The organism is Paracidovorax oryzae ATCC 19882, from assembly GCF_000687165.1.
Taxonomy (GTDB): Bacteria; Pseudomonadota; Gammaproteobacteria; order Burkholderiales; family Burkholderiaceae_C; genus Paracidovorax; species Paracidovorax oryzae.
In genome coordinates, this window is record NZ_JMKU01000032.1 from 1 (window position 1) to 48,844 (window position 48,844).

Consider the following 48,844-nt stretch of genomic DNA (forward strand, 5'->3'; position numbering starts at 1 on the left):
GAAATGGCAAAAGGTAAGTTCGAACGTACCAAGCCCCACGTGAACGTGGGCACGATCGGCCACGTGGACCATGGCAAGACGACGCTGACGGCAGCGATCGCCACGGTGCTGTCCGCCAAGTTCGGCGGCGAAGCCAAGAAGTACGACGAAATCGACGCAGCGCCCGAAGAAAAGGCCCGCGGCATCACCATCAACACCGCACACGTGGAATACGAGACGGCCAACCGCCACTACGCCCACGTGGACTGCCCCGGCCACGCCGACTACGTCAAGAACATGATCACCGGTGCCGCCCAGATGGACGGCGCCATCCTGGTGTGCTCGGCCGCCGACGGCCCGATGCCCCAGACGCGCGAGCACATCCTGCTGGCCCGCCAGGTGGGCGTGCCCTACATCATCGTGTTCCTGAACAAGTGCGACATGGTGGATGACGAAGAGCTGCTCGAGCTGGTCGAAATGGAAGTGCGCGAACTCCTCGACAAGTACGACTTCCCCGGCGACGACACCCCCATCGTGCGCGGCTCGGCCAAGCTGGCCCTCGAAGGCGACAAGGGCCCCCTGGGCGAGCAAGCCATCGACAAGCTGGCAGAAGCCCTGGACACCTACATCCCGACGCCCGAGCGCGCCGTGGACGGTGCCTTCCTGATGCCCGTGGAAGACGTGTTCTCCATCTCCGGTCGCGGTACCGTGGTGACGGGCCGTGTCGAGCGCGGCATCATCAAGGTCGGCGAAGAAATCGAAATCGTGGGCATCCGCGACACGCAGAAGACCACCTGCACGGGCGTGGAAATGTTCCGCAAGCTGCTGGACCAGGGCCAAGCCGGCGACAACGTCGGCCTGCTGCTGCGCGGCACGAAGCGTGAAGACGTCGAGCGCGGCCAGGTGCTGTGCAAGCCCGGCTCCATCAAGCCGCACACCCACTTCACGGCCGAGGTGTACGTGCTGTCGAAGGACGAAGGCGGCCGCCACACGCCCTTCTTCAACAACTACCGTCCGCAGTTCTACTTCCGCACGACCGACGTGACCGGCGCCATCGAGCTGCCGGCCGACAAGGAAATGGTCATGCCCGGCGACAACGTGTCGATCACCGTCAAGCTGATCAACCCCATCGCCATGGAAGAAGGCCTGCGCTTCGCCATCCGCGAAGGCGGCCGTACGGTCGGCGCCGGCGTCGTGGCCAAGATCATTGCTTAAATTCGAGCAATAAGGAATCTGCCATGTCCAAGCAAAAGATCCGTATCCGCCTGAAGGCTTTCGATTACAAGCTGATCGACCAGTCCGCCGCCGAGATCGTTGACACCGCCAAGCGCACCGGCGCCATCGTCAAGGGCCCCGTGCCCCTGCCGACGCGCATGAAGCGTTTCGACATCCTGCGTTCGCCCCACGTCAACAAGACGTCGCGCGACCAGTTCGAAATCCGCACGCACCAGCGCCTGATGGATATCGTCGATCCCACCGACAAGACGGTTGACGCGCTGATGAAGCTCGACCTGCCGGCTGGCGTGGACGTCGAGATCAAGCTGCAGTAAGCACTGCGCAGCCCCCTCGCATGGAGCACCCCGCACGGGGTGTGCCATGCTTCCAACGCGGACTTGCCTGCAAAGGCAGTCCGCGTTATACTTTGAGGCTTCGCGTTTTTGCGTCCGAATAAGCGGGCGCAGGGCTGCGGAGTTTTATCAACCTTCTTTCGCGCACATTGGTGCCAAGCCGTCGAGGCCTGCGCCCGTCGTGCAAACGTCCTGGCCAATTGAAGTCGGGGCGGCGGAAGCTTTGGAGAACAACCAATGAGTCTGAGCAACTCCCTCGGGTTGCTGGGCCGCAAGGTGGGCATGATGCGTCTGTTCACCGATGACGGGGACGCAGTGCCCGTCACGGTGGTGGATGTGTCCAACAACCGCGTGACCCAGATCAAAACCCAAGAGAACGATGGCTACGTGGCCCTGCAGGTCACGTTCGGTTCGCGCAAGGCATCTCGCGTGACCAAGCCCGAAGCCGGCCACCTTGCCAAGGCAGGTGTGGAAGCCGGTGAAATCATCCGTGAATTCCGCGTGACCGCAGAAACCGCAGGCAAGTACGCCGCCGGTGCTGCAGTGCCCGTGGCGGACGTGTTCTCCGTGGGCCAGAAGGTCGATGTGCAAGGCACCTCGATCGGTAAGGGCTACGCCGGCACGATCAAGCGCCACAACATGGCCTCGCAGCGCGCATCGCACGGTAACAGCCGTTCGCACAACGTGCCCGGCTCCATCGGCATGGCGCAGGACCCCGGCCGCGTGTTCCCCGGGAAGCGCATGACGGGCCACCTCGGCGACGCCACCACCACCACGCAGAACCTCGACGTCATCCGCGTCGACGAGGCACGCCAGCTTCTCCTGATCAAGGGCGCCATTCCGGGCTCGAAGGGTGGCTTCGTGACCGTGCGTCCCGCCGTCAAGGCCAAAGCTTCCCAAGGAGCGAACTAATGCAGCTCGAACTCCTGAATGACCAAGGCCAGGCCGCGTCCAAGATCGACGTGCCCGAAACCGTGTTCGATCGCCAGTACAACGAAGACCTGATCCACCAGATCGTCGTGGCCTACCGCGCCAACGCCCGCCAGGGTACCCGCGCGCAGAAGGACCGCGAACAGGTTCGCCACTCGACCAAGAAGCCCTTCAAGCAAAAGGGCACCGGTAACGCACGTGCCGGTATGACCTCCTCGCCGCTGTGGCGTGGGGGCGGTCGCATCTTCCCGAACCTGCCTGAAGAAAACTTCACGCAGAAGATCAACAAGAAGATGTACCGTGCCGGCATGGCGTCCATCCTGTCGCAGCTGGCCCGCGAAGGCCGCCTGGCCGTGGTGGATTCGCTGAAGGTGGAAACGCCCAAGACCAAGGTGCTGGCCGACAAGTTCAAGGCCATGAACCTGCAATCGGTGATGGTGATCGCCGATGAAGTGGACGAAAACCTGTACCTCGCTTCCCGCAACCTGAAGAACGTGTTCGTCGTCGAACCGCGTTATGCAGATCCGGTGTCGCTGGTGCATTACAAGAAAGTGCTCGTCACCAAGGGCGCTATCGACAAACTCAAGGAGATGTTCGCATGAGCACGACCAAGTTTGACGAAGGCCGTCTGATGCAGGTTCTGGTCGCTCCCATCGTGTCCGAAAAGGCCACCATGGTTGCCGAGAAGTCCAATGCTGTGACGTTCAAGGTGCTGCAGAACGCAACCAAGCCCGAAATCAAGGCCGCCGTGGAATTGATGTTCAAGGTCGAGGTCAAGGGCGTTTCTGTGGTGAACACCAAAGGCAAGACCAAGCGCTTTGGCAAGACCATCGGCCGCCGCGACAACGTGCGCAAGGCCTATGTGACGCTGAAGGAAGGTCAAGAGCTGAACCTGTCCGGGGAGGCCGCTTAAATGGCAGTCATCAAGATGAAACCCACCTCGCCCGGCCAACGTGCCGTGGTGAAGGTGACGCGTGACCACCTGTACAAGGGCGAGGCTTTCGCTGCGCTGCTGGAGCCCCAGCACCAGAAGTCCGGCCGCAACAACAACGGTCACATCACCACCCGCCACAAGGGCGGTGGCCACAAGCACCACTACCGCGTGGTGGACTTCAAGCGTAACAAGGATGCGATTCCGGCCAAGGTCGAGCGCATCGAGTACGACCCGAACCGTACGGCCCACATCGCCCTGGTGTGCTACGCCGACGGCGAGCGCCGCTACATCATCGCTCCCCGCAATCTGGAAGTCGGCGCCACCATCGTGAGCGGCTCCGAGGCCCCGATCCGCGTGGGCAACACGCTGCCGATCCGCAACATCCCCGTGGGTTCGACGATCCACTGCATCGAGCTCAAGCCCGGTGCCGGTGCCCAGATCGCCCGTTCCGCCGGCACGTCTGCCACCCTGCTGGCCCGCGAAAGCACGTACGCCCAGGTGCGTATGCGCTCCGGCGAAGTGCGCAAGATCCATATCGAGTGCCGCGCCACCATCGGTGAAGTCGCCAACGAAGAACACAGCCTGCGCCAACTGGGCAAGGCCGGTGTGAAGCGCTGGATGGGTATCCGCCCGACCGTCCGCGGCGTGGCCATGAACCCGGTGGATCACCCGCACGGTGGTGGCGAAGGCCGCACCGGCGAAGGCCGCCATGCTGTCGATCCTTGGGGCAATCTGACCAAGGGTTATCGCACCCGCAACAACAAGCGCACACAGGTCATGATCGTGTCGCGCCGCAAGAAGTAAGGGATAACAAATGACTCGTTCTCTCAAAAAGGGTCCGTTTGTTGACCACCACTTGCTGGCCAAGGTCGAAAAGGCCGTCGCCACCAAGGACAAGAAGCCAGTCAAGACCTGGTCGCGTCGCTCCATGGTCCTGCCCGAATTCATCGGCCTGACCATTGCCGTCCACAACGGCAAGCAGCACGTGCCGGTCTATGTCACCGACCAGATGGTGGGCCACAAGCTGGGCGAATTCGCCCTGACGCGCACCTTCAAGGGTCACCCCGCGGACAAGAAGGTCCAGAAGAAATAAGGAGCAGAACATGTCTGAAACACGTGCTGTCCTCCGTGGCGTCCGCCTGTCGGTGGACAAGGGCCGTCTGGTTGCGGACCTGATCCGCGGCAAGAAGGTCGACCAGGCCCTGAACATCCTGACGTTCACGCAGAAAAAAGCTGCCGGCATCGTCAAGAAGGTTCTGGAGTCCGCCATCGCCAATGCCGAGCACAACGACGGCGCCGATATCGACGAACTGAAGGTCAAGACCATCTACGTCGAGCAAGGCACGACGCTCAAGCGCTTCACGGCCCGCGCCAAAGGCCGCGGCAACCGCATCAGCAAGCCCACCTGCCACGTGTACGTGACGGTCGGCAACTGAGGCCAAAGGAAGAATATGGGACAAAAAATCCATCCTACCGGCTTCCGCCTGGCCGTGAGCCGCAACTGGGCCAGCCGCTGGTACGCGAGCAACCGTGACTTCGCCGGCATGCTGGCCGAAGACATCAAGGTGCGCGAGTACCTGAAGGCCAAGCTGAAGAACGCCGCCGTGTCGCGCATCCTGATCGAGCGTCCTGCCAAGAACGCCCGCATCACGATCTATTCGGCACGTCCCGGCGTGGTGATCGGCAAGAAGGGCGAGGACATCGAGAACCTGAAGAAGGAACTCGCCACCCGCCTGGGCGTGCCGGTCGCAGTGAACATCGAAGAAGTGCGCAAGCCCGAAATCGATGCCAAGCTGATCGCCGACTCGATCACCCAGCAGCTCGAAAAGCGCATCATGTTCCGCCGCGCCATGAAACGTGCGATGCAGAACGCGATGCGCCTGGGCGCCCAGGGCATCAAGATCATGTCCGCCGGCCGCCTGAACGGCATCGAAATCGCCCGTACCGAGTGGTACCGCGAAGGCCGTGTGCCGCTGCACACCCTGCGCGCCGACATCGACTACGGCACCTCCGAAGCCAAGACCACCTACGGTGTGATCGGCGTGAAGGTGTGGGTCTACAAGGGCGACACGCTGGGCCGCAACGACCTGCCGGTGGCCGAGACGCCCCGTCCGGAAGAAGAGCGCCGCCCCCGCGGTCCCCGCCGTGACGGCCGCCCTGGTGGCGACCGTGCCGGTGCAGGCCGTGGTCCCCGTCGTCCCATGGGTGGCAATGCCGCTCCGGCCGATGGCAGCGACAAGCCCGCTGGTGCCGGTGGCACCGACGCAACCGCCGTTAAGCGCGTTCGCAAGGTTGACGCGCCCGCTACAGCAGCGGACGGCAAAGGAGAATAACGATGCTGCAACCCGCTCGTCGCAAATACCGCAAAGAGCAGAAGGGCCGTAACACCGGCGTCGCCACCCGGGGCAACTCGGTGGCGTTCGGCGACTTCGGCCTGAAGTGCACGGACCGTGGCCGCCTGACGGCCCGCCAGATCGAGGCCGCACGCCGTGCGATCTCCCGTCACGTGAAGCGTGGCGGCCGCATCTGGATCCGTGTGTTCCCCGACAAGCCGATTTCCACCAAACCCGCAGAAGTGCGGATGGGTAACGGCAAGGGCAACCCCGAGTACTACGTGGCCGAGATCCAGCCCGGCAAGATCGTCTTCGAAATCGTGGGCGTTCCTGAAGAGCTGGCACGTGAAGCGTTCCGCCTGGCTGCTGCCAAGCTGCCGCTGCGCACCACGTTCGTCGCACGTCAAATCGGCGCTTGATCAGGAGAATTGAAATGACCAAAGCTGCTGAACTGCGCCAGAAAGACGTCGCCGGCCTCGAGGCCGAGATCAAGTCGCTGCAGAAGGCCCATTTCGGCCTGCGCATGCAGAAGGCCACGCAACAACTGGGCAATACGGGCACGCTGCGCATCACGCGCCGCGACATCGCCCGCGCCAAGACCATCCTTGCTGAAAAGCAAGCCGCCAAGTAAGGAGCCGACATGACGGAAGCTAAAAAATCCCTCAAGCGCACCTTGGTTGGCAAGGTGGTCAGCGACAAGCGTGAGAAGACCGTGACGGTGCTCGTCGAGCGCCGCGTGAAGCACCCGATCTACGACAAGATCGTGATCAAGTCGAGCAAGTACCACGCGCACGACGAGAACAGCGAGTACAAGCTGGGCGACACGATCGAGATCACGGAAAGCCGCCCGCTCTCCAAGACCAAGAACTGGGTTGCGACCCGCCTGGTCCAGAAGGCTGCCCTGGTCTGAGTGGTTCTCCACTCTTCCGGCGACACGCCCTCCAAAAACGGCCCACAATCGTGGGCCGTTTTTTTATTTCCGGCGCCGATGCCCGCGTCCGCGGCGCAACGGCTGACCCATCCCATCCACCATCCCACCCAACTGGAGAAGAAAGCATGATCAAGATCGGAGAAGCGCTGCCTGCCGTGACGCTGATGGAATATTCTGAAGTCGAGGGCGGAGGCTGCAGCATCGGCCCGAACCCCGTAGACGTCGCGAAGGCCTCGGCCGGCAAGACGATCGCGCTGTTCGCCGTGCCGGGCGCTTTCACGCCGACCTGCTCCGCCAAGCACGTGCCGGGCTACGTCGAGCAGGCCGAGGCCTTCAAGGCGGCCGGCGTGGACGAAATCTGGTGCCTGAGCGTCAACGATGCCTTCGTCATGGGCGCCTGGGCGCGTGACCAGAAGACCGACGGCAAGGTGCGCATGCTGGCCGACGGCGATGCCGCCTTCGCGAAGGCCACCGGCCTGACGCTGGACCTCAACGGCAAGGGCCTGGGCCTGCGCAGCAACCGCTATTCCATGCTGGTCAAGGACGGCAAGGTGGCTTCGCTGAACATCGAGGCACCCGGCAAGTTCGAGGTCAGCGACGCCGACACGCTGCTGGCCCAGGCCCGCGGCTGAGCGCGGCTCGCATACCCTTCTGGCGTCGTTGCCGCATCGTGTCGTACCCCTTTGTACGGGCTGTGGGATGCGTTGCCTCGCCAGAAACGCTTCGCCGGACCGTGTGAACCGCTCCAGGCCTTGTCCTGGGGCCGCGCACTCTCAGTCGATATCGACCTTGAGGTAGTGCGATCCGGCGATGGGGTTGTGGTAGTAGGGCGGGATTTCCTCGAAACCCAGGTCGGCGTAGAGGGCCCGCGCGGACTCCATGCCGACCAGCGTGTCCAAGAGCACGCAGGCGTATCCGGCCTGTCGGGCCACGTCCAGCATGGCCTCTGCCAGTTGCCGTCCCAGGCCGAATCCGCGGAAGGCCTTGCGCACGTACAGGCGCTTCATTTCGGCCGCGTTCGGGTAGTCGGCGGTGTCCAGCGGCCGGAGGGCGCAGCACCCCGCGATCGCGCCGTCCACTTCGGCCAGCAGGATCTGCCCGCGCGGCGGGGCATAGTCGCCCGGCAACCCTGCCAGTTCGGCATCGAAACCCTGGAACTCCAGGTCGATGCCCAGGCTGTCGCCGTATTCCCGGAAGATGGCGCGCACGGGTTCCATCTCGGTGGGCTGGGAGGGCGTGAGGAGCGCGATGGAGGGCTGGTCCACGGAAAGCGTCGGGAGGGTGGCAGTGGGAACCAGTGTAACGGCATGCCCTGGCGGCCCCGCGGCCGGCCCGGGCCCCACGCCGCGCGGGGCATCACGTTCCGCCTGCCAAGAGCTGGTCCCCTGGCCCGGTGCTGGCCGGGCGGCGCCGCTCAGGTTTCGGCCAGGAGCCGTTCGATCAACTGGTGGAGTTCCGCAAAGTCCGGGGCCCCCACGTAGCTCTTCACGATCTCGCCGCGCTTGTTCACGATGAAGGTCGAGGGGGTGAGCTGAACGTCGCCCCAGGCCCTGGCCACCGAACCGGTGTTGTCGATGGCCACCTTGAAGGGGAGCTGGCGGGTCTGCGCGAAGTTCACCACGTAGCTCGGCGGGTCGTAGCTCATGGCCACGGCCAGCGTATCGAAGCCGCGGTCACGGTACTTGCCGTAGGTGGACACGATCTGCGGCATCTCAGCCACGCAGGTGGTGCAGCTAGTCGCCCAGAAATTCACGAGGGTGACCTTTCCTCGGAGGTCCGCGGTGGTCTGGCGGCTGCCGTCGAGCAGCACGAAGGTGGATTCCGGGGCCTGGGAGCGTCCCGCGCCCAGGAAGACGAAAGCGCCCACGCCCACGAAGGCCGCGACCGCGGCAGCGCCGATCCAATGCTTCAAGCCCATCATGCCGTCCTTCCATCCGTCCGTTCAGGCCGCGCGGCGCACGAAACGCGGCGCACGGCTGCCATTGTGCCGGACGGGGGGGTCCGGCGCATGCCGCTGGTGGAGCATGCGGCCAGCAGAAAAGTTCGGGCTTGACGCGTATCAATCGCCGGGACGCATGCCGTGCGCGGGGCCACCGGGATGGGCCGACCATAATGCCCGGATGTCGCGCAACCGCATGCCCTGGACCCTGCTGGCCGTTGCCCTGTCGCTGGCGGGCTGCAGTCCGTCGCTGGACTGGCGTTCCGTCCGGATGGACGATGCGGGGCTGACGGCGCTGTTTCCGTGCAAGCCGGAGCGTGCCGTGCGCCCCGTCGAGCTGCAGGGGCGCTCCGTGGAGTTGTCCATGGCCGGGTGCGATGCCGATGGCGCCACCTTCGCCGTATCCCACATGGTGCTGCCGCCGGGCACCGGAGCGGTCGATGCGGGCGCAGTGCTCGCGCAGTGGCGTGGGGCGACATTGGCGCGCATCGGCGTGCCGGTGGACGCGGCAGGGCCCGGTGTCCCGTTCACGCCCCCCGGTGCGCTGCCGTTGCCGCAGTCCGTGCGCCTGCAGGCGCATGGTGCGGCGCCGGGGCAGGGGGCGGCGGTTGCGGTGGCGGTGGACGCCGCCTGGTTCGCCCGGGCCGAAGCCGCAGGGGATGGGCCGCGCATGCGGCTCTACCATGCGGTGATCTACAGCCCCCGGCCGCGGGCTGCGGTGGCGGACACGTTTTTTCCCGGGCTCGCATTGCGATAATGCGGTTCACCTGATCTCCCCATGAGCACGCGCATCCTCCTCATCGCCCATGCCCCGCTGGCCCATGCGCTGCGCGCCTGCGCCCTGCATGTGTTTCCGGACACTGCCGAAGACATCCTGGCGCTGGATGTGCATCCGAATGCCCCTCCCGAGGACACGCTGGCAGCCGCACGCATCCTGCTGGACGGGGCGGGCGGGGACGAGTCCATCCTCGTGCTGACGGACGTGTTCGGCGCGACGCCCTGCAACGTGGCGCAGCGCCTCGTGGACGGGGAGCGCTCGCGGCTGGTCACCGGGGTGAACCTGCCGATGCTGCTGCGCGCGGTGAGCTATCGCCGCGAGCCGCTCGAGGCGCTCGTCGCCCGCGCGGTCGCGGGCGGCACCCAGGGGGTGATGCAGGTCGCCGTCGCCGCACCCCAGAACCAGATCCGACGCTCCCATCATGATCAAGACGAATATCACCATCAGCAATAAGCTGGGCCTGCATGCCCGGGCATCGGCCAAGCTCACCAAGCTGGCGGGCAGCTTTCCCTGCGAGGTGTGGATGGCCCGGGGCGAGCGCCGCGTGAATGCCAAGAGCATCATGGGCGTGATGATGCTGGCTGCAGGCATCGGCACCGAAGTCTCGATCGAGACCGACGGCCCGCAGGAGCAGGAAGCGATGGACGCGCTGCGTGCGCTCATCGACGGCAAGTTCGGCGAGGGAGAGTGAGTCCGGGAATGACCCCCTCCGCAGCCCGTTCAGCAGCCCGTTCCGGAGACCTCCGATGACATTCGCCGTCCACGGCCTGGCGGTCGCCCGGGGCATCGCCATCGGGCGCGCGGTGCTGGTGGCCTCGAGCCGCGTGGACGTGGCGCACTATTTCATCGAGCCCGACCAGGTGCGCGCGGAAATCGTCCGCGTGCGCAACGGGCGCAATGCGGTGGTCGAGGAACTGCAGCGCCTGCAGGCCGAGATGCCTGCCGATGCTCCGCCCGAACTCGCCGCGCTGCTGGACGTCCACCTGATGCTGCTGCAGGACGAGGCGCTCGTGAGCGGCGTCAAGCACTGGATCACGGACCGCCTCTACAACGCCGAGTGGGCGCTGACCACGCAGCTGGAGATCATCGCGCGCCAGTTCGACGAGATGGAGGACGAGTACCTGCGTGAGCGCAAGGCCGACCTGGAGCAGGTGGTCGAGCGCATCCTGCGTTACATGAAGGGCGTGGCCAGTCCGGTCGCGCCGCCGCCCTGCAGTCCGCGCCGCGGCAGCGCCGCACTGGGCCTGCAGCAGGACCTGCTGCCCGGCGACATGGTGGACGTGCCACTGGTGCTGGTGGCGCACGATCTCTCGCCGGCCGACATGCTGCAGTTCAAGCAGAGCGTGTTCGCGGGCTTCGTGACCGACGTGGGCGGCAAGACCTCGCACACGGCCATCGTGGCGCGCAGCATGGACATTCCCGCCGTGGTGGGCGCGCGTGCCGCGAGCCAGCTGGTGCGGCAGGACGACTGGGTGATCATCGACGGGGATGCCGGCATCATGATCGTCGATCCGTCGCCGATCATCCTGGCCGAATACGGCTTTCGCCAGCGCCAGACCGAGCTGGAGCGCGAGCGGCTGTCCCGCCTGCGGCACACGCCGGCGGTGACGCTCGACGGCGAGCGCATCGAACTGCTGGCGAACATCGAGCAGCCGACCGACGCTGCCGCGGCCGTGCGGGCCGGCGCGGCGGGCGTGGGGCTGTTCCGCAGCGAATTCATGTTCATGGGCCGGGGCGGCCACCTTCCGGGCGAGGAAGAGCAATACCAGGCCTACCGCGCCGCGGTGGAGGGCATGCAGGGACTGCCCGTCACCCTGCGCACCATCGACGTGGGCGCGGACAAGCCGCTGGACCCCAAGGCCGCGAAGGAGGCCGCCAGCCACCTCAATCCGGCGCTGGGCCTGCGGGCCATCCGCTGGAGCCTGGCCGATCCGTCGATGTTCCGCACCCAGCTGCGCGCCGTGCTGCGCGCGGCGGCGCACGGCCCGGTGAACCTGCTGTTTCCCATGCTGGCCCATGTCGGGGAGATCCGACAGACGCTGGCGCAGGTGGACATGGCGCGCGCGGAACTGGATGCGCGCGGCGTGCCCTACGGGCCGGTGCAGCTGGGGGCGATGATCGAGGTGCCCGCTGCGGCGCTGATCGTGCGGCGCTTCCTGCAGTATTTCGATTTCCTGTCGATCGGCACCAACGACCTGATCCAGTACACCCTGGCGATCGACCGGGCCGACGAGAGCGTGGCCCACCTCTACGACCCCATGCATCCGGCAGTGCTGCAGCTCGTGGCCGACGTGATCGCGGAGGGCCACCGGCAGGGCAAGAGCGTGTGCCTTTGCGGAGAGGCCGCGGGGGACGTGGCGATGACACGGCTGCTGCTGGGCCTGGGCCTGCGCAGCTTCTCCATGCACCCCGCGCAGATCCTGGCGGTGAAGCAGGAAGTGCTGCGTTCGGACACCCGCAAGCTGGCGCCCTGGGCCCGCACGGTGATCGACGCGGACAACCCGGCCGACGTGCTGGGCGGCTGACGCCGGGCCCGGCCTGCGCCTGGCGCCGTGCCGCCGGAACCTCCGTCCCGGCTGGTGTGCCTCGGCCTGCACGCGGTTTTTACGCCGCGTTTATGCGGCCTGCCGCAAGCTGTGCACACTTTTTACGGGTGCTTTTCCAGAATGTCTCCATCGCCCGTAAGGGTTGTGGGAGTGCATGACATGGATGTGCTGTGGGTTGCCGCGATCGCGGCGTTGTGGGTGGCCATGGCCGAGGCCGTGGTGATCCTGGGTCGCCACGATGGCCGGCCGCGGGGAGACGCGCGATGATCGGCATCGACGTGCTCTACGGTTTCGGCGCCATCGTCGCGGTGCTGTTGTTCGCCTATCTGGTGTTCGCGCTGATCTGCGCGGAGGAGTTCTGATGACTGCCTCCGCCTGGGGCCTGCTGGCCCTTTTCCTGATCGTGCTGGGCCTGCTGGCGTGGCCGCTGGGCCGGGCCCTGGCCGCGGTGTGCGATGGGCGGCTGCCGGCCTGGATGCTCCGCGCGGAAGCACCGCTCTATCGCCTGGCTGGCGTGCGGCCGGAGGTGGGCATGCACTGGCGCCATTACGCGCTGGCGCTGCTGGCCTTCAATGCATCGGGCGTGCTCGCCGTGTACGCGCTGCAGCGCCTGCAGGGGCTGCTGCCCCTGAATCCGCAGGGCCTGCCCGCCGTCCCGGGCGATTCCGCGTTCAACACGGCCGTGAGCTTCGTGTCGAACACCAACTGGCAGGGGTATGCGGGCGAGTCCACGATGGGTTACCTCGTGCAGATGCTCGGGCTGTCGGTACAGAACTTCCTGTCCGCCGCGACCGGCATGGCCGTGGCCTTCGCGCTGGCGCGGGGATTCGCTGCGCGCGGTGGCGATGGCGCCGGGCACGTGGGCAACTTCTGGGCGGACATCGTGCGCATCACGGCCTGGGTGCTGGTGCCGCTGTCGTTCGTGCTGGCGATCTTCTTCGTGGGCCAGGGCGTGATCCAGAACTTCACGCCCTACCAGGAAGTGACCACGGTGGAGACGACGGTCTACCAGGATCCGCAGCTCGATGCGCAGGGGCAGCCCTTGAAGGATGCGGCCGGCAACCCGCTCACCCGCGAGGCCAGCACCCGTGCGCAGACGCTGCCCATGGGGCCTGTCGCCTCGCAGGAGGCGATCAAGATGCTGGGCACGAACGGCGGCGGATTCTTCAACGCCAACTCGGCGCATCCCTATGAGAACCCGACGCCGCTCGCCAATTTCGCGCAGATGCTGGCGATCTTCCTGATCCCCGCGGCACTGTGCTTCGCTTTCGGCCGCGTGGTGGGGGACTGGCGCCAGGGCGCGGCCATCCTTGCCGCGATGACCCTGATGTTCGTGGTGGCCGTCATCGCGGTGACGGCGGCGGAGCAGGCGGGCAACCCGGCGCTGCCTGCGCTGGGGGCCGACCCCGTGGCCTCCGCGCTGCAGGCCGGTGGCAACATGGAAGGCAAGGAGGTGCGCTTCGGCATTTCCGCCTCCGCGCTGTTCGCGGCGGTGACCACCGCGGCCTCCTGCGGCGCCGTGAACGGCATGCACGACTCCTTCACACCGCTGGGCGGGATGGTGCCGATGGTGCTCATGCAGCTCGGCGAGGTGGTGTTCGGCGGGGTCGGCACCGGCCTCTACGGCATGCTGGTGTTCGCCATCCTGGCGGTCTTCATCGCCGGGCTGATGATCGGGCGCACGCCGGAGTACCTGGGCAAGAAGATCGAGGTGCGCGAGATGAAGCTGACCTCGGTAGCCATTCTCGTGACGCCGATCCTCGTGTTGGTGGGCACCGCCGTCGCCGTGCTGGCGGCCGCGGGCCAGGCCGGCATCGCGAACCCCGGGGCGCACGGCTTTTCCGAGGTGCTGTATGCGCTCACCTCGGCCGCCAATAACAACGGCAGTGCCTTCGCCGGCCTGTCCGCGAACACCCCGTTCTACAACGTGCTGCTGGCCCTGGCCATGTGGTTCGGCCGGTTCGGCGTGATCGTGCCGGTGCTGGCCATCGCCGGCTCACTGGCCGCCAAGAAGCGGCTGCCGCCCGGGCCCGGGACCATGCCCACGCACGGCCCGCTGTTCGTGGCGCTGCTGGTGTTCACGGTGCTGCTCGTGGGGCTGCTGAATTACGTGCCTTCGCTGGCGCTCGGCCCGGTGGTGGAACACCTGGTGCTGCAGGCCCGGTAAGCAGGCGAGGAGAAGAACGACATGACGACCCCCCAATCCCCGGCCACGGCAGCTGCCGCGGCCCCGGTTCCCTCGCGGAACCTCACGCTGTTCGATGCCGCGCTGGTGCGCCCCGCCGTGTGGCAGGCCTTCGCCAAGCTGGACCCGCGCGTGCAGTGGCGCAATCCGGTGATGTTCATCGTTTTCATCGGCAGCATCTTCACGACGCTGCTGTGGCTGCAGGCGCTGACCACCGCGCAGGACATGGGCATGCGCCCGGCGTTCATCCTCGCGGTGGCCGTGTGGCTGTGGTTCACCGTGCTGTTCGCCAACTTCGCCGAGGCGCTGGCGGAAGGCCGCAGCAAGGCGCAGGCCGCATCACTGCGCGGACTGCGCAAGGACACCTGGGCCAAGAAGCTCTCCGAGCCGCGCCACGGCGCGCGCTTCCTGCCCGAGCAGGCCACCAACCTGCGCAAGGGGGATGTGGTGCAGGTGGACGCCGGCGACGTGATCCCGCTCGACGGCGAGGTGATCGAGGGCATGGCCTCGGTGGATGAAAGCGCCATCACGGGCGAATCGGCGCCGGTGGTGCGCGAGTCCGGCGGCGACTTCTCCGCCGTGACGGGCGGCACGCGCGTGCTGTCCGACTGGCTGGTGGTGCGCATCACGGTGAACCCGGGCGAGTCGTTCCTCGACCGCATGATCGGCATGGTGGAGGCCGCCAAGCGCCAGAAGACGCCCAACGAAGTGGCGCTCACCATCCTGCTGGTGGCGCTCACCATCGTGTTCCTCGTGGTGACAGTGACGCTGCTGCCGTTCTCCCTGTTCAGCGTGCAGGCATCGGGCGCGGGCTCTGTCGTGTCGCTCACCGCGCTGATCGCGCTGCTGGTGTGCCTGATTCCCACCACCATCGGCGGCCTGCTGTCGGCCGTGGGCGTGGCCGGCATGAGCCGCATGATGCAGGCGAACGTGATCGCCACGTCGGGCCGCGCCGTGGAGGCCGCGGGCGACGTGGACGTGCTGCTGCTGGACAAGACCGGCACGATCACGCACGGCAACCGGCAGGCGAGCACGTTCCTTCCGGCGCCGGGCGTGACCCGTGCGCACCTGGCCCGGGCGGCGCTCATGGCCTCGCTGGCCGACGAGACGCCCGAAGGCCGCAGCATCGTGGAACTGGCGCGCCGCGAGGGTATCGAGGCCGGCGAAGGCGCGGCCGAAGGCCTCGTGCTGGTGCCCTTCACGGCACAGACCCGCATGAGCGGCGTGGATTTGCCTGCCGGGGCGGGCGCGGCCGCCGTGGCGCTGCGCAAGGGCGCCGTGCAGGCGTTGACCCGGCACGTCGAGGCGCTGGGCGGCGCCATGCCCGTGGAGGTGGCCCGCGCCGCGGACGACGTGGCCCGCCGTGGCAGCACGCCGCTGGCCGTGGCGGAGGGCAGCCGCGTGCTGGGCGTGGTGGAGCTCAAGGACATCGTCAAGACCGGCATCCAGGCGCGGTTCGCGGAGCTGCGGCGCATGGGCATCAAGACGGTGATGATCACGGGTGACAACCGGCTCACGGCGGCGGCCATCGCCGCTGAGGCCGGGGTGGACGACTTCCTCGCGGAAGCCACGCCCGAGGACAAGCTGGCCCTCATCCGCCGCTACCAGTCGGAAGGGCGCCTGGTCGCCATGACCGGCGACGGCACGAACGATGCGCCCGCGCTGGCCCAGGCGGACGTCGCCGTGGCCATGGGCAGCGGCACGCAGGCCGCCAAGGAGGCCGGCAACATGGTGGACCTGGATTCCAACCCCACCAAGCTGCTCGAGGTGGTGGAGACCGGCAAGGCGCTGCTGATGACGCGCGGCTCGCTCACCACGTTCTCGATCGCCAACGACGTGGCCAAGTACTTCGCCATCATCCCGGCGATGTTCGTTTCCACCTATCCGCAGCTCGGCGCGCTGAACGTGATGCGGCTGGCGAGCCCGTCGTCGGCCATCCTCTCGGCGGTGATCTTCAATGCGCTGATCATCGTCTTCCTGATCCCGCTGGCGCTCAAGGGCGTGCGCTACCGGCCGGTGGGTGCCGCCGCGTTGCTGCGGCGCAACCTCGCCGTGTACGGGCTCGGCGGACTCGTCGTGCCTTTCATCGGGATCAAGCTCATCGACTGGGCGCTCGCGGCCGTGGGCCTCGTCTGAGCGCATCTTCCGGAGAAACCACCATGAATACCTCCCTGCCATCCCCTGCGAGCGCTTCCGCATCGGCCGCCGCGCCAGCCGGCGAAGGCCAGGCCCGCGGACCGCTCCTGCGGCCCACGCTGGTGCTCTTCGTCCTGCTGTCCCTGGTCACCGGCGTGCTCTACCCTCTGGCGGTGACGGGCGTGGCGCAGTCCGTCTTCCCGCACGAGGCGGCCGGCAGCCTCATCCGGGACCGGGCCGGCCATGCCGTGGGGTCCGTGCTGATCGGCCAGAACTTCACCGGGCCGGGGCATTTCTGGGGTCGCCCCTCGGCCACCGCGCCCATGCCCTACAACGCAGGGGCGTCGGGCGGATCGAACCTCGGCCCGGCGAACCCCGCCCTGGCCGAGGCGGTCAAGGCACGCATCGAAGCCCTGCGGGCCGCCGACCCGGGCAACACGGCGCCCGTACCGGTGGATCTCGTCACCGCGTCGGCCAGCGGGCTCGATCCGCACATCAGCGTGGCGGCGGCCCGCTACCAGGCGCCCCGTGTGGCCCGGGCGCGGGGCCTGCCGCTGGAGCGCGTGGAAGCCCTGGTGCGCTCGCACACCGAGGCGCCCCTGCTGCCCTGGCTGGGCGAGGCCGGCGTGAACGTGCTGGCCCTCAACCTGGCTCTCGACGCGGTGCGCTGAATCCCGGAGACTGCGGTAACGCGGCATGCCGCCGCGGCCCGTACCCCGTCGCCTTCCACGCATGACCGATCCCCGTCCCGATCCCGATGCCCTCATCGCGCAGATGCGTGCCGAGGAGCAGCGGGTGCAGCGCGGCAAGCTGCGCATCTATTTCGGCGCCAATGCCGGCGTGGGCAAGACCTGGTCCATGCTGAGCGCCGCGCAGCGCGAGCGGCAGGCGGGGCGCGACGTGCTCGTGGGCGTCGTGGAGACGCACGGGCGTGCGGAAACGGCGGCCCTGCTGGACGGCCTGCCCGTGCTGCCCGCGCGCGCGCTGGAACACCGCGGGCGGACGCGGACCGAGTTCGATCTCGATGCCGCGCTGCAGCGCCGGCCGGCCGTGCTGCTGGTGGACGAACTGGCGCACTCGAACGCGCCGGGCTCGCGCCATGCCAAGCGCTGGCAGGACGTGCAGGAGCTCGTGGCCGCGGGCATCGAGGTCTGGACGGCGCTCAACGTGCAGCACCTGGAGAGCCTCAACGGCACGGTGGGGGCGATCACCGGCGTGCGCGTGCACGAGACCGTGCCCGACACGGTGCTCGACGAGGCCGACGAGGTGGTGCTCGTCGATGCCACGCCCGACGAACTGGCCGCGCGCCTGGCTGCGGGCAAGGTGTACCTGCCGCAGCAGGCCGAGCGCGCGGCGCAGAATTTCTTCCGCAAGGGCAATCTGATCGCTCTGCGCGAAATCGCCCTGCGGCGCACCGCCGAGCATGTCGAGGACGACGTGCGCGGATGGCGCGTGGAGCAGTCCGGCGGCGGCCACGGCGTGCCGCCGGCCTGGAACACCTCCGGCGCACTGCTGGCCTGCGTGGGGCCGCACGAGGACGCCGCCCACACCGTGCGCACGGCGGCCCGCCTGGCCGGCCAGCTGAACGTGCGCTGGCATGCCGCCTATGTGGAGACGCCGCGGCTGCAGCGGCTTCCGGCCCCGCAGCGCGACCGCATCCTGGCCGTGCTGCAACTGGCCGAGGGACTGGGCGCGGAAACCGCCGTGCTCACCGGCAATGCCGTGGTGCCCGCACTCGCGGAGCATGCGCGGCAGCTCAATTGCGCCACCCTGGTGGTGGGCCGCGCCCGCCGGCGGTCCGGCCTGTGGCGGTGGTGGCCCGTGCCCGGCACGGCGGAGTCCATCGGCACCGCCGCGCCCGCACTGGACATCGTGGAGGCAGGCGAGCCCGGCAGCAGCCGCCGCCTGCCGGCCGCATCCTGGCGGCAGGGGGGCGATGCGCAGGAGGACGGCGAGCAGTTGTCCGCCCGCTGGCCCGGCTATGGGGCCGCGGGCGCCGCGAGCGTGGCCGTGACGCTGCTCGCGCTGCCGCTGTCCGGCGTGCTGGAGTTGACCAACATCGTCATGCTCTACCTGCTCGGCGTGGTGGGCGTGGCCATGCGCTTCGGGCGTGGGCCGGCCGCCCTGGCCGCGCTGCTCAATGTGGCTGCCTTCGATTTCGTCTTCGTGTCGCCGCAGTTCTCGTTCGCCGTGAGCGATGTGCAGTACCTCGTGACCTTCGTCGTCATGCTCGGCGTGGGATTGCTCGTGGGCCAGCTGACCGCGGGCCTGCGGTTCTCCGCTGGGGTGGCTGCCGGGCGCGAGCAGCGCATGCGCTCGTTGTTCGAGCTCACGCGCGAGCTCTCTGCCGCACTGGAGGCCTCGCAGGTCGTGGGCATCGGCACGGCCGCCGTACAGCAGCATTTCGGCGGGCAGGCCGTGGTGCTGCCCCTCGACGAAGGCGACCGGCTCATGCTGCGCGCAAAGCCTCCCGAGGGGTTCGACCCGAGCGTGGCCGACTGGACCCTGCGCCACGGCCAGAGCGCAGGCCTGGGAACCAGCACGCTGGCCGCGCAAGGCTGGCGCTACGTGCCGCTCACCGCGCCCATGCGCGTGCGGGGCGTGCTGGCCCTGGCACCCGCGCACCCGCGCTGGCTGCTGATACCCGAGCAGGCACGCCATCTCGACACCCTCGCGCGGCAGGTCGCGATCGCGCTGGAGCGGGTCCACTATGTCGAAGTGGCGCAGAGCGCCGTGCTGGACATGGAGTCCGAGCGCCTGCGCAACGCCCTGCTGGGCGCCATTTCCCACGATGTGCGCACCCCGCTCACCGCCCTCATCGCCCTGGCGGAGTCCCTGCCGTCGCAGCCCGGCGAGGGGCTGCAGTCGGCGTCGCTCGCCATCGTGCAGCAGGCCCACCAGTTGCACGCCCTGGTCAGCAACCTGCTGGACATGGCGCGGCTGGAAAGCGGCCTGTCCGGCGGCAGCGTGAACCTGCGGCGCGACTGGCAGTCGGTGGAGGAGGTGGTCGGGTCGGCCATCCGCGCGGCGCGGCCCGCGCTGGGCGCGATGGAGGTGCGCACGGCGCTGCCTCCCGATCTGCCGCTGGTGGAGTTCGATGCGGTGCTCATCGAGCGCGTGCTCGTGAACCTGCTGGAAAACGCGGCCAAGTACGGCGCCGCGCCCATCGAGATCGGAGCCGCCGCGTTGCCGGGCGCACTGCGCCTGCGCGTGCGCGACCACGGCCCCGGCCTGCCCGCGGCGGTGCGGGGGCGCGAGCACACGCTGTTCGACAAATTCACCCGCGGGCAGGCCGAGTCCGCCACGCCGGGCGTGGGGCTCGGGCTCGCGATCTGCAAGGCCGTGGTGCTGGCGCACGGCGGCGATATCGCCGCAGCCGGTGCGTCGCCGGGCCCCGGGGCAGAATTCACCGTCACGCTGCCCCGGCGCGATCCCCCGGCCCTGCCGGAGCCCGTGGAGCCGCCCGAACCATCATCCCCCGACCCTGCACCATGACCCTGCACCTGCGCACCGCGATCGTGATCGAGGACGAGCCCCAGATCCGCCGTTTCGTGCGCGGGGCGCTGGAAGAGGAGGGCTGGCAGGTGCACGAGGCCGCCACGCTGCGCGAGGGGCTGTCGGCCGCCGGCACGCGCCAGCCCGACCTGCTGGTGCTCGACCTGGGCCTGCCCGATGGCGACGGGCTCACCCTGCTGCGGGACGTGCGCAATTGGTCGGCCGTGCCCATCATCGTGCTCTCCGCGCGCACCGACGAGTCCGACAAGATCGCCGCCCTCGACGCGGGCGCGGACGACTACCTCACCAAGCCCTTCGGCACGGGCGAACTGCTCGCGCGCGTGCGCGCCAACCTGCGCAGGCCGCGGCCCGCCACCGGGCAGGGCCTGCAGGCTGAAGCCGCCGAGCCCGTGTTCCGCTTCGGCGACATCGAGGTGGACCGGGGTGCGCGTCTCGTGCGGCGTGCGGGCACGGTGGTGCACCTCACGCCCACGGAGTACCGCATGCTCACCGTCCTGGTGGCCAACGCGGGCCGCGTCATCACCCAGCGCCAGCTGCTGCGCGAGGTCTGGGGCCCGGCGCGGTCCGACCAGAGCCACTACCTGCGCATCTACATGGGCCACCTGCGCCAGAAGCTGGAGACCGACCCCGCGCAGCCGCGCCACCTGCTGACCGAAACCGGGGTGGGGTACCGTCTGGCCGCCTGACGCTTTGCGGCGGATTGACGCAGCGCGCCGTGCTTTTTACGCCGTTTTGATGCGGCCATTCCTAGACTGAAGGCCTGTTCCATCCTGCTTCGCACAAGCGCTCCGCGCCGCACGAAGCCCCAGAGCATGCTGTTGCATCGGATATTTCCAGACGAAGAGGGCGCCCCTGCCGGCGCCGTGTGTTCCAGTGCCTGCCGTGCGCGCCTCGCGGTGCCCGGCGTGGTCCTTCCGGTCCGAATGGCACGGGAGCCCGCACTGCGCGTGCGCCAGCGCCTGCATGCCGCGCTGGGGCCGCTGCTGGGCACCTACCGGCTGTCGGTCGATGCCGTGCGGCCGGTATGCACGGTCTATCTGCATCTGCGCGAGGCCGACATCGGCGAATGCATGCACCGGCTCATGGCCGCCCTGCCGATGGCGGAATTCGGGCGGATCGGCTGCGTGGCCCATGACCGCCCGCGGCCCGCAAAAACACCGACGCCGGAGGCGCTCCGTGTCCACGCCTGACGTGCCGGCGCTGTGCCAGGCCGGCATGGCCATCCTGGCGCTGTTCGTGCCGCTCGCCCTCGCATGGGGCATCGTGCGCTGGACCATGCGGCGCCCCGGCCGGCCGATGCGGGACTAGGGCCTGTTAACACTATGGAAGGGGATCGCGTTGCCCCTCGGCGGGCAACCCGCAGGGAAGCTCATCCCATAGTGTTAACAGGCCCTAAACGGGCTGGACTGTGAATTCCAACGATCAGCTCGACTGGCATCTCGTTCAAGGTGCATTTTTACGGAGCCGTTTCTGACGGCCCTGCCCGCGTGGACCGCACGAGCCAACGGCCTGCAGTGCAGATCTCCTGCGTCCAAGTCTTCGGTCAGGATTGTCAGTTCCGGATCCTGAACCGCCCCGGTTTTCGCCGAGGCTCAACAGGGGAGGGGCGGCTGGCACTACAATTGTCTTGGTAACTTTGTGTAACCATAGCGTCAATCTATTAGTCAGACCCCATGAAACCAACTTCGATGGCCCGTGCGGCCATGGCCGCTGCCTGCGGCTTTCTGGCCCTGTCCCAGGCGGCTTTCGCCGCTCCGGGTATCGCGGTGACCTATGCCCCGGTCGCCCAATCCGCCGCGCCCATACCCACGCTGTCGCAATGGGGCCTGGCCCTGCTGTCGCTCGCTCTGGTGGTCGTGATGTATCGTACCCTGCGCAAGGCCGGCAACGGACGCCCCGTTGCCGGACTGATGCTGGCCGGGGCCCTGGCCCTTGCCATGGGCAGTTCGGGCAGCTGGATCAGCCCATCGTTCGCAGGGGCCGATGGCGCGGAACTGTCCAACAAGGCGGGTGGAATGGTTCTGGTCTCCAGCCTGACCATCGTCGGCAACACGAGCGGCGTGACGCAGCAGATCGTCAAGATCGAAGTGCCCAATGGATTTACGGCCCGAGCCGTCCCCGACGGGTTCCCTGTGGCATGTGCCGTGGGCACCACGCTCGCTGCCAATGCGAGTTGCACCGTGTCGTACATGCCTCCTCCCTGAGCCGGCTCGTACCGTCTGCCGGGCCGCATGTTCGGCCTCGATGCCGGTATCCCCGACCTCCATGCAAAAAGGAGCGCATTTTCGCGCTCCTTTTTGCATGACCCTCCGGTGTCTGGCGCTCTGCGCCGGGCTCGCACGGACTTTCAATGGAAGTGAGAAAAAGCTCTCTTTTCCCAAGCCGGGATCTGGTCTTTCTCGTCGCTCTCCGTTGCCTGACACGGCTCGGCGACGACGCGGCGCTTGAACTTCACGGGTGAGTGGTCGCCCTCGAACTCGCGCGCCGACTCCGTGGAGGGGCCTGTCCGATCGCACCTCCACCATTGCTCTCGGCACTCCGCCGGATACTGCGGCTTGGGTCTTGCCCCATTTCGAATTCTTTGCTCTACAGCGTAAGGTGTCCGTCAAGCCGGGGCACTTCAACGTCAAGCAGCCAGTCTTTGATGCCGCAGCGAAACCGCCATTGACGCCGGGGGCGGCGGGCCGGAATAAGATCATCCGTCGCCAACATGCAGGGAGACCGCCCATGCCACTGAAGACTTCACTCCTGTCCGCGCTGTTCGCCCTGGCCCTCGCCGGCGGTGCCCAGGCCGCCGCCGCCACGGCTGCGAAGGCGGAAGCCGGCACGTCCGACGAAGTGGATTGTTCCAGGGAGCAGACGTCGACGGTCGGCATGCGGGTGTGCGCGAGCCGCGACCTGGAGCGGGCCGAGCAGGAATTGAAGGCGACCCGCCAGAAATTGCGGAAAGCGTCCGATCCGGGCATGCGCAAGGCGCTGGACGCTCTGTTCAAGGCGTCGGATACCTACACCGACGCGCTCTGCGAGGCAAAGACGAAATCCGGCGAAGGCGGCACGCTCCACGGCGTAGCGCTCGGCATGTGCCTGGCCGGCGAAACCCGGCGGCAGAACCAGGTGCTTCTCGATCTGCTGAATCGGCCGGAAGGCAGCTGACGCCCATGCGCCGGGCGCGGGCTCACACGCCCGCTGCGTGCGCCTGCTGGTCCGCGTGGTAGCTCGAACGCACCATCGCGCCCACGGCGGCGTGGGTGAAACCCATCTTGTAGGCTTCCTCTTCGTACATCTTGAAGGTGTCGGGATGGACGTAGCGGCGCACCGGCAGGTGGCTGTTGGAGGGGGCGAGGTACTGGCCGATGGTCAGCATGTCGATGTCGTGCGCGCGCATGTCGCGCATCACCTGCAGGATCTCTTCATCCGTCTCGCCCAGGCCCACCATGATGCCGCTCTTGGTGGGCACGCCGGGATGCAGCGCCTTGAACTTCTTGAGCAGGTTCAGGCTGAACTGGTAGTCCGACCCCGGGCGGGCTTCCTTGTAGAGGCGCGGCGCGGTCTCCAGGTTGTGGTTCATCACGTCGGGCGGCGCTGCCTTGAGGATCTCCAGCGCGCGGTCGTCGCGTCCGCGGAAGTCGGGCACCAGGATCTCGATCTGCGTGGCGGGCGAGAGCGCGCGGATGTTCTGGATGCACTCCACGAAGTGGCCGCTGCCGCCGTCGCGCAGGTCGTCGCGGTCCACGCTGGTGATCACCACGTACTTCAGCTTGAGCGCGGCGATGGTGCGCGCCAGGTTCAGCGGTTCGTCCTTGTCCAGCGGGTCCGGCCGGCCGTGGCCCACGTCGCAGAACGGGCAGCGGCGCGTGCACTTGTCGCCCATGATCATGAACGTGGCCGTGCCCTTGCCGAAGCACTCGCCGATGTTGGGGCAGGAGGCTTCCTCGCACACGGTGTGCAGCTTGTGCTCGCGCAGGATCTCCTTGATCTCGTAGAAGCGCGTGGTGGGCGAGCCCGCCTTGACGCGGATCCACTCGGGTTTCTTCAGCACCTCGCCCTGTTCCACCTTGATGGGGATGCGCGAAAGCTTCGCGGCGGCCTTCTGCTTTGCGAGCGGGTTGTAGGCGACGGTGGATTGCGCTTCGCGCACGACTTCGGGAGTGCTCATGGCTGGTGCTGAGATCAGGGCGCGAGGCGGATGGCCAATTGGCTGGCCAGCACGGAAGCCGCTTCGTCCCAGGTGGTGTGCACGCCGATTGTAGAAAGGTCCACGGTCGGCAGCCCTGCGTAGCCGCAAGGGTTGATGCGCGAGAAGGGTTCCAGGTCCATGGCCACGTTGAGTGCCACGCCGTGGTAGGTGCAGTGGCGCGAGACCTTGATGCCGAGCGCGGCGATCTTGCCCAGGCCGGAAAAATCGGGGCCGGCCGCGGGTGCCGACGGATCGGCTTTCTGCGGGCGCTGGGGCAGCAGGGCGTGGCTGCGTGGATCGTCCAGCCGCACGTAGATGCCGGGCGCGCCGGCCACCCGGTGGCCCGTGATGCCGAAATGCGCGAGCGTGCGGATCGCGGCCTCTTCCACGCGGTGGACGTATTCCTTTACGTAGTAGCCGGCGCGCCGCAGGTCGACGAGCGGATAGGCCACCACCTGCCCGGGGCCGTGGAAGGTGACCTGCCCGCCGCGGTTGGTGGCGACCACGGGAATGTCGCCCGGGGCCAGCAGGTGGTCGGCACGGCCCGCGAGGCCCTGCGTGAAATGGGGTGCGTGCTCGCACACCCAGAGGGCATCGGGCGTGTCGTCGGTGCGCTGCCCGGTGAACGCCTGCATGGCGTCCACGGTTTCGCGCAAGTCCACCCGCCCGAGCATCCGCACCTGCATCGCCGTGTCCTGGATCAGAGCACCACCTTCACCATCGGGTGCGAGGAAAGCGCGCGGTACAGGTCGTCGAGCTGTTCGCGGCTGGTCGCCGTCACGGTGAGGGTCACGCCCAGGTAATTTCCCTCGCGGCTGTCACGCAGTTCGATGGTGGAGGCGTCGAACGAGGGATCGAAGCGGCGGGCCACCTCGGTCAGCGCATGGACGAACCCGTCGGCCTTGCGGCCCATGACCTTGATGGGGAAGCGGGAGGGGTACTCGATGAGCGATTCCTTGCGCGGATCGCCCTCGGATCCGATCACCGGGGAAGGGGTGGGGGGCTGTGTCATGCGATGATTGTCGGCGAAGCAGGGGAAAGGCACCGGGGCGGCGATGCGCCATGCTGGTGCCCGCAGGAGGCCTGGTTCACCCACCGGGTGCACCGTTGCGCGCCGTTGTCGCACGCGCGCCCCAAGGCATTGCAGGATGCAACGGGTTTTTACTTATAATCAAGGGCTTTGTAAGAAGTTCCAGCCCGGATGCCGGGCGTCCAGCAGGCGTTGACCAACCATGAAAACAGACGCTACGGACACTGGAACTGAGGTCGAGGATTCCGGTTTCAAGCCCCTTTCTGCAGCCGAGGCGCAGGAATGGCGGCAACGACATCCACCCATGTCCATCTGGCGCATCGTTGCGGGCCAGGCGGCGGTGGGGCTCGTTGCGGCCCTGGTGGCCTGGATGGTGACCGGACGGTCCCATGTCGCCTGGTCCACGGGTTACGGAGCGCTGGCGGTGGTTCTTCCCGCAGCGCTCTTCGCCCGGGGCATGGCGCGCAGGAGGTCTTCCGCCGGGGGCGCCCTGGCGGGGCTCTTCGGATGGGAGCTGGTCAAGATTGCTTTGACCGTCGCCATGCTGGCGGCGGCGCCCCGGCTGGTGCCGGGATTGAGCTGGCTGGCTCTGCTCGCCGGCATGGTGGTGACGATGAAAACGTACTGGATCGCGCTCATGGTGCGGTCCGGTGTCCGCAAACCGATTGATTGAGAGAAGAGTTGTCCGATGGCCGCAGAAGCGCATGCCCCGACTGCCAGTGAATACATCGTTCACCACTTGCAGCATCTTCAGAACATCAAGCAGAAGTCCATCGTCGATTTCTCCGTGGTGAACTACGACTCCGTCATCGTGGGCCTGGTGCTCGGCGCCATCGCCCTGTTCACCTTCTGGATCTGCGCCCGCAAGGCGACTTCCGGCGTGCCGGGCCGCTTCCAGGCCGCCGTCGAGATCCTGGTCGAGATGGTGGACAACCAGGCCAAGGCCAACATCCACAACGCCGAGAGCCGCAAGTTCATCGCGCCCCTGGCCCTCACCGTGTTCGTGTGGATCTTCCTCATGAACGCGATGGACATGCTGCCCGTGGACTTGCTGCCCGCCATCTGGGCCCAGATCTACGGCGCCGCCGGCCACGATCCGCACCACGCCTACCTGCGCGTCGTGCCCACGGCCGACCTTTCCACCACGCTGGGCCTGTCCACGGCCGTGCTGATCCTCTGCCTGTACTACAGCGTGAAGATCAAGGGCCTGGGCGGCTGGGCGCACGAACTCGTGACGGCCCCGTTCGGCACGAGCAAGAATCCCGTCTTCGCCCTGATCCTGGGCGTGGTCAATCTGCTGATGCAGATCATCGAATACGTTGCCAAGACCGTGTCGCATGGCATGCGGCTGTTCGGCAACATGTACGCTGGTGAGTTGGTGTTCATGCTGATCGCCCTGATGGGCGGCGCGGCAGCCATGTCGCTTTCCGGTGTGTTGCTCCCCGTGGGGCACATCATTGCGGGCTCTATCTGGGCGATCTTCCACATCCTGGTGATCACCCTGCAGGCCTTCATTTTCATGATGCTGGCGCTGATCTATCTCGGCCAGGCACATGACGCTCACTGAGCCTTCCCTTTCCTTCCTTCTCAACCTTTCTTTCTTTTCATCCTAGGAGTCATCATGGAAAACATTCTCGGTCTCGTCGCTCTGGCTTGTGGTCTGATCGTGGGTCTGGGCGCCATCGGCGCATCGATCGGCATCGCTCTGATGGGTGGCAAGTACCTCGAAGCTTCCGCCCGCCAGCCCGAGCTGATCAACGAACTGCAGACCAAGATGTTCATCTTGGCCGGCCTGATCGACGCCGCCTTCCTGATCGGCGTTGCCATCGCCCTGCTGTTCGCCTTCGCCAACCCCTTCGTCCTGGCCTGATTCCCGACCAACGCCCAACTAGAAAGGTGTTGCCGTGAGTATCAACGCGACCCTGTTCGTTCAGGCCATCGTCTTCCTGATCCTGGTGCTGTTCACGATGAAGTTCGTGTGGCCCCCGATCGCGAAGGCGCTGGATGAGCGAGCCCAGAAAATCGCCGAAGGCCTCGCTGCTGCCGACCGCGCCAAGTCCGAACTCGTCGCCGTGAACCAGCGCGTCGAGACGGAACTCGCGCAGACGCGCAACGAGACGGCATCGCGTCTTGCGGACGCCGAGCGCCGTGCCCAGGCCATCATCGAAGAGGCCAAGGCCCGCGCGGCCGAGGAAGGCAACAAGATCGTCGCCGCTGCCCGCGCCGAGGCCGAGCAGCAGTCGATCCAGGCCCGCGAAGCCCTGCGCGAGCAGGTGGCTGCGCTGGCCGTCAAGGGTGCCGAGCAGATCCTCCGCAAGGAGGTCAATGCCGGCGTCCACGCCGATCTGCTGAACCGGCTCAAGACCGAGCTGTAAGTAAGGGACGCAACCATGGCTGAACTCGCCACCATTGCCCGCCCTTACGCGGAAGCCCTGTTCAAGGCCTGCGCAGCCCAGCCGGGCGCCGACCTGGGCAGCACCGTCGCCTGGGTGGACGAACTGGCGGCGATCGCTGCCGACCCGCAGGTGCGGCAGCTGGCCGACAACCCCAAGATCGAGCCCGGACAGCTGTTCGACCTGATCGCCGGGGTGGTGCGCGCGCCGCTCTCCGATGCGGCCCGCAACTTCCTGCGCGTGCTCATCGACAACGGCCGCCTCGAAGCGCTGCCCGAGGTGGCTGCGCAGTTCCGCGCCCTGGTCAACCGCCAGAGCGGCTCGTCCGACGCGGTGGTACACAGCGCGTTCCCGATCGATGCCGGCGCGCTGGCGGAGCTCGGTGCCTCGCTGGAGAAACGCTTCGGCCGCAAGCTGAACCTCTCCGTGCAGCTCGACGAGTCGCTGATCGGCGGCGTGCGCGTGGCCGTGGGCGACGAGGTGCTGGACACCTCCGTCAAGGCCCGTCTGGAACAAATGAAAGCGGCCCTCGTCGCGTAAGCGCCCGAGGTTTCGGCTAACCCAAGAAAGAAGGAAAGAGTCATGCAACTCAATCCCGCAGAGATTTCTGAACTGATCAAGAGCCGCATCGAAGGTCTGGCAGCCAGCAGCGATATCCGCAACCAGGGCACCGTGGTGTCCGTGACCGACGGCATCGTGCGCGTCCATGGCCTGTCGGACGTGATGCAGGGCGAAATGCTCGAATTCCCGGCCACCCAGGACGGCCAGCCCTCCTACGGCCTCGCACTGAACCTCGAGCGCGACTCCGTCGGCGCCGTGATTCTGGGCGAGTACGAGCACATCTCCGAAGGCGACACCGTGAAGTGCACGGGCCGCATCCTGGAAGTGCCCGTGGGTCCCGAACTGGTCGGCCGCGTGGTGAACGCCCTGGGCCAGCCCATCGACGGCAAGGGCCCGATCAACGCCAAGCTGACGGACGTGATCGAGAAGGTCGCTCCCGGCGTGATCGCGCGCCAGTCCGTGGACCAGCCGCTGCAGACCGGCATCAAGTCCATCGACGCCATGGTGCCCGTGGGCCGCGGCCAGCGCGAGCTGATCATCGGTGACCGCCAGACCGGCAAGACGGCCGTGGCCATCGACGCCATCATCGCCCAGAAGGGCCAGGGCGTGACGTGTATCTACGTCGCGATCGGCCAGAAGGCTTCCTCGATCAAGAACGTGGTGCGCGCCCTGGAACAGGCCGGCGCCATGGAGTACACGATCGTGGTGGCGGCATCCGCTTCCGAGTCGGCTGCCATGCAGTACGTGTCGGCCTACTCCGGCTGCACGATGGGCGAGTACTTCCGCGACCGCGGCGAAGACGCGCTGATCGTCTATGACGACCTGTCCAAGCAGGCCGTGGCCTACCGCCAGGTTTCGCTGCTGCTGCGCCGCCCGCCGGGCCGCGAAGCCTATCCCGGCGACGTGTTCTATCTCCACAGCCGCCTGCTGGAGCGCGCAGCCCGCGTGAACGCCGACTACGTCGAAGCCTTCACCAAGGGTGAAGTCAAGGGCAAGACCGGTTCGCTGACGGCCCTGCCGATCATCGAGACGCAGGCCGGCGACGTGTCCGCCTTCGTTCCGACCAACGTGATCTCGATCACGGACGGCCAGATCTTCCTGGAAACCAGCCTGTTCAACGCCGGTATCCGCCCCGCCATCAACGCCGGTATCTCCGTGTCGCGCGTGGGTGGTGCTGCCCAGACCAAGATCATCAAGGGCCTGTCCGGCGGTATCCGTACCGACCTGGCGCAGTACCGTGAGCTGGCTGCGTTCGCGCAGTTCGCTTCCGACCTGGACGAAGCCACCCGCAAGCAGCTCGACCGCGGTGCCCGCGTGACCGAACTGCTCAAGCAGGCCCAGTACAGCCCGCTGCCCATCTCGCTGATGGGTGCGACGCTGTTCGCGGTGAACAAGGGCTTCATGGACGACGTGGACGTGAAGAAGGTGCTCGCCTTCGAATCCGGCCTGCACCAGTTCCTCAAGACCAGCCACGGCGCCCTGCTGGAGCGCCTGGAGAAGAACCGTGCCTTCGACAAGGAAGGCAAGGACGAGGCCGAACTGACGCAAGCCATCACGGCCTTCAAGAAGTCGTTCGCCTAAACCGGACGAGGACCCATCATGGCAGCAGGCAAGGAAATACGCGGCAAGATCAAATCGGTGGAGAACACCAAGAAGATCACCAAGGCCATGGAAATGGTGGCCGCGTCCAAGATGCGCAAGGCGCAGGACCGCATGCGTGCCGCACGGCCTTACAGCGAGAAGATCCGCAACATCGCGGCGAACCTCGGCCAGGCCAATCCCGAGTACGTCCATCCCTTCATGAAGTCGAACGACGCCAAGACGGCCGGCTTCATCGTGGTGACGACGGACAAGGGCCTGTGCGGCGGCATGAACACCAACGTGCTGCGCGCCGTGACGGCCAAGCTGCGCGAACTGCAGTCGCAGGGCGTGTCCACGCAGGCCGTCGCGATCGGCAACAAGGGCCTGGGCTTCCTGAACCGCGTCGGCGCCCAGGTGGTGTCGCACGCGACCGGCCTGGGGGACACCCCCCACCTGGACAAGCTGATCGGCCCCGTGAAGGTGCTGCTCGACGCCTATGCCGAAGGCAAGATCAACGGCGTGTACCTCGCGTACACGAAGTTCATCAACACCATGAAGCAGGAATCGGTCGTCGAACAGCTGCTGCCGCTCTCTTCCGAGAAGATGCAGGCCGAGAAGACCGAGCACGGCTGGGACTACATCTACGAGCCCGATGCCCAGAGCGTCATCGACGACCTGCTCGTGCGCTACGTGGAGTCCCTGATCTATCAGGCCGTGGCCGAGAACATGGCGTCCGAGCAGTCGGCGCGCATGGTGGCCATGAAGGCCGCCACGGACAACGCGGGCAACGTCATCGGCGAACTCAAGCTGGTCTACAACAAGACGCGCCAGGCCGCGATCACGAAGGAACTTTCGGAGATCGTCGCGGGTGCCGCGGCAGTTTAAATTTTTGGAGCAAATGCAATGGCTCAAGAGAACACCCAAGTGAACGCTGGCGTTCAGGGCAAGATCGTTCAATGTATCGGCGCCGTGGTGGACGTCGAGTTCCCGCGCGACCAGATGCCCAAGGTGTATGACGCGCTCAAGCTCGAAGGCTCCCCCCTGACGCTGGAAGTGCAGCAGCAGCTCGGCGACGGCGTGGTGCGTACCATCGCCCTGGGTTCGTCCGACGGCCTGCGCCGCGGCCTGATGGTGTCCAACACCGGCAACCCGATCACCGTGCCCGTGGGCAAGGCGACGCTGGGCCGCATCATGGACGTGCTGGGTTCGCCCATCGACGAGCGCGGTCCGGTCAGCCAGGAGCTGACCGCCTCCATCCACCGCAAGGCCCCTGCATACGACGAACTGTCGCCGTCGCAGGAGCTGCTGGAAACCGGCATCAAGGTGATCGACCTGGTGTGCCCGTTCGCCAAGGGCGGCAAGGTGGGCCTGTTCGGCGGCGCCGGCGTGGGCAAGACCGTGAACATGATGGAGCTCATCAACAACATCGCCAAGGCCCACAGCGGTCTGTCGGTGTTCGCCGGTGTGGGCGAGCGGACCCGTGAAGGCAACGACTTCTATCACGAAATGGCCGATTCCGGCGTCGTGAACCTCGAGAAGCTCGAAGACTCCAAGGTCGCCATGGTCTATGGCCAGATGAACGAGCCCCCGGGCAACCGCCTGCGCGTGGCCTTGACCGGCCTGACCATCGCCGAGTCGTTCCGCGACGAAGGCCGAGACGTGCTGTTCTTCGTGGACAACATCTACCGCTACACGCTGGCCGGCACCGAAGTGTCCGCACTGCTGGGCCGCATGCCTTCCGCCGTGGGCTACCAGCCGACGCTGGCCGAGGAAATGGGCCGCCTGCAGGAGCGCATCACCTCCACCAAGGTCGGCTCGATCACCTCCATCCAGGCCGTGTACGTGCCTGCCGATGACTTGACCGACCCGTCTCCCGCCACGACCTTCGCCCACCTGGACTCCACCGTGGTGCTGTCGCGTGACATCGCTTCGCTGGGTATCTACCCCGCCGTGGATCCGCTGGACTCCACCAGCCGCCAGCTGGACCCGCAAGTGGTCGGTGAAGAGCACTACCAGGTGGCCCGCGGCGTGCAGGGCACCCTGCAGCGCTACAAGGAACTGCGCGACATCATCGCCATCCTGGGCATGGATGAACTGGCTCCCGAAGACAAGCTGGCCGTGGCCCGCGCCCGGAAGATCCAGCGTTTCCTGTCGCAGCCGTTCCACGTGGCCGAAGTGTTCACGGGCTCGCCCGGCAAGTACGTGCCCCTGGCGGAAACCATCCGCGGCTTCAAGATGATCGTGGCCGGCGAGTGCGACCACCTGCCGGAGCAGGCTTTCTACATGGTCGGGACCATCGACGAAGCCTTCGAAAAGGCCAAGAAGGTCGCGTAAAGCGGCGCATACGGGCAGCCCGCGTCGTTGCCGTGCTCGCCGTACCCAGGTACGGCTGTGCGCGGCGCCTGGCGGGCCCTCCCGTCTGCTTGCTTCACCCACCTTCTTTCAGAGCCCAGAGGAAAACCCATGAACACCATCCACGTCGATGTGGTCAGCGCCGAAGAGTCCATCTTCTCGGGTGAGGCGCGCTTCGTCGCGCTGCCCGGCGAGGCCGGCGAGCTCGGCATCTATCCGCGCCACACGCCGCTGATCACCCGCATCAAGCCGGGATCGGTGCGCATCGAGACGGCCGACGGCGGCGAAGAGTTCGTCTTCGTGGCCGGTGGCATCCTCGAGGTGCAGCCCGAGCGCGTGACCGTGCTGTCCGATACCGCCATCCGCGGCAAGGACCTGGACGACGAGAAGGCCAACGCCGCCCGGGCCGCCGCCGAGGAAGCGCTGAAGAACGCCAAGAGCGACGTCGATTTCGCGCGCGCGCAGTCCGAGCTGGCCGTGATGGCCGCCCAGATCGCCGCGCTGCGCAAGTTCCGCCAGAAGCGTTGAGTCTTGCGGGCCGGCAACGGCCTTGCTCACTCCCCATCCAGGCCGCCCCACGGGGCGGCTTTTTCTTTTTCCTAGCCACCGAGCCACGGTTCCGATGAACCGGGCCGGTACGGCAGGGACCCGCGTTTCGGCTGCCGGAAACTGGACCGTGGGGTAGGCGTGCTCCGACACCGGCATGCGGCGGGCTGTACGGGAGAGGCAACGGGACGGGCGCTAGCATTCCTCATGCAAGCGCACACCAGGGCTTTCTTCCTTCTACGTACGTCGCATTGGGCGGCGGGGTCAGCGGGGCGGCGGGTTGGCGCTTTCCTCCATTCCATGGAAGGGCTCCCGCATGGCGGCTGCTTCCGATGATCTGGTGATCGCGCGGCCCGAGGGGCTCTACTGTCCCCCGGGCGATTTCTACATCGATCCCTGGAAGCCCGTGGAGCGGGCGGTCATCACGCACGGCCATTCCGACCATGCCCGCTGGGGCCACGCGCACTACCTGGCCCATATCGACAGCGAAGGGACTCTGCGCACCCGGCTCGGGGCCGACATCACGCTGCAGACACTGCCCTACGGCCAGGCCATCGAACACCACGGCGTGCGCATCTCGCTGCATCCCGCAGGACACGTGCTCGGCTCGGCGCAGGTGCGGCTGGAGCATGGCGGCCGCGTCTGGGTGGCCTCGGGCGATTACAAGACCGGGCCCGACGGCACCTGCGTGCCGTTCGAGCCGGTGCGCTGCGACACCTTCATCACCGAATCCACCTTCGGCCTGCCGATCTACCGCTGGCCGTCGCAGGAGGCGCTGTTCGCGGAGATCGACGCGTGGTGGCGTGCGAACGCAGCGCAGGGGCGGCCATCGGTGATGCTTTGCTATGCCTTCGGCAAGGCGCAGCGCATCCTGCACGGCGTGGACGCCTCGATCGGGCCCATCGTGGTCCACGGCGCGGTGGAGCCGCTCAACGCCGTGTACCGGGCTGCCGGCGTGGCGCTGCCCCCGACATTGCGGGCCACGGATCCGGACGTGGATGCGAAGCTGCTGCAGACGGCCCTGGTGGTCGCTCCCCCTTCAGCCCAGGGCACGCCCTGGATGCGCCGGTTCCCGCGGCATTCCGATGCGTTCGCGAGCGGCTGGATGCAACTGCGGGGCACCCGCCGCCGACGCGGCGTGGACCGGGGCTTCGTGATGTCGGACCACGCGGACTGGCCCGGCCTGCAGTCGGCCATCGGTGCCACGGGGGCGGAGCGCGTTTTCGTGACGCATGGCAGCGTGGCCGTGCTGGTGCGCTGGCTCCGGGAGCAGGGATTGGATGCGCAATCGTTCCGCACGGAGTACGGCACCGAGGACGACGATGCGGCGCCCGATGCCTCCACGGCCGTGACGCCTGTCGCCGCTCCGGGCGGTGATGCATCGCCCGTGGAGGACGACGGCCGGCACGAGGGCGGGGAAACGGCGCAATGAAGGATTTCGCCGCGCTCTACCGCGCCCTGGATGCGAGCACGTCCAGCCTCGCCAAGCAGGCGGCGCTGCAGGCCTACCTGCGCGCGGCGGCACCTGCGGATGCGGCATGGGCGGTGTACTTCCTGGCAGGCGGCAAGCCGCGCCAGCTGGTCCCGACCAAACTGCTGCGTCAGTTCGCGCGCGAGGCCGCAGGCCTGCCGGAATGGCTGTTCGACGAAAGCTATGAAGCCGTCGGAGACCTCGCGGAAACCATCGCGCTCCTGCTGCCGCCACCCACCGAGGCCCATGCGCAGGGCCTGGCCGAATGGGTGGAAGAGCACCTGTTGCCGCTGCGCGGCGTGGCGCCCGATGCGCTGGAGCCGATGTTGCGGGCGCAGTGGAGTCGCCTCGCGCCCGAGGAGCGGCTCGTGTACTTCAAGCTCATCACGGGCGCCTTCCGCGTCGGTGTGTCGAAGCTGCAGGTCACGCAGGCCCTGGCCGCCGTGAGCGGCGTGGACCCCAAGCGGATCGCGCAGCGGCTCATGGGCTATACCCACATTGCCGCTCGGCCCGGGCCGGCGGACTACGAGCGCCTGGTGGCGCCGCTCACCGATGCCGGCCTGGACGACGACGGGGCGGCGCAGTCCCGCGAAACCAGCGGCCATCCCTATCCCTTCTTCCTGGCGCACCCGCTGTCGCTGCCCGTGGAGCAGTTCGAGGCCACGCTCGGGCCACCCGGCGACTGGATCGTGGAGTGGAAGTGGGACGGCATCCGCGCCCAGTTGGTGCGGCGCGCGGGCGCCACCTGGGTCTGGTCGCGCGGGGAGGAGCTGGTCAGTGATCGCTTTCCCGAGCTTCAGCGCCTGGGCCAGGAGGCCCTGCCGGACGGTACCGTGCTCGATGGCGAGATCGTCGTCTGGCAGCATGCGGAGGGCGACGTGCCGGCACGCGTGCGTCCGTTCGCGGACCTGCAGAAACGCATCGGCCGCAAGACGCTCGGCCCCAAGCTGCTGCGCGAGCTGCCCGCGGTGCTGCTGGCCTATGACCTGCTGGAAGAGGAGGGCAAGGACCTGCGGGCGTTGCCGCAGCATGAGCGCCGGGCGCGGCTCGATGCGCTGCTCGCCCGGGTGTCGCACCCGGCGCTCGTCGCCAGTCCACTGCTCCACGGCAGTGGCTGGGAGGAACTGGCGGAACAGCGCGCCCATGCCCGCGCCCTGGGCGTCGAAGGCATGATGCTCAAGGCCCGCGGTGCGCAGTACGGCGTGGGCCGCACCAAGGACGTGGGCACGTGGTGGAAATGGAAGATCGACCCCTTGAGCGTGGATGCGGTGCTCATCTATGCGCAGCGCGGCCACGGGCGGCGCGCCAGCCTGTACAGCGACTACACCTTCGCCGTCTGGGACGGGCCGCCCGGCGCGGAAGGCCGTGCGCTCGTGCCGTTCGCAAAGGCGTATTCGGGCCTGACCGATGCCGAGATGGCGCGCGTGGATGCGGTCATCCGCCGCACCACGGTGGAGACTTTCGGGCCGGTGCGCAGCGTGAAGCCCACGCTGGTGTTCGAACTCGGCTTCGAGGGCATCGCGCGCAGCACGCGGCACAAGAGCGGCATCGCGGTGCGGTTTCCCCGCATGCTGCGCTGGCGGGAGGACAAGCCGGTGGAGGAGGCGGATTCACTGGAGACGCTGGAGGGGCTGTTGCCGAGGTCGGATCCTTGAAGCGGAAGACAGGCGATACCGATGACTTCCGTGTCCCATAGTCGCCAGGGCATCCCCCGCTCCCGCTCGATCGCGGAAGCCTGGATCGCCGGGCGCGGCTGGCGCCCCTTCCCCTTCCAGCGCGAGGTCTGGCGCGCACTCGCCCAGGGTCGCAGCGGGCTGCTGCACGCGACCACGGGGGCCGGCAAGACCTATGCGGTATGGCTCGGCGCACTCCAGGCCTTTGGCGCCGCGGACCAGGCCCGGAAGACAAAGCACGGCCGTTCATCCTCCGATGTGCCGGATGCCGTGGAGGCTGCCGCCCAAGGGACGCCGGCCGGCAGGCGAAGCAAGGCCCCGCCGCCTGAACCGCTCACCGTGCTCTGGCTCACGCCGATGCGGGCCCTGGCTGCCGACACGCTGAAGGCCCTGCGCACTCCGCTCGAAGAACTTGCGACGACGCAGCCCACGCTGGCCCGCTGGACCAGTGGCGCCCGCACGGGCGACACGGGCAGTGCCGAACGTGGCGCGCAGTCGCGCCGGCTGCCCACGGTGCTGGTGACCACGCCGGAGAGCCTGTCGTTGCTGCTGGCGCGTGCGGATGCGCGCGAGCTGTTGTCCACCGTGCGCCTGGTGGTGGCCGACGAGTGGCACGAGCTGCTCGGCAACAAGCGCGGCGTGCAGGTGCAACTGGCGCTGGCGCGGCTGGCCGGCTGGAATCCGCGGGTGTGCGTCTGGGGCATGTCGGCCACGCTCGGCAACCTGCCCGAGGCGCGGGATGCACTGCTCGCGCCCCTGGGTGCGGAGGTGGCGGGGGAGGGCGTGCTGGTGCAGGGCCAGGTGGACAAGCGGCTCGTCGTCGATACGCTGCTGCCCGACCATCCCGAGCGGTTTTCCTGGGCCGGGCACCTGGGGCTGCGCATGCTGCCGGCAGTGGTGCGCGAGCTGGAGTCCACCACGACCACGCTGGTATTCGTGAACGTGCGGTCGCAGGCGGAGCTCTGGTACAAGGCCATCCTCGACGCACGGCCCGATTGGGCGGGCGAGCTGGCGATCCACCACGGTTCGCTGGACCGCGGCGTGCGCGAGTGGGTGGAGGCGGGCCTGAAGGAGGGGCGCCTGCGCGCCGTGGTGTGCACCAGCAGCCTGGACCTGGGCGTGGATTTCCTGCCGGTGGAGCGCGTGCTGCAGATCGGTTCGGCCAAGGGCATCGCGCGGCTGCTGCAGCGTGCCGGGCGCTCGGGCCATGCCCCGGGGCGGCCATCGCGCATCACGCTCGTGCCCACGCACAGCCTGGAACTGGTCGAGGCGGCCGCCGCGCGCGCGGCGGTGCAGGCCGGCGAGGTGGAAATGCGTGCCAGCCCGCGCCGGCCGGTGGACGTGCTGGTGCAGCATCTCGTCACCGTGGCGCTGGGGGGCGGCTTCGAGCCCGAGGCACTGTATGCGGAAGTACGTCGCACTATGGCCTACCGCGACCTGCCGCGCGCGGTCTGGCAGTGGTGCCTGGATTTCGTGCACCGCGGAGGGCCCTCTCTCGCGGCCTATCCCGACTACCAGCGCGTGGCGCCGGACGAAGAGGGCATCTGGCGCATGCCGAGCGCCCGCCTGGCGCGCCGCCACCGTGCCAACATCGGCACCATCGTGAGCGACGCCAGCATGGCCGTGCAGGTGCTGCACGGCGCGCGGCTGGGCACGATGGAGGAAAGCTTCCTCTCGCGCCTGTCGCCGGGCGATTGCTTCGTCTTCGCGGGGCAGGTGCTGGAGATGGTGAAGATCGAGGACATGACGGCCTACGTGCGGCGCGCCGCGCGCGGGCGCCCCACGGTGCCGCGCTGGGCCGGCTCGCGCATGCCGCTGTCCACCGTGCTCGCGGATTTCGTGGTGCAGCAGCTCGCGCAGGCCGCGGCGGGGCGTTATGGGTCGCCCGAGCTGCGCTGCGTGAGGCCGCTGCTGGATGTGCAGCAGCGGTGGTCCGCGCTGCCGACGCCCGGGACGCTGCTCGCCGAAACCCTGCGCACCCGGGAGGGCTGGCACCTGTTCCTCTATCCGTTCGCGGGCCGGCATGCGCACATCGGCCTGGCCAGCCTGTTCGCATGGCGCGCGGCCCAGGGCGAGGCCGGCACGTTTTCCATCGCCGTGAACGATTACGGACTGGAGTTGCTGTCTGCGACCGAGCGCGACTGGGCCGCATTGCTGCCGGAGTTGCTGCGGGTGCATGCCGCGCCCGGGCCGGAGCGCGGGAGCGATGCCCACCCGCTGCGGCTGCCGGCCGGTGAAGCCCTGGCCATCCGCAATACCGCGAACGCCGCGCGTGCCGAGGCCGAGGATTCGTCCGGCGCCAGCGTGATCGAAACCGGCAGCGCCCCTCAGGACGAGGCCCGCCACGCGCTGCTGCACGAAGTGCTGGCCAGCCTCAACGCCACCGAAATGGCCCGGCGCCGGTTCCGTGAAATCGCGCGGGTGGCGGGGCTCATCTTCCAGAGCCATCCCGGCGAGCGCCGCAGCGCGCGGCAGCTGCAGGCATCGTCGCAGCTGTTCTTCGAGGTGTTCCGCAAGTACGACGTGGGCAACATGCTCCTGCGCCAGGCCGATGAGGAAGTGCTGAGCCAGGAGCTGGACGTGGCGCAACTGCTGGTGGCGCTGCGCCGCATGCAGGCACAGGACCTGGTGGTGCAGCCGCTGGCGCGGCCCAGCCCGTTCGCCTTTCCCCTCATGGTGGAGCGCTTCCGGGAAAAGCTCACCAACGAGCACCTGGCTGACCGCATCGCCCGCATGCTGGCGCAGCTGGATACCGCCGCCGATGCGGGCGCCGCCGCCAACCTGCCCGCGCAGGACGTGGTGCCACCCGACCCACCCGCGCGGCCACAGCGCCGGCCCGCGGCGAAGAAGGCGGCCGGCCGGGGCCGCGAGGCGGTGGCCGAGGCCGCGCCTCCCGCCGGCACCGCGATGCAGCAGGCCGCCGAGGCGGTCCGCCGCACGCTGGACTTCTCGCTCACCTCCACCGAGGAGGCGGGCAACGGCACGGCGGGTGGAGGGCGCAGCCGGCGCCGCGAGCGCAAGCCGCCGCGGCCCCTGCCGCGGCTCTAAGTCCATATGCCGGCACCCGGCCTGCCGGTCCGGGACAATGGCGCTTTCTCATCGCTGTGCATGGACCCCTTCAATTGACAGGCGCATCCGCCACCTTTCACCTCGCCGGTACCGAAGTCCACCTGCTCGCCGGTCATGCCCTCTGGTGGCCCGATGGGCGAACGCTGTTCGTCGCCGATGTGCACCTGGGCAAGGCCGACACGTTCCGTGCGCGCGGGCTGCCCGTGCCTTCCGGTACCACGCGCGACAACCTCGCGCGGCTTTCCGCGCTCGTGGCGGAGCAGGGGGCGCAGCGGCTCGTGGTGCTGGGGGACTTCCTGCATGCGGCCGAGGCGCGCTCGCCCGCCGTGCTGGCATCGCTCGCGGCCTGGCGTGCGGTGCATGCGGCACTGGAGATGGTGCTGGTGCGCGGCAACCACGACAGCCATGCGGGCGATCCGCCCGCGGAGCTGGGCATCGCGATCGTGGACGAGCCCTGGCCGCTCGGACCGTTCGCATGCTGCCACCATCCGCAGCGCCATGCAGCGCTGCACGTGCTCGCCGGCCATGTGCATCCTGCCGTGGTGCTGCGCGGGCCGGGCCGCGACGCGCTGCGGCTGCCATGCTTCGTGGTGGACGCGGCAGAAGGCTCCGATGCCGGTGCCACGCTGCTGCCGGCCTTCGGCGAGTTCACGGGAGGGCAGGTGCTGGCGCCGATGGCCGGCCGGCGGTTCTTCGCCGTTGGCGGTGGGCGAACATGGCCCGTGCCGGTGGCCGGTACCGACGCATCGCTGCGGGCATGACCCATCCTGCGGGCCCAGGCACCCGAGGGGCCTGCACCCGCCTGGGGATCCGGAGGCCCGAGTCCCGCCAACAGGGGTGCAGCCGGCCCTCTGCCCTGCGCCAATGCGCTTCGACCTGCCGGGCGCGAGCGGCATAGCCGGCTTGCCCCGGACGGCCCCGTAACTGGAGTGACGGCTACGGATGCCGACGGGCGTGCTCCGGTGCCTGCGGTTCGCGGCCCGACCTGCCGTGCCTGCGCATTGGCTGGAGGGCTGGGTTCACGTGATCGCGTCCTGGTGGATAGGCGCAGAGGACACATGGAGCGAACTCCGGGCGATTGCCCGCAAAGACAGAGGTCAGGCGTTGCCCCCACCGGCCGATGGGCCCGGGTCCTGGGGCCCGGGCTGCGGCGGGACGGGCCATGCATGGCCGGCAAGGGTTTCCAGCGCACGCTGCACCGACACCTGCCAGCGTTCGTAAACCTGGCGGCCTGCCTCGGCGTAGGCATAGGCGGCCGGGCTCTCGGGGTCTTCGGGGATGTCCTGGTCGTGGAACGGATCGGCGTCCCGGGCCGCCTCCAGCGGTTGGAATATTTCGGGGTGCAGCACCTGCATGCAGGTACGCCAGGTGTCGTGCTGCAGGATGAATTCGCGGTAGGCCTGCGGGTCCGCTGCCTGCTGCTGCACCCGGGACTTCAGGGCCTCGAGGTGTTCCTGGCCGAGCACGCTCATTTCCGCGCTCGTCAGGTGCTGCACGGTGTCCTTGGAGAGCTCCAGGACCTGCCGGAGCGCGGATTTGGCATGGGCCAGCGTCTCCAGGGGGTCCTTGCGCAATTTGTCCCTCTCCCAGGGGGGCATGTCGGTGCGCTGCATCATTTCGCTGATGAGGTGGCCCACGGCGGTTTCCAGCAGGGCCAGCCGGAACTGCTGGCTGGTCCACTGGTGGAGTTTCGCTTCGTTGAGCAGGCCGCGGCGCGCGGCCATCACCAACTGGATTTTTCGCACCGCCAGCATGACCTTGGAGAAACCCTCCAGAACGTTGTCCTGGCAACTGCCGAGAGCGGTCTGCGCAATCAGGAACACCTCGTTGCGCAATTCGGCATCCTGGGCCATCGCCGTGAATGCGACCTTCACCTGGTTTTCCATCTCGCGCCGTGCGGTGGCAGAAAGTTCGGGCAGGGCTTCCTGGTGCAGGCGTTCGAGCATCCGGGCAAAAGCCGGGGCGGCCTCTTCCTCGTCGAAGGCATGGAGATCCATCGCGGAGGTGCGGGCTGTATCGCCCAGCCAGGTCTGGAACTGGCTGCCCAGCGGTGCGCCCAGGTGCGCCAGGTCTCCTTCGAGGCCCCTGTCGTCCTCGTCGGATCCGCTGGCTTCGTTGTCCGAAGACGATGTGCGGCCGGCCTCGGGCGCGCCTGCCGGGACCAGAATGCGTTCGATCACGCGGGCTGCGGCAGGGCTGCCCAGCTGGAGGAAAAGCCAGAGCGAGCGCAATGCTTCCCCGACATCGTGCCCGGTGCCTTCCTGGTGGGCGAGAAGGGCTGCAGCCGCCTGGTGGATGCGTGGCTCGAGGTCCGGGCGTACCACGGCCGCCATGACCAAGGGAACGAATTGCGCCCGGCTCGGCGGCCCCTGGATACCCAATGCCGCAAGTTCCTGGCGCAGGGATTCGGGAGCCTGCGGGGCCGCCTCGGCCCGTGCGGGTGCGGCCTGCGGAGGACTGCCCGCCCCGGTGCTGGTCCGGGCACCGCCGGACGGCTGCGCGGGGGGCAGCGGCACGGCGGCGCGGGGCGGTCGGCTGGAAGGTCCCGCTTCCGCCGAGGGGGCGGCAGCGGCCTGTCGGGCCGGCAGCCGTCCCGCCAGGCTGGAACCGGCTTCCGTGGTGCGCGCTCTCACGCGCCGCGTCGGTGACGCATCGGAGCCGCTGTCGCTATCGTGGCGGGGGCTGCGCGCGCGCGGGCTCACATGGCCTGTGGGTTGGGTGGGAGGCTGCATGGGAACGTGATGTCCTGCCGTGCGCTGGCACGGGCGATGGCACCATGCTCGCGCGGCCGGCGCGGCATGCCCTGCGCCCATGCGCAGCAGATGGTCGATTCGCGAACCGACGGGGTGACAGGGCAGGGGGCTTTAAGGTCCGTCCGGCGGCGCACCGCCTCCCAGCACCGGCATGTCGGGCAGCTCATTGGCTCCGCGAGGCCCCGGGCCTGAGGGGAAATGCTCGGCCAGCAGCGCCGACACTTCCTCCAGGGCCTGCGTTAGCCCGTCCTCGTAGCGTCCGGAGCGGAAGGCTTCGCCCATGCGGGCGACCATCTCGCGCCAGGCCGCGGGCGGTACGGTCCGCGCGAGGGCCCGGTCGGCCACGATCTCGATCGCATGCTCGGCCAGCAGCAGGTAGATGAGCACCCCGTTGTTGTGCTCCGTGTCCCACACGCGCAGCTTGCCGAAGAGCGTGACGGCGCGCTCGCGCGCGGATGCCCCGCGCCATAGGTAGCTCGAGGGCAGGCCGCCTTCCGCGCAAATGCGTATCTGCCCCGTGTGCCGTGCTTCGCTGGCGGCCACGCGGCGCGCCAGACGTTCGAGCAGGTCGGGCGGCAGCGCGCGGTGCAGGCCGCCTTCCGCCCAGCGGTGGCGCAGGAGCCGCGCGATCCGGGCCGGCAGTCCCGGAAGGGGGGCCGGTGCAGGGGGGCGGGAGGTGGTGGGCATGGAGCGAGTCCGGTCCTGGAGGTGGATGGGGAAAGGGGGCTGGTTCAGAAGGGGCTACCAGTCGCCCGACGCACCGCCGCCGCCGAAGTCGCCACCGCCGCCCGAACTGAAGCCGCCGCTGTCGCTGCTGCTGCCTCCGCCCGAGCCACCGCTCCAGCCGCCCATGCCGATGCCGGTACCCAGGCCCGTGGAGAACCCGTCCCGCAACCCGCCGCGGCGGCCTGCCGACACGCCGCGTCCGCCGAAGAGCCATGTGTAGAGCAGCGCCACGGCGCCCGCCCCGACGGCCAGCAGCACGCTGGCCGTGAACAGGAAGGCGATGAGGCCCGCTGCGCCGCCCATGAGCAGCCCGCCCGCCCGGTTGCCGAAGAGCCCGCGGGCCATCGGGCCGCCGACCATCACCCCGAAGAACAGGAAGATCGCGAAATCGTTCCAGTCCACGCCGCGTTCGGCGCGGGCCGCCTGGGTATTGCCCGCAGGTGCAGGCAGGTTCTCTCCTGCGATGCGCGCGCTGAGCTGCCCGAGCGCGGCGTCGATCCCGCCCGCAAAGTCGCCTTCGCGGAAGCGGGGCTTCATGGTGCCGTCGATGATGCGCGCGGCGGCGATGTCGGGAATCGCCCCCTCCAGGGCCTTGGCCACCTCGATCCGCATCCGGCGGTCGTCCTTCGCGACCACGACGAGTACGCCGTCCCCCACGTCCCTGCGGCCGATCTTCCAGGTGTTGGCCACGCGGTTGGCGAATGCGGCGATGTCCTCCGGCGCCGTGGAGGCCACCATGAACACCGCGATCTGCGTGCCCTGGCGCTGTTCGATGCCTGCAAGGCGGGCTTCCAGCCGCTCGCGCTCCGCGGCGCCGAGCGTCCCGGTCTCGTCGATCAGGTGGGCCGAGAGCGGCGGCACCGCGCGCAGTGCCCGCGCCGGCAGCGCGCACGCCAGCCCGAGCGCGAGGCACAGCAGGGCCAGCAGGGTGCGCAGCGGTGCGGCGATGCCCGGCATGCCCGGATCACCTCAGCGCGAAGCCGGCGCAGCGGGCGCGGCCGGTGCAGGGCGGGAGAAGTCCACCGTCGGCGGCGTGCTGATCTGCGCCTCGTTCTGCACCGTGAAGCTGGGTTTGGGCTCGTAGCTGAACACCTTGGCCGTCAGGTTGGTCGGGAAACTGCGCGCGAGCACGTTGTATTCCTGCACGGTCTGGATGTACCGGTTGCGCGCCACGGTGATGCGGTTCTCGGTGCCTTCGAGCGTCACGCGCAGGTCGCGGAACGCCTGGTTGGCCTGCAGCTGGGGATAGCGCTCGGCCACCACCATCAGGCGCGAGAGCGCGGACGACAGCTCGCCCTGCGCCTGCTGGAACTTGTTGAACGCCTCGGGGTTGTTCAGCGTTTCGGGCGTCACCTGGATCGAGGTGGCCCTGGCGCGCGCCTCCACCACCTTGGTAAGGGTGTCCTGCTCGAAGGCGGCCTCGCCCTTCACGGTGGCGACGATATTGGGCACGAGGTCGGCCCGGCGCTGGTACTGGTTGAGCACTTCGCTCCAGGCGGCCTTGCTCTGCTCGTCCAGGCGCTGGAAGTCGTTGTAGCCGCAGCCCGAGAGGGCGAGCGCGGCGGCGAAGGTGGCGATGAGGCGTTTCATGGTGTGCGGGCGCCGGGCGGGATTGCGAACGTTGGGGCGACGTGCCCTGGCCGCTCCGGCGCCGGGCCATTCTGCCCCAGCCGCCGGGCCTGCCGCGTCAGCGGGCGGCGCATGTGGCGGATCGGCCGCCCGACGGGCAGGATGCGCGGCGCGGCCGAATTTCCGACAATGGCGCACTTCCCGATCCGGCCCCGCAGGGGCCCCGATGCCAGGACACTCCACGATGAGCACACGCACTCCCTACCGCGCCGCCCTGGTGGGCGGCTCCGCCGACGAGACCGAGGCCGCGTTCTACGAGGCGCTGCAGGCGGGCGACATCGACCGCCTCATGGCCTGCTGGGCGGAAGAGGACGACATCGTCTGCGTCAACCCCGGCGGGCCCCGCCTGCTGGGAGCGGGCGCCATCCGGGCCGCCTTCACCGCCATGTTCGAGCACGGCGGGCTGCGCGCCCGGCCCGCGCAGGTCCACCGCGTGCAGGCCCTGGCCAGTGCCGTGCACAGCGTGGTCGAGCATGTCGAGGTGCGGATGGAGGGCAGCATGCGCGAGGCGCTGGTGCAATCCACCAACGTCTATCACAAGACCCCGCAGGGCTGGCGGCTGGTCGCCCACCACGCGAGCCCGGGCACCGTCCACGAGGCCGTGGCCGGCCCGGTGCCGCCGGTGCTGCACTGACCGGCCCGGAGCGCACCGGCATGGACTATGTCGCGCCCCGGTGGCTGCCCGGCGGCCACCTGCAGACCATCTGGCCCGCGCTGGCATCGCGCCGTGCCGAGGGCAGCGCGCCGGCCTACCGCCGGGAGCGCTGGACCGCACCGGACGGCGATTTCGTGGACGTGGACTTCCTGGACGCGCCCGCCGCGGCACAGGGTCCGCCCCGGCCGCTGCTGGTGCTCTTCCACGGGCTCGAGGGCTCGTCGCGCAGCCACTATGCCGAGGCGTTCGCCGACGTGGCGCGCACCCGCGGCTGGGACTACGCCGTGCCGCACTTCCGGGGGTGCAGCGGCGAGATCAACCTCGCGCCGCGCGCCTACCACTCGGGCGACCACGAGGAAATCGACTGGATCCTGCGGCGCATGGCGCAGCGGCAGCGGCCCGGCGGTGGGCCGGACGGACCCCGCGCTCCCCTGCTCGTGGCCGGAGTGTCGCTCGGCGGCAATGCGCTGCTGCGCTGGGCGGGCGAACACGGGCAGGAGGCCGCACGCAGCGCCGACGCCGTGGCGGCCATCTGCTCCCCGCTTGACCTGGCCGCGGGCGGCCGGGCCATCGGACGGGGCTTCAACCGGCTCGTCTATACGCGCATGTTCCTGCGCACCATGGTGCCCAAGGCCCTGGCCAAGTGGCGCCAGCATCCGGGCCTCTTCGACCGCGATGCCCTGCGCGCGGTGCGCGACCTGCACGCCTTCGACGATCTGTTCACGGCGCCCCTGCACGGCTTCCGCGATGCGGACGACTACTGGCGCCGCGCATCCGCCCAACCCCTGCTGGGCGCGGTGCGCATTCCGGCGCTGGCGGTGAATGCACTCAACGACCCCTTCGTTCCGGCGGACAGTCTGCCCCGGCCCGGGCAGGCCGGCACCCACGTGACGCTCTGGCAGCCGCCGCATGGCGGGCATGTCGGTTTCGCGTTCGGGCGACTGCCTGGCCATGTCCGGGCCATGCCCGAAGCCGTCGCCGGGTGGCTGGCCCGGCAGGCGGGGCTTCCGGACGCACATCCGCCGGGACACGCGCCTACGCCCGAGGCGGTCGCGGCGGGCTAGGATCGGCCCATGGATGACATCGTCAGGCAGGCCATCGCCAAGTGGCCCAACGTACCCGATTGCTATGGCTGGCTGGGCCTGGACGCGCGCGGGCGCTGGTTCATGCGGGACGACGCCGTGCAGGCGCAGGGCCTTTTCCCCCAGGCGCGCGGCGCCGTGCTGCAGCATGACAAGCTGATCGATTTCATCCACCGCAATTACGAGCCCGATGCCCGGGGCCGCTGGTTCTTCCAGAACGGACCGCAGCGGGTGTACGTGGAACTGGAGGCCGCACCCCTCGTGTGGCGCATCGAAGGATCGGAGGAGGACGGTGGCGAGTCCGGCTTCTCCATCGTGGCGCACACCGGCCTGCGCTCGGCCGTGCAGGAGTGTTTGCTCGACGAGGCCGGGCGGCTCTACCTGTTCGACGGCCGGGTCCTCGGCCTCGTGCACACGCTCGACATGGAACTGGCCGCCCGTGCGGTGGAGCAGGGGCTCTGGACGCCCGTGGACGTGCGCGCGGACGAGTTGCCCCGGCGCTACGGCTATGTGCAGCGTCCCTCGGAACTGCGGGACTGACCTCTGGTGGGGCTCCGAATGAAAAAGCCGGTCGCACGGACCGGCTTTCACTGCAGGCGGAAAACCTGGCGCCGTTACTTGGCGGCGTTGGCCATGTATTCCACGGTGGCGCGGATTTCCGCGTCCGATGCCTGGGTGCCGCCGCGGGGAGGCATGGCTCCCTTGCCGGCGATGGCGATGCGCGTCATGCCGTCGATGCCGTCCTTCAGGCGCTCGGCCCAGGCGGCCTTGTCGCCGAACTTGGGCGCACCGGCCACGCCGGCCGCATGGCATACCTGGCAGGCCTGCTTGTAGAGCGCTTCGCCCGCGCCGGCTGCCACTGCGGCGGCAGGTGCCGCAGCTGCGGCCGGGGCTGCGGTCGCGGGGGCCGCAGGGGCCTGTGGCGCTGCGGCCATGGCGGGTGCTGCGGGAGCCGCCGGGGCCGGTGCTCCGGATGCGCCCGCCGCCGCGGCCTGGGCTTCGGCGGGAGCGGACGCGCCACCGGCGGCGGGGGCAGCCGGTTCGGTGAACTTGGCTCCGGCCGCGTTCGCCATGTAGGCCACGCCGCGGGCGATCTCGGTGTCGTTGAAATCGCCGCCGCCCTGGGGCGCCATGGCGCCCTTGCCGGCCAGCGCGGAATGCACCAGCGCTTCGAAACCCGTCTGGATGCGTGGGCCCCAGGCGGCGGCATCGCCGAACTTGGGTGCGCCGGCGGCGCCCGTGGCGTGGCACGCGGCGCACTGGCCCTTGAAGACCTCCTCGCCGCTGCGCAGCGGCCGGTTGGCGTCCCGTACTTCCACCATGCCCACCTTCTGGATGCGCTCGGCCAGCGCGCGCTCCGGGTTGCCCGAACCCTGGGCCGGCTTGTTGCCCGAGGTGACGTAGATCACGAGGCCGATGATGGCGAAGACGGGTACCACGAAGCAGAAGAACACCGTCCAGAGCAGCTGGCGAGGGTTCTTGATCGGGCCGGTATGCGCTTCTTCGTGGGGGGTGTCGCTCATGAGGGGGACCTCTGTGGGTATGTCTGGCGGAACCAGCGGACGATTATAGGAAGCGCCTTCCGGGCCGGCCGTTAGGGAAAACGGCCAGCCGCAACACCCTTGCGCTGGGTCAAGGAGCCCGTTCAGTGGCCCCAATAGCGGTACGGCGGCGTGTAGCGCCACACGTCGGTGTTCCAGACCTGGCCGCCGCTGCCGCCCTCGCAGGCGAAGCCGAAGCCCGAGAACACGTACATCTCGCCCATCACCGTGGCCGCGCTGGTGCGCTTGATGCGCGGAAACGCGTCGCCCTGCGGCGTGAGGCGCCGCCATGCGGCCGCGTTCAGGTCCAGCCGCCACAGCGCGTTGGTGGGGTTCTGGTTGAACTGGGCTCCGCAGCCCGTGGTGCCCCCCGGCTGGTCCCCGCCGGCGAGCAGCAGGCCGCTGCCCAGCAGCGCATCCGCTCCGTGGTTCTGGGGTGGATCGACGTCCTCCCCCGGCGCTGGGGTGACCTGCCTCCAGGTCAGGGTCCGCAGGTCGAGCGTCCAGGTGTCCCGCAGGAAGACGAATCCGCCCTGGCCGGTGGTGGCCTCGCCGCCGTAGAGCGCGACCTGCCCGCGCCAGGGCTCGCCGGTCACGGCGCCCGAATAGCGGGGCGGGGGCGATCCCGGCGCGCCGTGGGGCGAGAGCGGGGTCCAGGTGCGCGTGGAGACATCGAAACGCCACAGGTCGTTGAGCGTGCGGAATCCGGCCTCCACGCCGCCGAACACGTAGAGCTGGTCGCCCGCGCGCCAGACCGTGGGCCATGCCCGCGGGCTGGGGGCCGGTGCATCGCCGGGGGCCACCCCCGCCAGCGCTTCCCAGCGTCCGGCCCGTGCGTCGTAGGCCCAGACGTCGCCCAGTGGCGTGAAGTCCGACAGGTCCGCGGAGTAGCGGGCGCCTCCGAACACCACCACCCAGCCGCGTTGCGGCATGGCCACGCCGCCGGAGAAGGCGCGCGGAGAGGGCACATCGCCCGCGGGCACCAGGCGCGTCCAGCGGTTGGCGTGCACGTCGTAGCGGTGCAGGTCGTTCAGGAAGTCGTTGGTGCCGGCGCGGAAATCGTCCTTCACGCCGCCAAAGAGGTAGATGGCTCCCCGGAGCGCCGCGGTGACCGGTGCGCTGCGCCCGGACGGGGCGCCTTCGCTGGAAAGCCGGGTCCACACGCCGTCGTCCTGCGGGCCGGGCTTGGGGCCTGCCGTGGCGGCACAGGCCGCGAGGGCGCAGGCCATGCCGACGAGGCTCCTGCGGCGCACGGCCGGCCCGGGGCTCGGCCGCTGAGCGGCGGAAGGCGGGTGGCCGGAGGGGGTGGACGATGGCATGCGCATGGCTGGCTTTCTCCCTGCTGTTCTGGTGTGGTCGGGAGACGGACGGTAACGGCGCGCTGGAAAGCTGCAAGCGGCCTTCCGGCATGCAGTGCATGCACGTCCGTTGGGATCGGGCCATCCCGCCGCCGGAAGGGATGCCCAAAGAAAAGGCGCCCGAAGGCGCCTTGGAAGGACGGAAGGCCGTCTCTCAGAACGTGTTCAAAGTCTCGCCTGACTGATATGAGAAGCTCGCTGGATGAGAAAAGGGTACCCCAGCGATATCAAGCGCGAGCAGTTTGACGTGATCCGGCCCTTGCTGGAGAGTGCGCGCAGGAAGACGGCCCCCCGCAGGGTGGATCTGTACGAGGTGTTCTGTGCAGTGCTGTACCTGCTGCGCACGGGCTGCCAGTGGCGCGCGCTGCCCAGCGACTTTCCCAAGTGGCGAACCGTGCACTCGTACTTTGCGATCTGGAGCGAGCCGCGCGAGGGTGGCAGCCTGCTGGAGCAGGCTTTAAAAAAAACAGGT

The 48,844-nt window shown here is 68.5% G+C and carries 55 protein-coding genes; 44 read left to right on the forward strand and 11 right to left on the reverse strand.

What is annotated here, in order from left to right:
• Nucleotides 1–3: 3 nt before the first annotated feature.
• From tuf to T336_RS0119730, 13 genes are all read left to right on the forward strand, one after another.
• On the forward strand, nucleotides 4–1,194 hold the full coding sequence (gene tuf / locus T336_RS0119670) for an elongation factor Tu (RefSeq protein WP_011793521.1): 1,191 nt from the start codon (nucleotides 4–6) through the stop codon (nucleotides 1,192–1,194).
• 23 nt (nucleotides 1,195–1,217) lie between these two features.
• Nucleotides 1,218–1,529: a 30S ribosomal protein S10 gene (gene rpsJ, locus T336_RS0119675; protein WP_003059431.1), complete on the forward strand. Its 312-nt coding sequence runs from the start codon at nucleotides 1,218–1,220 to the stop codon at nucleotides 1,527–1,529.
• 255 nt (nucleotides 1,530–1,784) lie between these two features.
• On the forward strand, nucleotides 1,785–2,459 hold the full coding sequence (gene rplC / locus T336_RS0119680) for a 50S ribosomal protein L3 (RefSeq protein WP_019703851.1): 675 nt from the start codon (nucleotides 1,785–1,787) through the stop codon (nucleotides 2,457–2,459).
• Nucleotides 2,459–3,079 carry a 50S ribosomal protein L4 gene (gene rplD, locus T336_RS0119685; protein WP_013592910.1) on the forward strand — a complete coding sequence of 207 codons (621 nt, stop codon included), beginning with the start codon at nucleotides 2,459–2,461 and terminating at the stop codon, nucleotides 3,077–3,079. The genes rplC and rplD overlap by 1 nt, the downstream gene beginning before the upstream one ends.
• A complete protein-coding gene (gene rplW, locus T336_RS0119690) occupies nucleotides 3,076–3,390 on the forward strand; it encodes a 50S ribosomal protein L23 (RefSeq protein WP_011793524.1) in 315 nt (104 codons plus the stop codon). Before rplD ends, rplW begins: the two co-directional genes overlap by 4 nt.
• Entirely contained in the window at nucleotides 3,391–4,215 is an 825-nt protein-coding gene (gene rplB, locus T336_RS0119695) for a 50S ribosomal protein L2 (RefSeq protein WP_019703852.1), read from the forward strand. It abuts the gene before it with no gap.
• Between the two features lie 10 nt (nucleotides 4,216–4,225).
• Nucleotides 4,226–4,504, forward strand: a complete 279-nt coding sequence (gene rpsS, locus T336_RS0119700) for a 30S ribosomal protein S19 (RefSeq protein ID WP_005796963.1) — start codon at nucleotides 4,226–4,228, stop codon at nucleotides 4,502–4,504.
• Nucleotides 4,505–4,514: 10 nt separating this feature from the next.
• On the forward strand, nucleotides 4,515–4,847 hold the full coding sequence (gene rplV / locus T336_RS0119705; RefSeq protein WP_005796970.1) for a 50S ribosomal protein L22: 333 nt from the start codon (nucleotides 4,515–4,517) through the stop codon (nucleotides 4,845–4,847).
• Nucleotides 4,848–4,862: 15 nt separating this feature from the next.
• Entirely contained in the window at nucleotides 4,863–5,744 is an 882-nt protein-coding gene (gene rpsC, locus T336_RS0119710) for a 30S ribosomal protein S3 (RefSeq protein WP_026433829.1), read from the forward strand.
• A gap of 2 nt (nucleotides 5,745–5,746) precedes the next feature.
• On the forward strand, nucleotides 5,747–6,163 hold the full coding sequence (rplP, locus tag T336_RS0119715) for a 50S ribosomal protein L16 (protein ID WP_013592913.1): 417 nt from the start codon (nucleotides 5,747–5,749) through the stop codon (nucleotides 6,161–6,163).
• 14 nt (nucleotides 6,164–6,177) lie between these two features.
• Entirely contained in the window at nucleotides 6,178–6,375 is a 198-nt protein-coding gene (rpmC, locus tag T336_RS0119720) for a 50S ribosomal protein L29 (protein WP_019703853.1), read from the forward strand.
• A gap of 9 nt (nucleotides 6,376–6,384) precedes the next feature.
• A complete protein-coding gene (gene rpsQ, locus T336_RS0119725; RefSeq protein WP_011793531.1) occupies nucleotides 6,385–6,654 on the forward strand; it encodes a 30S ribosomal protein S17 in 270 nt (89 codons plus the stop codon).
• Nucleotides 6,655–6,800: 146 nt separating this feature from the next.
• Nucleotides 6,801–7,307: a peroxiredoxin gene (locus tag T336_RS0119730; RefSeq protein WP_011793532.1), complete on the forward strand. Its 507-nt coding sequence runs from the start codon at nucleotides 6,801–6,803 to the stop codon at nucleotides 7,305–7,307.
• Nucleotides 7,308–7,448: 141 nt separating this feature from the next.
• Here the strand turns inward: T336_RS0119730 and T336_RS0119735 are convergent, their stop codons facing one another.
• On the reverse strand, nucleotides 7,449–7,940 hold the full coding sequence (locus T336_RS0119735; RefSeq protein ID WP_026433830.1) for a GNAT family N-acetyltransferase: 492 nt from the start codon (nucleotides 7,938–7,940) through the stop codon (nucleotides 7,449–7,451).
• Nucleotides 7,941–8,089: 149 nt separating this feature from the next.
• Nucleotides 8,090–8,593: a peroxiredoxin family protein gene (locus T336_RS0119740; protein WP_026433831.1), complete on the reverse strand. Its 504-nt coding sequence runs from the start codon at nucleotides 8,591–8,593 to the stop codon at nucleotides 8,090–8,092.
• Nucleotides 8,594–8,795: 202 nt separating this feature from the next.
• Here T336_RS0119740 and T336_RS0119745 point away from each other — a divergent pair, with 202 nt between their 5' ends.
• From T336_RS0119745 to T336_RS0119815, 14 genes are all read left to right on the forward strand, one after another.
• Complete coding sequence (locus T336_RS0119745; protein WP_035226661.1) at nucleotides 8,796–9,371, forward strand: hypothetical protein; 576 nt, start codon at nucleotides 8,796–8,798, stop codon at nucleotides 9,369–9,371.
• A 21-nt stretch (nucleotides 9,372–9,392) separates the two neighbouring features.
• Nucleotides 9,393–9,845: a PTS sugar transporter subunit IIA gene (locus T336_RS0119750; RefSeq protein ID WP_019703857.1), complete on the forward strand. Its 453-nt coding sequence runs from the start codon at nucleotides 9,393–9,395 to the stop codon at nucleotides 9,843–9,845.
• Nucleotides 9,814–10,083 carry an HPr family phosphocarrier protein gene (locus T336_RS0119755; protein ID WP_011793537.1) on the forward strand — a complete coding sequence of 90 codons (270 nt, stop codon included), beginning with the start codon at nucleotides 9,814–9,816 and terminating at the stop codon, nucleotides 10,081–10,083. Before T336_RS0119750 ends, T336_RS0119755 begins: the two co-directional genes overlap by 32 nt.
• 55 nt (nucleotides 10,084–10,138) lie before the next feature.
• Nucleotides 10,139–11,917, forward strand: coding sequence for a phosphoenolpyruvate--protein phosphotransferase (gene ptsP, locus T336_RS0119760; RefSeq protein ID WP_019703858.1), 1,779 nt, complete (start codon nucleotides 10,139–10,141; stop codon nucleotides 11,915–11,917).
• A 284-nt stretch (nucleotides 11,918–12,201) separates the two neighbouring features.
• Complete coding sequence (kdpF, locus tag T336_RS0119770; RefSeq protein ID WP_019703860.1) at nucleotides 12,202–12,300, forward strand: K(+)-transporting ATPase subunit F; 99 nt, start codon at nucleotides 12,202–12,204, stop codon at nucleotides 12,298–12,300.
• Nucleotides 12,300–14,105, forward strand: a complete 1,806-nt coding sequence (kdpA, locus tag T336_RS0119775) for a potassium-transporting ATPase subunit KdpA (protein WP_026433833.1) — start codon at nucleotides 12,300–12,302, stop codon at nucleotides 14,103–14,105. The genes kdpF and kdpA overlap by 1 nt, the downstream gene beginning before the upstream one ends.
• Nucleotides 14,106–14,126: 21 nt before the next feature.
• Complete coding sequence (kdpB, locus tag T336_RS0119780; protein WP_026433834.1) at nucleotides 14,127–16,259, forward strand: potassium-transporting ATPase subunit KdpB; 2,133 nt, start codon at nucleotides 14,127–14,129, stop codon at nucleotides 16,257–16,259.
• A gap of 23 nt (nucleotides 16,260–16,282) precedes the next feature.
• Nucleotides 16,283–16,930 carry a potassium-transporting ATPase subunit KdpC gene (gene kdpC / locus T336_RS0119785; RefSeq protein WP_244884000.1) on the forward strand — a complete coding sequence of 216 codons (648 nt, stop codon included), beginning with the start codon at nucleotides 16,283–16,285 and terminating at the stop codon, nucleotides 16,928–16,930.
• Nucleotides 16,931–16,991: 61 nt separating this feature from the next.
• Nucleotides 16,992–19,754 carry a DUF4118 domain-containing protein gene (locus T336_RS0119790; protein WP_026433836.1) on the forward strand — a complete coding sequence of 921 codons (2,763 nt, stop codon included), beginning with the start codon at nucleotides 16,992–16,994 and terminating at the stop codon, nucleotides 19,752–19,754.
• Nucleotides 19,751–20,461, forward strand: coding sequence for a two-component system response regulator KdpE (kdpE, locus tag T336_RS0119795; protein ID WP_019703865.1), 711 nt, complete (start codon nucleotides 19,751–19,753; stop codon nucleotides 20,459–20,461). Before T336_RS0119790 ends, kdpE begins: the two co-directional genes overlap by 4 nt.
• A gap of 237 nt (nucleotides 20,462–20,698) precedes the next feature.
• The gene (locus T336_RS0119800; protein ID WP_244884001.1) at nucleotides 20,699–20,965 is read left to right on the forward strand and encodes a hypothetical protein; all 267 of its coding nucleotides are present in this window, start codon (nucleotides 20,699–20,701) and stop codon (nucleotides 20,963–20,965) included.
• Nucleotides 20,952–21,083, forward strand: coding sequence for a hypothetical protein (locus tag T336_RS27520; protein ID WP_280513506.1), 132 nt, complete (start codon nucleotides 20,952–20,954; stop codon nucleotides 21,081–21,083). Before T336_RS0119800 ends, T336_RS27520 begins: the two co-directional genes overlap by 14 nt.
• A 365-nt stretch (nucleotides 21,084–21,448) precedes the next feature.
• Complete coding sequence (locus T336_RS0119810; protein ID WP_029413896.1) at nucleotides 21,449–21,979, forward strand: midcut-by-XrtH protein; 531 nt, start codon at nucleotides 21,449–21,451, stop codon at nucleotides 21,977–21,979.
• A gap of 523 nt (nucleotides 21,980–22,502) precedes the next feature.
• Entirely contained in the window at nucleotides 22,503–22,928 is a 426-nt protein-coding gene (locus tag T336_RS0119815; protein WP_019703869.1) for a lysozyme inhibitor LprI family protein, read from the forward strand.
• A gap of 22 nt (nucleotides 22,929–22,950) precedes the next feature.
• Here T336_RS0119815 and lipA read toward each other — a convergent pair whose 3' ends face one another.
• From lipA to T336_RS0119830, 3 genes are read right to left on the reverse strand one after another with little or no spacing between them, the layout of a single operon-like run.
• Nucleotides 22,951–23,931, reverse strand: a complete 981-nt coding sequence (gene lipA, locus T336_RS0119820) for a lipoyl synthase (protein WP_019703870.1) — start codon at nucleotides 23,929–23,931, stop codon at nucleotides 22,951–22,953.
• Between the two features lie 14 nt (nucleotides 23,932–23,945).
• The gene (lipB, locus tag T336_RS0119825) at nucleotides 23,946–24,638 is read right to left on the reverse strand and encodes a lipoyl(octanoyl) transferase LipB (RefSeq protein WP_019703871.1); all 693 of its coding nucleotides are present in this window, start codon (nucleotides 24,636–24,638) and stop codon (nucleotides 23,946–23,948) included.
• A 14-nt stretch (nucleotides 24,639–24,652) separates the two neighbouring features.
• Nucleotides 24,653–24,964 carry a YbeD family protein gene (locus T336_RS0119830; protein ID WP_011793548.1) on the reverse strand — a complete coding sequence of 104 codons (312 nt, stop codon included), beginning with the start codon at nucleotides 24,962–24,964 and terminating at the stop codon, nucleotides 24,653–24,655.
• 220 nt (nucleotides 24,965–25,184) lie between these two features.
• On the opposite strand from T336_RS0119830, the gene T336_RS0119835 reads away from it, so the two are divergent.
• From T336_RS0119835 to pdeM, 13 genes are all read left to right on the forward strand, one after another.
• On the forward strand, nucleotides 25,185–25,655 hold the full coding sequence (locus tag T336_RS0119835) for an ATP synthase subunit I (protein WP_019703872.1): 471 nt from the start codon (nucleotides 25,185–25,187) through the stop codon (nucleotides 25,653–25,655).
• A gap of 15 nt (nucleotides 25,656–25,670) precedes the next feature.
• Complete coding sequence (gene atpB, locus T336_RS0119840) at nucleotides 25,671–26,549, forward strand: F0F1 ATP synthase subunit A (RefSeq protein ID WP_013592931.1); 879 nt, start codon at nucleotides 25,671–25,673, stop codon at nucleotides 26,547–26,549.
• Nucleotides 26,550–26,603: 54 nt separating this feature from the next.
• Nucleotides 26,604–26,852 (forward strand): F0F1 ATP synthase subunit C, encoded by a 249-nt coding sequence (atpE, locus tag T336_RS0119845; protein WP_011793551.1) that lies wholly within the window; start codon nucleotides 26,604–26,606, stop codon nucleotides 26,850–26,852.
• A gap of 34 nt (nucleotides 26,853–26,886) precedes the next feature.
• Nucleotides 26,887–27,357: a F0F1 ATP synthase subunit B gene (locus T336_RS0119850; protein ID WP_013592932.1), complete on the forward strand. Its 471-nt coding sequence runs from the start codon at nucleotides 26,887–26,889 to the stop codon at nucleotides 27,355–27,357.
• 15 nt (nucleotides 27,358–27,372) lie between these two features.
• A complete protein-coding gene (locus tag T336_RS0119855) occupies nucleotides 27,373–27,915 on the forward strand; it encodes a F0F1 ATP synthase subunit delta (protein ID WP_019703873.1) in 543 nt (180 codons plus the stop codon).
• Nucleotides 27,916–27,957: 42 nt separating this feature from the next.
• Nucleotides 27,958–29,517 carry a F0F1 ATP synthase subunit alpha gene (gene atpA / locus T336_RS0119860; protein WP_013592934.1) on the forward strand — a complete coding sequence of 520 codons (1,560 nt, stop codon included), beginning with the start codon at nucleotides 27,958–27,960 and terminating at the stop codon, nucleotides 29,515–29,517.
• An 18-nt stretch (nucleotides 29,518–29,535) separates the two neighbouring features.
• Entirely contained in the window at nucleotides 29,536–30,402 is an 867-nt protein-coding gene (atpG, locus tag T336_RS0119865; protein WP_019703874.1) for a F0F1 ATP synthase subunit gamma, read from the forward strand.
• An 18-nt stretch (nucleotides 30,403–30,420) separates the two neighbouring features.
• Nucleotides 30,421–31,851, forward strand: coding sequence for a F0F1 ATP synthase subunit beta (atpD, locus tag T336_RS0119870; protein WP_011793556.1), 1,431 nt, complete (start codon nucleotides 30,421–30,423; stop codon nucleotides 31,849–31,851).
• A 129-nt stretch (nucleotides 31,852–31,980) separates the two neighbouring features.
• A complete protein-coding gene (locus T336_RS0119875; protein ID WP_019703875.1) occupies nucleotides 31,981–32,397 on the forward strand; it encodes a F0F1 ATP synthase subunit epsilon in 417 nt (138 codons plus the stop codon).
• Nucleotides 32,398–32,731: 334 nt separating this feature from the next.
• Entirely contained in the window at nucleotides 32,732–33,847 is a 1,116-nt protein-coding gene (locus tag T336_RS0119880) for a ligase-associated DNA damage response exonuclease (protein ID WP_026433838.1), read from the forward strand.
• Nucleotides 33,844–35,541: an ATP-dependent DNA ligase gene (locus T336_RS0119885; protein WP_026433839.1), complete on the forward strand. Its 1,698-nt coding sequence runs from the start codon at nucleotides 33,844–33,846 to the stop codon at nucleotides 35,539–35,541. Before T336_RS0119880 ends, T336_RS0119885 begins: the two co-directional genes overlap by 4 nt.
• Before the next feature lie 21 nt (nucleotides 35,542–35,562).
• Nucleotides 35,563–38,607, forward strand: coding sequence for a ligase-associated DNA damage response DEXH box helicase (locus T336_RS0119890; RefSeq protein ID WP_051647357.1), 3,045 nt, complete (start codon nucleotides 35,563–35,565; stop codon nucleotides 38,605–38,607).
• Nucleotides 38,608–38,681: 74 nt separating this feature from the next.
• Nucleotides 38,682–39,389 (forward strand): ligase-associated DNA damage response endonuclease PdeM, encoded by a 708-nt coding sequence (pdeM, locus tag T336_RS0119895; RefSeq protein ID WP_026433841.1) that lies wholly within the window; start codon nucleotides 38,682–38,684, stop codon nucleotides 39,387–39,389.
• 336 nt (nucleotides 39,390–39,725) lie between these two features.
• Here pdeM and T336_RS0119900 read toward each other — a convergent pair whose 3' ends face one another.
• From T336_RS0119900 to T336_RS0119915, 4 genes are all read right to left on the reverse strand, one after another.
• Entirely contained in the window at nucleotides 39,726–41,144 is a 1,419-nt protein-coding gene (locus T336_RS0119900; RefSeq protein ID WP_167333662.1) for an NEL-type E3 ubiquitin ligase domain-containing protein, read from the reverse strand.
• A gap of 348 nt (nucleotides 41,145–41,492) precedes the next feature.
• The gene (locus T336_RS0119905) at nucleotides 41,493–42,068 is read right to left on the reverse strand and encodes a TPM domain-containing protein (RefSeq protein WP_019703881.1); all 576 of its coding nucleotides are present in this window, start codon (nucleotides 42,066–42,068) and stop codon (nucleotides 41,493–41,495) included.
• Nucleotides 42,069–42,122: 54 nt separating this feature from the next.
• Complete coding sequence (locus T336_RS0119910; protein WP_026433843.1) at nucleotides 42,123–43,064, reverse strand: TPM domain-containing protein; 942 nt, start codon at nucleotides 43,062–43,064, stop codon at nucleotides 42,123–42,125.
• A 12-nt stretch (nucleotides 43,065–43,076) separates the two neighbouring features.
• Nucleotides 43,077–43,697 carry a LemA family protein gene (locus T336_RS0119915; RefSeq protein ID WP_026433844.1) on the reverse strand — a complete coding sequence of 207 codons (621 nt, stop codon included), beginning with the start codon at nucleotides 43,695–43,697 and terminating at the stop codon, nucleotides 43,077–43,079.
• A 223-nt stretch (nucleotides 43,698–43,920) separates the two neighbouring features.
• Between T336_RS0119915 and T336_RS0119920 the strand changes: the two genes are divergently transcribed.
• From T336_RS0119920 to T336_RS0119930, 3 genes are read left to right on the forward strand one after another with little or no spacing between them, the layout of a single operon-like run.
• Nucleotides 43,921–44,370, forward strand: a complete 450-nt coding sequence (locus tag T336_RS0119920) for a YybH family protein (RefSeq protein ID WP_013592946.1) — start codon at nucleotides 43,921–43,923, stop codon at nucleotides 44,368–44,370.
• Nucleotides 44,371–44,390: 20 nt separating this feature from the next.
• On the forward strand, nucleotides 44,391–45,455 hold the full coding sequence (locus T336_RS0119925) for a YheT family hydrolase (protein ID WP_019703884.1): 1,065 nt from the start codon (nucleotides 44,391–44,393) through the stop codon (nucleotides 45,453–45,455).
• Between the two features lie 9 nt (nucleotides 45,456–45,464).
• Nucleotides 45,465–46,013, forward strand: coding sequence for a DUF2946 family protein (locus T336_RS0119930; protein ID WP_026433845.1), 549 nt, complete (start codon nucleotides 45,465–45,467; stop codon nucleotides 46,011–46,013).
• Between the two features lie 74 nt (nucleotides 46,014–46,087).
• Here T336_RS0119930 and T336_RS0119935 read toward each other — a convergent pair whose 3' ends face one another.
• Nucleotides 46,088–46,996, reverse strand: a complete 909-nt coding sequence (locus T336_RS0119935; protein ID WP_026433846.1) for a c-type cytochrome — start codon at nucleotides 46,994–46,996, stop codon at nucleotides 46,088–46,090.
• Nucleotides 46,997–47,118: 122 nt separating this feature from the next.
• Entirely contained in the window at nucleotides 47,119–48,333 is a 1,215-nt protein-coding gene (locus tag T336_RS0119940) for a Kelch repeat-containing protein (protein ID WP_244884002.1), read from the reverse strand.
• A 241-nt stretch (nucleotides 48,334–48,574) separates the two neighbouring features.
• Here T336_RS0119940 and T336_RS0119945 point away from each other — a divergent pair.
• Nucleotides 48,575–48,844: IS5 family transposase (locus T336_RS0119945; protein WP_026433848.1), on the forward strand; the 270-nt coding region annotated here is incomplete at its 3' end.

Excerpts from the sequence above, each read along its gene's own strand:
- rpsC (WP_026433829.1), top strand. The coding sequence starts at position 4,863 with ATGGGACAAAAAATCCATCCTACCGGCTTCCGCCTGGCCGTGAGCCGC.
- rpsS (WP_005796963.1), top strand. The coding sequence starts at position 4,226 with ATGACTCGTTCTCTCAAAAAGGGTCCGTTTGTTGACCACCACTTGCTG.
- T336_RS0119810 (WP_029413896.1), top strand. The coding sequence starts at position 21,449 with ATGAAACCAACTTCGATGGCCCGTGCGGCCATGGCCGCTGCCTGCGGC.
- kdpA (WP_026433833.1), top strand. The coding sequence starts at position 12,300 with ATGACTGCCTCCGCCTGGGGCCTGCTGGCCCTTTTCCTGATCGTGCTG.
- T336_RS0119755 (WP_011793537.1), top strand. The coding sequence starts at position 9,814 with ATGATCAAGACGAATATCACCATCAGCAATAAGCTGGGCCTGCATGCC.
- rplW (WP_011793524.1), top strand. The coding sequence starts at position 3,076 with ATGAGCACGACCAAGTTTGACGAAGGCCGTCTGATGCAGGTTCTGGTC.
- T336_RS0119940 (WP_244884002.1), bottom strand. The coding sequence starts at position 48,333 with ATGCCATCGTCCACCCCCTCCGGCCACCCGCCTTCCGCCGCTCAGCGG.
- lipB (WP_019703871.1), bottom strand. The coding sequence starts at position 24,638 with ATGCAGGTGCGGATGCTCGGGCGGGTGGACTTGCGCGAAACCGTGGAC.
- kdpB (WP_026433834.1), top strand. The coding sequence starts at position 14,127 with ATGACGACCCCCCAATCCCCGGCCACGGCAGCTGCCGCGGCCCCGGTT.
- T336_RS0119875 (WP_019703875.1), top strand. The coding sequence starts at position 31,981 with ATGAACACCATCCACGTCGATGTGGTCAGCGCCGAAGAGTCCATCTTC.
- atpE (WP_011793551.1), top strand. The coding sequence starts at position 26,604 with ATGGAAAACATTCTCGGTCTCGTCGCTCTGGCTTGTGGTCTGATCGTG.
- T336_RS0119880 (WP_026433838.1), top strand. The coding sequence starts at position 32,732 with ATGGCGGCTGCTTCCGATGATCTGGTGATCGCGCGGCCCGAGGGGCTC.
- tuf (WP_011793521.1), top strand. The coding sequence starts at position 4 with ATGGCAAAAGGTAAGTTCGAACGTACCAAGCCCCACGTGAACGTGGGC.
- ptsP (WP_019703858.1), top strand. The coding sequence starts at position 10,139 with ATGACATTCGCCGTCCACGGCCTGGCGGTCGCCCGGGGCATCGCCATC.
- T336_RS0119925 (WP_019703884.1), top strand. The coding sequence starts at position 44,391 with ATGGACTATGTCGCGCCCCGGTGGCTGCCCGGCGGCCACCTGCAGACC.
- T336_RS0119910 (WP_026433843.1), bottom strand. The coding sequence starts at position 43,064 with ATGCCGGGCATCGCCGCACCGCTGCGCACCCTGCTGGCCCTGCTGTGC.
- atpA (WP_013592934.1), top strand. The coding sequence starts at position 27,958 with ATGCAACTCAATCCCGCAGAGATTTCTGAACTGATCAAGAGCCGCATC.
- rplV (WP_005796970.1), top strand. The coding sequence starts at position 4,515 with ATGTCTGAAACACGTGCTGTCCTCCGTGGCGTCCGCCTGTCGGTGGAC.
- T336_RS0119885 (WP_026433839.1), top strand. The coding sequence starts at position 33,844 with ATGAAGGATTTCGCCGCGCTCTACCGCGCCCTGGATGCGAGCACGTCC.
- T336_RS0119920 (WP_013592946.1), top strand. The coding sequence starts at position 43,921 with ATGAGCACACGCACTCCCTACCGCGCCGCCCTGGTGGGCGGCTCCGCC.
- T336_RS0119855 (WP_019703873.1), top strand. The coding sequence starts at position 27,373 with ATGGCTGAACTCGCCACCATTGCCCGCCCTTACGCGGAAGCCCTGTTC.
- rpsJ (WP_003059431.1), top strand. The coding sequence starts at position 1,218 with ATGTCCAAGCAAAAGATCCGTATCCGCCTGAAGGCTTTCGATTACAAG.
- T336_RS0119905 (WP_019703881.1), bottom strand. The coding sequence starts at position 42,068 with ATGCCCACCACCTCCCGCCCCCCTGCACCGGCCCCCCTTCCGGGACTG.
- T336_RS0119740 (WP_026433831.1), bottom strand. The coding sequence starts at position 8,593 with ATGGGCTTGAAGCATTGGATCGGCGCTGCCGCGGTCGCGGCCTTCGTG.
- T336_RS0119790 (WP_026433836.1), top strand. The coding sequence starts at position 16,992 with ATGACCGATCCCCGTCCCGATCCCGATGCCCTCATCGCGCAGATGCGT.
- kdpC (WP_244884000.1), top strand. The coding sequence starts at position 16,283 with ATGAATACCTCCCTGCCATCCCCTGCGAGCGCTTCCGCATCGGCCGCC.
- rplB (WP_019703852.1), top strand. The coding sequence starts at position 3,391 with ATGGCAGTCATCAAGATGAAACCCACCTCGCCCGGCCAACGTGCCGTG.
- atpG (WP_019703874.1), top strand. The coding sequence starts at position 29,536 with ATGGCAGCAGGCAAGGAAATACGCGGCAAGATCAAATCGGTGGAGAAC.
- T336_RS0119935 (WP_026433846.1), bottom strand. The coding sequence starts at position 46,996 with ATGAGCGACACCCCCCACGAAGAAGCGCATACCGGCCCGATCAAGAAC.
- T336_RS0119830 (WP_011793548.1), bottom strand. The coding sequence starts at position 24,964 with ATGACACAGCCCCCCACCCCTTCCCCGGTGATCGGATCCGAGGGCGAT.
- T336_RS0119815 (WP_019703869.1), top strand. The coding sequence starts at position 22,503 with ATGCCACTGAAGACTTCACTCCTGTCCGCGCTGTTCGCCCTGGCCCTC.
- lipA (WP_019703870.1), bottom strand. The coding sequence starts at position 23,931 with ATGAGCACTCCCGAAGTCGTGCGCGAAGCGCAATCCACCGTCGCCTAC.
- T336_RS0119745 (WP_035226661.1), top strand. The coding sequence starts at position 8,796 with ATGTCGCGCAACCGCATGCCCTGGACCCTGCTGGCCGTTGCCCTGTCG.
- T336_RS0119915 (WP_026433844.1), bottom strand. The coding sequence starts at position 43,697 with ATGAAACGCCTCATCGCCACCTTCGCCGCCGCGCTCGCCCTCTCGGGC.
- rplC (WP_019703851.1), top strand. The coding sequence starts at position 1,785 with ATGAGTCTGAGCAACTCCCTCGGGTTGCTGGGCCGCAAGGTGGGCATG.
- T336_RS0119800 (WP_244884001.1), top strand. The coding sequence starts at position 20,699 with ATGGCACGGGAGCCCGCACTGCGCGTGCGCCAGCGCCTGCATGCCGCG.
- kdpE (WP_019703865.1), top strand. The coding sequence starts at position 19,751 with ATGACCCTGCACCTGCGCACCGCGATCGTGATCGAGGACGAGCCCCAG.
- kdpF (WP_019703860.1), top strand. The coding sequence starts at position 12,202 with ATGATCGGCATCGACGTGCTCTACGGTTTCGGCGCCATCGTCGCGGTG.
- T336_RS0119730 (WP_011793532.1), top strand. The coding sequence starts at position 6,801 with ATGATCAAGATCGGAGAAGCGCTGCCTGCCGTGACGCTGATGGAATAT.
- atpB (WP_013592931.1), top strand. The coding sequence starts at position 25,671 with ATGGCCGCAGAAGCGCATGCCCCGACTGCCAGTGAATACATCGTTCAC.
- rplP (WP_013592913.1), top strand. The coding sequence starts at position 5,747 with ATGCTGCAACCCGCTCGTCGCAAATACCGCAAAGAGCAGAAGGGCCGT.
- rpsQ (WP_011793531.1), top strand. The coding sequence starts at position 6,385 with ATGACGGAAGCTAAAAAATCCCTCAAGCGCACCTTGGTTGGCAAGGTG.
- T336_RS0119930 (WP_026433845.1), top strand. The coding sequence starts at position 45,465 with ATGGATGACATCGTCAGGCAGGCCATCGCCAAGTGGCCCAACGTACCC.
- atpD (WP_011793556.1), top strand. The coding sequence starts at position 30,421 with ATGGCTCAAGAGAACACCCAAGTGAACGCTGGCGTTCAGGGCAAGATC.
- T336_RS0119890 (WP_051647357.1), top strand. The coding sequence starts at position 35,563 with ATGACTTCCGTGTCCCATAGTCGCCAGGGCATCCCCCGCTCCCGCTCG.
- rpmC (WP_019703853.1), top strand. The coding sequence starts at position 6,178 with ATGACCAAAGCTGCTGAACTGCGCCAGAAAGACGTCGCCGGCCTCGAG.
- T336_RS0119835 (WP_019703872.1), top strand. The coding sequence starts at position 25,185 with ATGAAAACAGACGCTACGGACACTGGAACTGAGGTCGAGGATTCCGGT.
- T336_RS0119750 (WP_019703857.1), top strand. The coding sequence starts at position 9,393 with ATGAGCACGCGCATCCTCCTCATCGCCCATGCCCCGCTGGCCCATGCG.
- rplD (WP_013592910.1), top strand. The coding sequence starts at position 2,459 with ATGCAGCTCGAACTCCTGAATGACCAAGGCCAGGCCGCGTCCAAGATC.